The sequence below is a fragment of the Lapidilactobacillus bayanensis genome (assembly GCF_003946695.1).
Taxonomy (GTDB): domain Bacteria; phylum Bacillota; class Bacilli; order Lactobacillales; family Lactobacillaceae; genus Lapidilactobacillus; species Lapidilactobacillus bayanensis.
In genome coordinates this window covers 1-43,274 of the sequence record NZ_RHOX01000019.1, presented here as the reverse complement: position 1 = coordinate 43,274, position 43,274 = coordinate 1, and the positions used below count along the sequence as shown (strand labels likewise).

The window sequence follows — 43,274 nt, the reverse complement described above, 5'->3', positions numbered from 1 at the left end:
GTTTCATGTCTATTTTTGTAGCAAAAAAGCCCTAACAGATCAGGGCTTAAGTGGAAATATTAACTTTCAACCTTTAGATAGTGTAAGCAGTTATCGCTGGCGAGCTTATAGCAAACAAATGGAGGTTATTTCATGGATAGTGTATGGGAATCAACTAAATTAGGTGTCGTTCTTGCAGGCGACCATTACGAGGACGGCATGAAGCAGCGCAATTTCAACACTGTGGTGGAGAATCCGACGGCTGAACAACTACAGAAGTTCAGCAATGCGATTGCTAAGTTGGGAGTTGCTGACACAGCTTTAGGCGCGCAACTCATCACTACGAAGTCAGTTACTTTTTAAGCAACGTCCGATTTCAATCAGCAACACACATAGCACATTTTAATGATCAGAACTTAAATAAATTAATGGAGGAACTCAGGATGAAAACATTGAAATTACGTTATCAAGGTACGAAGAAAAAGCACACACTGTCATTGAAAGATGTGAACGAAGCTCTGGATGGTGCGACCGTTCGTGAAGCGATGAATGACATTAAAGAAGCAGCTTTGATTCAGAAGGACAGTGAGATTTATTACGTTAAGCCACTGTCAGCCAACTACATTGAAACAATTGTCACACCAATCTTTGATGACACCGAAGAGGCAGTAACAGAGGAATAAGTTGTGGCAACCCAATTATTCTGATTTATCCGGAATTAATTAATGATCAGAATTGCTAGCGCGCGTTTTATCGATCGGCATCAATCAGAACCAATTGGGGAATTAGACAACATATAATAGAAGAAAAGCATTTCAGTAAGGATCATAATCGTGTTTTTTGCGGATTGACGGCCGGTGAATTTTGCCAGACGTCAAGACCTTTCTTGCAAAAACTTGATGTCTGGCAACACTGACTGATGATTTGACTAGGTTGATTTTTGTAACAAAAATAGCTGTGGCTGCTTCTTAGTCACGGCTATTTCGAAAAAAGTCGTTAAAAAACTCATTTGTAATCAAAATGTAACATTTTAAGACATTCTTAATAAATGGCGTTCTGATAAGGTTTTCAATTAAATTTTTAGTGTCATTTATTGATGTGACAAGCCTGTCACATAGTTGTTTAGGGAATGTCATAGTTTTGTAACATAAGAGTTGTACTATATCAGTCATAAGTCATAAACAGATTCAGACTATAGTTTCATTGAAAAAAGAGGGGTTTTACTTTATGGAGCAAAACAAAAAAGTGGCGTCATTAATGATCGGTGTGGGCGTTTTAGCAGCAGGTGCCATCGCAACTCAACAGACCAATGAAGCACAAGCCGCAACTACAACACGTAAAGTTTCTTATACTGAAGGTGCAACTACCGTTTGGACTAGTCCTATTGCTGGTCAAAAGGTTAAGAGTTATGTCTTACCAAACCAGCAAGTGCAGTTCGTTGCCTCTAAGCAAGTTTATAGCCAAACTTGGTTGCAAACGACTGATGGCGGTTGGGTCCCTGAAAAGTATGTCGCAACTTCTGACACTAAAACAGCTTCTACACCAGCAGCTGTTGGTACTGTCAAGGCGACTTACACAGAGGGCGCAACAACAATTTGGGCCGGAACAAGCTCATTAAGTGTTAAGGGTTACTTAACACAAGGCCAAAGTGTTAGTTATGTTGCTAAAAAAGTCGTTGGTTCAACTACTTGGTATCAATTACAAAATGGTGGCTGGGTTCCTAGTCAATATGTAGCTGATGCAAATGCAACAACAACTAGTGTAGCTTCGACAACTGTTACGACACCAGCAGCAAGTACTTCAACGACAAGTACTTCAACAAGTGCAACAACGTCGGTTGCTAACAACACAACTGCTTCAACAACTCAAAGTAGTTCAAGTACTGTTCAAAGCTCAAGCAGCGTTCAATCAAGCAGTTCTGCTAGTCAAGCTACTGTTACTGCACCAGCAACGAGTTCAAGTACCACAACTTCGAGCGCAAGTAGTTCAACAGCTGTTAATAATACGGTAAGTAGCAGTTCTTCATCAAGTTCTGTTGCTGCTTCAACACCAAGTACTTCGACTACTGCGCCAGCGACTTCAACAACCACTGACAAGACAGTTACAGCATCTAAGACAGTCGTTGGCCAAGTAACAGCTAATACTGGCAGTGTTGTCACAGTTTGGGATGATATTACTGGTTCAAGTGTTAAGGGCTACCTTAATCCTGGTCAAACAGTTAACCAAGTTGGAACTAAAGTTAACGGCGCCGTTACTTATTATGAATTACAAACTGGTGGTTATGTTGCCAGCACTTATGTTAGCGAAGGCTCACATGCTGCTAGCTCAACTGTATCATCAAATAGCAGTTCAAGTAGCAGCACTAGTACTGCAAATACCAACAACTCAAGTTCAACTGTTCAAAAGCCAAGTACCTCAACTCCTGTTAGTTCAGGTTCGACGTCAACTACTCGTCCATCAACTGGCACTAGCTCAAGTAGTTCAACTGGTTCATCATCAACCACAACTAGCAACTCGAGCAGCTCAGCAAATAGCTCAAGCACAGCGAACAATTCAAGTTCAACTACAAATAATTCGAACTCTTCTAGTGCTAACAATTCAAGTTCAACTAGCACGAGTGTTGTTAAACCAACAACACCAACTAAACCAACAACTCCTTCTACTGGTACAGTAAGTGCAGCATCAATTATTGCTTACGCTAGCCAATATAAGGGCACACCATATGTTTGGGGCGGTTCTTCTCCTGCAACTGGTTTTGACTGCTCAGGCTTTACACAGTATGTTTATGCGCACTTTGGTATTTCCTTAGGTGGTCATAATACCGTCTTACAGGAAAGCGCTGGTTCATACCGTACTGTAGCTCAAGCACAACCAGGCGACTTATTGTTCTGGGGCGCACGTGGTAACACTTATCATGTCGGCATTTACCTTGGCGGTGGTGTTTACCTTGCTGCTCCAAAACCAGGCGATGTTGTTAAGACTGGTTCAATCCAATACTTCATGCCAAGTTTCGCCGTTCATTTGAGTAGCGTTCGCTAGCATTATCATTTTAATTGATCATTCAAGAGGAACTGGGACAAAATCCTGGTTTCTCTTTTTGTGTGTTTTTATCTCAAACAGGTGGTCTTTGCCAAATAGTGTTGGTGGTGCTTGATGAAGTCATATCCAAATTAATGGGTATGGCTTTTTTATGACATCGTGATTCTAAAACCTGGGTTTGGCGGTTTCAATGGTGCTGTTCTGAGCGACCAAAAAATAGGTCGATCAAAACGGCTCGGCTTAATTAGCGAACTTGAATTGATCGTTGTAACCTTTATTTTAACGTTTATTTTCATGCTAAAATTTGTTCGCAAGATATGAATTAGGTCATAGAACAGTTGTCTGTTTTCACTTGAGTATCCGCTTACATTTCGTTAAGATAGGCCTGTAGTCATTAAATATGAGAGGATTGATTAAGTGAAACATATGACATTAGTAGAATTTAGACAATTGCTGGGGAGAGATCAAGTTATTACCACAAGAACGCTGTTACAAGCCTGTTTGCGGCGAGCCGTACCGCTTCATCATGAGCTTGAGTTTGTTGACGATTTTGATGTATTGATCAATTATCGATTAGTCAATCCGCAAGGGATTAAGACATTGGTGATCAGTACAGACACGGTTTACTTCTCCACTTACTCTACGAAAAGTTTACTGCAATATCGGATGGCAAACTCGATTCTTGATGTCTCGGTGATTCGCCGGTTAAAGCAACATCTTGAACTGCCACATAATCGCGAGTTATCACTTTGCTTTGGTAATTGGTGTGCAATGCATTTATCCGGCGTTTCCAGTTCCAAGTCAGCAGATTGGGTGGCCCTGCATCACGTCTATCATTTAACGAAAGTCGCTGGTAGAGAAGTAGAGTTTGATTTCACGGATGGGTTGCGCATTGTCTTGCCAGTTAGAGCCGATTTTCAACATCGTTTCGAGGATCTTTGCTTAATGAGTGTCCTTGAATTACGCGCTTTTGAATACTTGTGTCGCGAGATTGGCGTTGATCCGCAACAATTGACACTGTCAATGAATGTTTTGCGCCAACAAGACGATCTCTATCGGCAATGGCACCAACATGTCACTGTTTTCAGAATTGGTCAGTACCTGCAACTATTCCAACGCGGCGTCGTTCAGAGCATCTGCCATGATGAATCCTACGAACCGGTGACTCAGACCTTCGAAGATTCCGAGTCCTATTTCATCTGCAAGATGAAAAGATGGCGAAGTTTTAATTAAAAGTACGATTGAAAACAGTTCGATGTTATCAGCCGGCTTGGTCAGCATTGGTATTCAGGTGCACATTTGCAGTAGCCTAAACTAAATAGACTGGGGATTTTTTATCCTGAGTCCATTAATGGCGTTGGTCGTTGGTAAGGAGTTTTCAGTTGTACGGTAGTTTCACAAAGACAGCACGTTTCAAATCGTCACAAATCAAAACAACCGAGCAAAAATTCTGTCAATATTTTATCACGGAACAAATGACGCAACCTTAATCTGGCAATCCTCAAAAATAGTAGTTGCATCAAAAAGTAACTAAAACAGTGAACTGGTCAGCTTTTTTCTCCGAGGTGTGATTCCTTGTGGGGCTTGCTATGATGTAGTCACCACAGGCGCTTGTGGAATTCTGTTAAGGAGTTTCCACAATGAATAATACAAGAATGGATTCGCAGCAACGTAATTTGACAACTGGGTTACAGGCCGCGTTACAACAACCAAGATTAATTCGAGGTGCAGTCAAACGGGCTGGAATTTGGCGTGGTTCGCAAGACTATGACGATTTTTTGCAAGAGGCATATTTGGCTTTTGCGCAAGCTTATGTCAATTATGACGGTGATCCTGAGACCGACGACCGGTTTAAGGCTTACGCGTTTCGCCAGATTGTTTGGCACGTGATTGACTTGTTGCGGCGTGACCGTTATCGACAGGGCGATATCTTACCGGATTTCGATGTGATTGGTGACCTGGCAACTTATGATTCAGAAGTTGAAATCTTACTGCTACTGCAGCAATTGGCCTTTGCCGGTAATGAGTTGGATCAATTAATTATTCGTGATCATTTCCTAAAAGGTTATCCACTGGCAATGATTGCTTATCAGCAGCAAGTGACACCACGTGCATTGCGGCAACATCGCGCAAGTCTACGTGGACAATTAGCTGAAATTTTATACGATCAACTTTAAAAAATGGCATAGGAAAGGCGCTGGGATAAAAAATCCTAGCGCCTTTTTTTCGGCTTGATTTCTGGTGATTGCTGAAACGTGCTGCAAACAACTGGCGGAAGTGAATTTAAGCGTGAATCTTGCTGCGTTGGCACGCATCAATCTTCCCGTTTAAATTCATACCGCCAACCCGTTGCCTTTCGCGCTCTATTTTTTGAATAGTCGTGTTCCGAATATTTCTGCGATGCCCATGATGATTAGTAGCCAGCCGAAGATGGCGAAGAGGGCGGTTAGTGATTTGAAGGGGTTGAGGATCATGACTGCTGCGGCGATGATGATTAGGGCGCCGTAGATGTAATTCATAACGGGGCTAATGTTGACGTAGCGGCGGTTGTTTCGGATTTGCATGATGTAATTGATGCCGTGAATTAACAAGCTAATGCCAATAACGAATGGTAATAAGCTTAGCAGTGCTTTAGCGAATAACAGGACAAATAGGGCACCGACTAATTCGGTAATGCCGAGAATTGTTCCGCCATTTAAGGACTCGCCTTTTTGATGTGATTTTAAGCCGATCACTAAGTTATAAACACCCAGGACAGCTAGGTAGAGTGCGATTATTTGAATGCTCATGTTAATCATCATCGCGGGTTTAAATGCGATCAAAATACCAAAGATGATGAAAGCAGCGGCGCGTAGCCACATGTTACGTTTAATGTTTTTAACTAAATTATCCATATTCAGACCTCCATGTTTGACCTTATTCTCTCATCTTCATGATTGACACTCATCAATCTTGGGACTGATATTTCGCCGGCAATAGCATGAAATTGGCCCAAACAACGCATCATAGAAATCGTCATGCATCACTTGAGCCAATCTTAATCAAACTATTAGCGAGTACCGTATTTATTCCAACTACCACCTGGTGTGCGGATGGCGATTTTCTTAGTGAGTGTCTTGTACCAGTCATGCCAGGCGTTTTCGCTAGTTAAGTCAACAATCGTTGGTTCGTCAGCAACGATATTGTTGAAGAGATCGGTTAATTCAGTACCGCGCGCTTCAACTAATTCTTCAATCAATTGTTCATTGGTAACTTGTGGTGCTAATTGCAAGAAATGATTAATCTCAGCCATTTGTTCCTGCGCGTTAAAAGTGGCCAAAGCATCTAATTCGTTATTCCTAAATAAAGCTAAATAAAACTCGAGAAACGCATGTGCAACCCGATCGTTTTGATAATTTTTAATGTCAACTGCTTTTGCCATAAGGCTTAATCCCTCCATATTGTGAATCTCTACAATTTCATTATAGTCTTAACAAGTGGTTTTGGTAAGAAAAGTGCCGATAATCGTGATTATGGTCAGAAATGTGAAGCAATCAAGCAAGACAGTTACTTACCCGGGCCGTTTCTCCATTTTGGTCTAAGCGTGATTATGCTAAAATGAGATTAGAATATTGAGCGGAGGTCGTTACTTTGGAACAAGTTGCCAATGCATCGTTGGGGCGCCTAATTGGGGTTGTCGTCATTATTGGATTGATCATGTTAGTTTTTCTGGGTGTTTTTTTGTATAGCTGGTTGAAAGAACCACGGCGTTTAATTAATGGCATTTTATTTTCATTATTTTTTGGTGTCTTTTTGGTTTGGCTGGCGGTGCTGATTTTCAATACCGGAAATAATACCTTTATTACCTTCATGGGACTGTTGTTTATCGTCTTAGTTGGTATTATCGGGCTGGTGTTGTTGATGGGCTGGGCCTTGTTGCTCTGGAACGCCATGATTGTGTGGAAGCGCGAAAGTCATACATTGGCTAATATGCTGACATTATTTTTAGCGTTGCTGTTAATGGGCTATTGGGCGTTTAACTTGCTGAGTGCGAATCGCTTTTTACCAGAATGGTTGAATGCACTGCTGGGCGTGATTCCTGCCATCGGAACTTATATGGTTTTCTGCAGTTACAATTATTTGGTTAATGCGTTCTTGTATCAATTTGTGCCGCGTAACTATCGTCAAGATTATTTGATTGTTTTAGGCGCCGGTTTAATTGACGGTCATAAGGTTTCCCGCTTGTTAGGTAGTCGCATTGATCGCGCGCTGACTTATGCTAAGAAGCAAGAACAGAAAGGGCGGCCACTGCCTAAAATTGTTTTTTCCGGTGGGCAAGGTGCTGATGAACAATTGTCGGAAGCGCAAGCAATGGCCGATTACGCAGTCGCACACGGCTGGCCGCAAGAATTGGTCGTTTTAGAAGCTAAGTCGAAAAACACGTTGCAAAACATGCAATTCTCAAAAAGAGTGATTGCGACTGATTTTGCCACTAAAGATGTCATGCCGCGGGTTAAATTCTTCACGAATAACTATCACACGTTCCGCGCCGGTTTGTATGCTAGAATGGCTGGCTTAAAGGCTAACGGTGTTGGTTCAAAAGTACGTTTGTATTTCCTGCCTAATGCATTGATTCGCGAATTTGCGGCTATTTTTTTGCTGAACAAACGCCGTCACATGATTATTATCGTTGGCTTACTTGCCATAGCAATTTTTTCAGCGATTATCACAGCAATCAATCACTAATCGTTTTGTGGATTGCTCGCTGATTAGGCGCAACATTTCAGCCCAAACGTTTTTTAAAAGTGTCAAAAAAGCCCTCTAACTTAGCTGAGTTAGGGGGCTTTGTGCATGGTGAGACACGCTTGGGATATTTTACTATATCAGGTTGCTATTTAAAGGCAAGTTTCAGATTGTTGTGTTGAATTGATGATACTTTTGTGAGTGTAGGATTCTAACAGATGTTAGCCAGCCGATTAATACAGTCCAAATCATTAGAACCGCGATACCTTGTCCGGGACGCAAAAGAACGAATTCGCCTTGACCGTTAATAATATAAGAAAATTTGACAAAGTAAGAAGGTAAATATTTTGCTAGATTGCTTAAGTGCGGATTAGCGAAGAGACCTAACCGTTCAAAGAAGATAATTAAGGTTAAGCCACTGAAAATAACAATCGGACTTTTAAAGTGAGTTGCTAGTAGTTGAGCAACCACACCGAGAAATAATCGCCAGAGCAGAAGGAGCTGCTAAAGTGAGGTTTCTATAAGAAAAACTGTTCCAATTTCTAAGCCAAAAGCTAGTCTTAGTCAGAGAAACAAAGACACAAAAAATTCGATTTTAAAGCTTGAAAAATACAAAAACGGGGCATAGATTGATCGCTTTTATTGCGTAATCTAAGTAGTGTTATTAAATGACGCATTAATGTGATAGGAACAGGATTTAAATTTTATGTTCGAGGTTGCTCCCTCTTACAACATAACTGTGTTCATAGGCATTGAAGGTTGCATCTAAGTTGTAAAAACATGAATCTTAAAATCAAGATTCACATTTTTACGAACTTAGATTTCACCTTCAAACCATGCCTACTCACAACATAAATGTGTTCGTAGTACCTGAGATGGTATAAATAAAATGTCTGTCCCTAAAATCTTTAGCAAGATTTCAGTGCCAGCCACTTTATTTATCCATCTCAACCCGGTACTACTCACAACTTGTATTAAACGTGTTCGAGGTCGCAGAGGCTAGCTGCTAAGATAAAGCATGCCTAAATTCTAAAAGCAGAATTTTGTCATGCTTTATCTTAGCCGTACGCCTCTAGACGCTCCCTCTCACAACTTAACTGTGTTCGTAGGCATTGAAGGTTGCATCTAAGTTGTAAAAACATGAATCTTAAAATCAAGATTCACATTTTTACGAACTTAGATTTCACCTTCAAACCATGCCTACTCACAACTTGTATTTTTAGGAGGCTTTTTATGAATTTTTTTAAGCGTGCTTGGTTGAATTTAGTGGCCAAGAAGGGTCGGACGGTGCTTTTGATTTTGGTGACGTCGGCGATTATGTTGTTTGTACTGGCGGGGTTATTGATTCGTAATGCGGCGGATGCGGCGACGAGTAACGCTAAGAAGAGTATCGGCGCGACTTTGACTTTATCCGCCAATCGCGAAGCGGCCTTTAAAAAAATGCGTCAAGGAACGGCTTCTAGTACCAAGACGAAACCGTCGTTATCAATGACACCAGTTAAATTAGCTGATGTTAAAAAAATTGCTAAGTTAAATAATGTTGCGAGTTATAACTTAACGTCGACAACCTCAGTCAATGCTAAAAGTTTCGACGCGATTTCGACGTCGTCTACTTCAAGTCAAAGTGTGATGCAGGGTGGTGGCGATGCGCCAGGCGGCGACAAAATGACAAGTAGTCAAGGCGACATTGCTGTGTCTGGTGTCTCTGCCACGAGTTTGACGAGTAATTTTACCGACAACAACTATAAGATTACGAAAGGTCGTGGAATTAAGGCCTCAGATGCTAATACCAATAATATTATTATCGAAACTGAGTTGGCCAAGCAAGAGAGCCTTAAGGTTGGCGACACTGTCACGGTGAAAGCTACTTCCGGCAGTAAAACTTACAAGTTGACGATTGTCGGAATTTATAAAGCACCATCAACTAGCACCTCCTCGCAAATGGGGCCGGGTGCAACCGATCCATCAAATACGATCTATAGTTCCTACACACTTGCAAATACGATTAAAGGCACCAAATACGCCAATACAGCTGATTCGGTAACATTCACTGTTAGTGACCCTGCAAAGGTTAGCAGCGTCAAGAAGGCTGGTAAGAAGCTGATTAACACGTCTAAATATTCATTGTCAGCTAATGATGCCAGTTATCAAAGTGTCAAAGCTTCAATGAATAACGTCAAATCTTTTGCTGATAAAATTGTCTGGCTCGTTGCAATTGCCGGAACAATTATCTTAGCTTTGATCGTCATCTTAATGATTCGCGAACGCCGTTATGAAATTGGCGTACTCCTTTCCATGGGTGAATCCCGAATGAAGATTATTGGCCAGTTTTTCGTCGAAATGTTCATTGTGTTAGTCATCGCAGTTGGTGTTGCTGGTATCGGCGGCAAGTTCGTTGGAAACAAGTTAGGTGAACAATTAGTTGCTCAAGAGACGAGTTCGACTGCTTCTAATGTTAATTCGCAACGTCCTGGTAGTACTGGTGGTCAAGCTGGTCCTGGCGGCAGTGCACCAAGCGGTCAAGCTGGTCGTAGTGGCGGTGCTAGCTTCATGGGCAGTAGCAAGACCGATAAAACCGAACTTGATGTTCAAGTTACCCCAACTAATTTAGCAGAATTAGGCGGCTTCGGTTTAGCCATCATCTTTATTTCCATTACCTTGGCTTCCGGCGGGATTCTCCGTCTGTCGCCGCGCAAAGTTTTGATTGATTAAGGAGGTCATTCATTAATGTTAACAATTAAAAATCTCGGTTATTGGTATGACCGCCAAGAAAACAGCCTTTTCGAAAACGTCAATCTTGAATTTGAACAAGGTCAATCATACGCAATTGTTGGTCAAAGTGGCTCTGGCAAGACGACTTTCTTGTCGTTGATTGCTGGTTTAGATAAGCCTCGTGCTGGTGAAATTAGTTTTAACGGTAAAGGAATTAATAGTATTGGTCTCACTAAATATCGCCAATATAACGTCTCGATTGTGTTTCAATCGTATAATCTATTGACGTATATGTCGCCGTTGAACAATTTATTAACAGCGATGGCGGTCACCCAGTCTAGTCATAAAGGTGATAAGAAGTATGCGCAGGAAATGTTGCGCAAACTCGGATTGACCGATGAACAAATGACTAAGAATGTTCAACGTCTTTCCGGCGGCCAACAACAACGAGTTGCCATTGCCCGAACGATGTGTTGCGATGCTAAATTAGTCGTCGCCGACGAACCAACCGGTAACTTGGACGAAGAAAATACCCAAGATGTGATTCAACTCTTCCAAAAAATCGCCCACGAACAAAATCGTTGCGTGATCATCGTCACCCACGAACCAGACGTCGCCGCAGCCTGCGACCACTCCTACCGACTCGCCCATCATGTCTTCACAGCAGAAAAATAGAGTGCGGAAAAGCGCGGGTAGTTAGTGAGGATTAAGATCAAGCCAGTTAAAATCTTGGTTTTAAGATTTAAACTGGCTTAGCTTAACCGGAACTAACTGCGCTTTGCAGCACGTTTCAATTCAGAGTGTGGAGAAAATCGGGTTGACAATGAGCATTAAGAAAGCAATGAAAAAGTTCGTTCTTTGAACTTATTCATTGCTAGCTTAAGCGGAGTTGTCAGACTTTCGCAGCACGTTTCAAATAGTGTATAGAAAAGTACCATCAGAAAATCTTGCTCGAAAAAAATGGCCACAATCCTGAGAATTGGATTGTGGCCATTTTAAACTTATATTTTTGAGTAGTTCTTCTTCGTGCCTACGGGAAATACGCTGGTGGAACGCTGCGAGCTTGATTTGAGACAAATCAAAAACCGATTTGTCTCAAATACAAACTTTCTTGTAAATGGTAAACCATCAACAAGAATGCCGCGGCTGATCGCGATTTCCCTCCGGCACTGACAAACGAGATGTGGTGGTGTGATTTAACTTCAAGTTTGTACTTCCCAAAATTTTAGGGGGGAGCAATCCAAACACTCATCAATTCAGCGCTGGCGCTAGGTTGCCCTCTTGTTAATTTAGTGGCGGCGAAAGAATACCGCTCAGTAGTGACATTATTGTTGGTGATTTATCACCTACAATAAGGCTTGTCTTGGAGACAATTTTCCAAAAATTGGCTTCAAGCAACGCCCACTACGTTCCAGCGCTAAGTATTCTTTCGCCGCCACGGCAACGAGTCATGTTCCATATGCAACCTTTGCGTAAGCGCGAAGAAGCACAACATAACAGTTTTAATTGCCACTATTCAGTCAGAATGCCCACTACGTTCCAGCGCTAAGTATTCTTTCGCCGCCACGACAACGCGCCACACACCATACGCAACCTTTGCACAAGCGCGAAGAACCGCAACGATAGTAGTTTTAGTTTCCACTCTTTTGAAAAGTAAGACTCCAGCGCCAAGTATTCTTTCATTGCCAAGATAATGCACACATTCCATGAGCAATCTTGAATAAACGTGAAGAACGTCAAGCTAACAATTTCTATTGACTTAAACTCTGTTTTTCAAAATACGAGTTATTCTAAATCAGTCCGCTTTTTCTTAGGAATAAAGAAACCAATGATCAGCCAAACAAGTACCATGTACGGGAAGAGATTCATCGGCCATGCAGGAATTGGCCAGATATTACTGTAGATCGGAAAAATCAAAACGATGATCCCAATAATTGGTGCGACTAGATGCTTGAACCAATTGAATTTCACTTTGTCCGTGCGGAAGTAATTAATTGCACCAACGCTGACGAGAACGTAAACCAAAAGTAGGGCAATCATACCAACGGCACCGAAATAGTTGTAGTAATTTGGTGCATTGACTTTCAAAATCAGGCCAAAAATAACGTAGGCGATTAAACAAAGGACTGTAATTAAATCTAGGGCATGAGTTGGCGTTTGTTTGTCACCTTTCAAGTTGCCTAACCAAGGATGCAAATAACCGCTCTTCGATAAAGCCTCTAACATGAAAGCACCGGCGTTTAAGGCACCAAAGTAGCAAGCAAAGTAACTAGTCATTGCTGCAAAATCCATGAAGACGGCCATGCCGCCGCCCATATATTGAGTTGCTAAGAAATTCAAAGGTGCAGCAGAATGGGCCATTTTGCTAATGTTAGCAGTACCGTAACCGATGATTTCAGTATAACTAACGACGAAGTAGAAAATCGCCGCAAAAACGACAGAGCCAAAAATTGAAATTGTAATTGCACGAGCAGGATTTTTACCGCGGTGAGCAATGGTAGCGGCCCCTTCAAAGCCGGCAAAAGACATTAAGGCAAAAATCATCCCGGCACCAATTTGTGTTGGTTGACTTTTAGCGGGATTCAACGGTACTGCAGAAAGGCCAGCGTGACCACCGTGGACCAAAATAACGGTGGTTAAGACAACTAAAGCACCGACGGCGACGATTTCCAAAGCTAAGGCAAACCGGGTTGAGAATTCAATCCCCATGTGACTCAATGCACCACCAACAATTAACGTCAGAATGATATAAAGTTGTACGGGTAAATGAATGCCAAAATGTTGCAAGAAAACATCAACGAAATTTCCGACAATTGCAGAAGTACTCATGGTAAAGGTGATGTAAGTGAAAATTAACAGCCAACCGGAAATAAAGCCGCCTTTTTCGCCAAGGGCCTTGCGATTGTAAGCGTAGGCGGAACCTTCGCCGGGAATGTGACGTCCCAATTCAACGAAGGAAATGCCGACGAATAAAACGCCTAGACCACCTAATAAAAAGGCGATTGGTGCGTTGACGCCGGCCATAGTCACGGCGCCGGCAGTATTGAAGGACATCGCCCCAGTTGGTGCCAACATGGCCACAGAAAGGCCTAAAACTTCAATCAGTGATAATTTTTTTCTATTCATTAATTCTCCTCCAAGTAGATCTGCTCACTTGTTTCGTGGCAGATTTGCTGAATCCAGCGTTCTTTTTGAGCGGCTGGAACATCAGTTAAGTTTTCAAAGTGCGTGTTTAAAGCTTGCTTGAACAATCTGGCAGCGACGCCGTACATTTCTGGATAAGTGCTGGCATCGGATGCAAATAGGTAACGATTATAAGGCGCCAATTCCAAGGACTCATTTAAGACACGCGTCACAGAACTGGGACCAAGAGGATCGATCAGCGAGGTGTCGAAGTAGAGATTAGGGAAGACGCTAGCTAAATAACCGGCCTCACGGTGATAAGGGTAGCAATGCAACAAGACGACTTTTAATCCTTTAGCACAGAAGGCTTGCAAAAATGGTCGCATTAATAATGGATTGCCCTCGTACAAATCGGTATCGGCGTCACCATAGCCAACGTGAAATTGAAGTGGCATATTTTGTCCAGTGATAACTGGGGCGAGTTGCCACAACAAGTAGCTAATCAAAACAGGACTCGAAAGACGGGTAATGCCAGAGTCTTGCCAAGTTTGGTAAGCGGCCTGGGCATCGGCTAAGCTAACGTCTTGTAAACGTAAACCGAAGCGATAGGCAGCAATTGACTTGAAACCAACATAACCATTGGCACGGGCGTGGGCAACTTGGTCACTGAAACCAGACCACCAATCACTGAAGTTATCGGTTTTAACAAGCCATTCTTCTGCATGCGTTTCTAAACGGAAGATTGGTTTAATTGGGACGCCAGTAATTTGACTCGTTTCCTGCAAATCCAAAATTGGATCATCTGGAATAAAACCAGTGTCGATCAACATTTTTTCGAAATGGTAGTGACTGAAAATACGTTGGTTGTAAGTGGCATAGTCAGTCGCATTCATTGGTGCGAGTGGCTGGTCAGGATTAAGTGCGAACTCTTGAGCCTCGGCTTGAAACGCAAACCAAGCGAGGCGATTCTTCGTGTCATTCAGGGGATATTGACTGTCCGCTTCAGATGAGACGCGAGCCAAACGTTCAGCCCGATTCGAAACACTAGACTGAATTAAGAAATGACAATGATGGTCGAATAAAGGTACAGTAGCGATGAAGTTTTCTAAAGTCATTTAAGGTTCTCCTATCTCACAAATATGATAGTTTCTTAGTAAAACCCACTAAGAAACTTTTGATGTTCGTGTCGGTGTCCATTCTACTTTGGCGAAGTGCGCCAAGTAGAAACATGGCCCTATCTCACGCATATGATAGTTTCTTAGTAAAACCCACTAAGAAACTTTTGGTGTTCGTGTCAGTGTCCATTCTACTTTGGCGAGATGCGCCAAGTAGAAACATGGCCCTATCTCACATAGTTGAAATCTGGTCCTTTTTTTAAGTGCAGACTGTAAGTTAACTGGATTAAATTGTCAATTAATATAAATCACGATGAGTTTGGGCAATTTGATCAGGAGTTTGTCCAGCAAAGTAAGTGACATCGGCTTGCTTAACTTTAATGTAAGCTTCAATAGTACGAGAGCTGAAAATTTCTTTGTAGAAATCATCTTGGCCTAAAGCAGTCAAGGCTTCTTCAAGACTTGCTGGCAAACGTTGAACACCTAATTCAGTCCGTTGGTTATCTGTTAAGCTAGCGGGATCAACGTCAACTGGTAGATTAGGTTTGATTTTGTGCTGAATGCCATCTAAGCCAGCTGCTAGAATTCCAGTTAATGCCATATATGGATTCGCCGTGGCGTCACTCGCTTTTAATTCGATATTCATAGTTTTACCTTCTTCGCCCCAGAAAGTTGAAGGGACGCGAATGGCAGCTTCACGATTATCTTGACCGAATGTGGCAAAGGCAGAACTCCAAGCACCGGGTTGCAAACGTTGATAAGAATTAACCGTAGCGCAAGTTAAAGCAGTCAAAGCTTGGATGTGCTTCAACATGCCGCCAATAAAGTAATAACCTGTTTGACTAAGTTGCAAATCATCGTGAGCGTCGTAAAAAGCATTGCTGCCATCATCCTGCCATAATGAAAAGTGGACGTGGGCGCCGCTACCTTCAGTATTTAACAGTGGTTTTGGTGCAAAAGTAGCAGACATGTCGTGCTCTAAAGCAACATGTTTAATGATTCGCTTGAAACGAATTTCATTGTCGGCAGCAAGTAAGGCTTCAGCTGGCGCAACTGGTAGTTCATGTTGGCCACTACCAGCCTCCGGATAATATTCCACAGGCGTAATGCCCACAGCACGCAATTGATTTAACATTTCTGGTAAGAATGTGTAAGCAAAATCCATGGCATCAGTTGAGAAACAAACTTGAGGATTGACCGGTTTTTTGTCGGCGCCGGTACCACTAAATAACATGAATTCATGTTCGTAAGTCATTTTTGCGGTTAAACCTAATTCTTTTAACTTGGCGATGATGGTTTGCAAAGTATTGCGAGGATCAGCTGAAGCACGCGTGCCATCAGTGTTGTAATGGTCACACATCATCGTTGCGACTTGTGGCGCATACGGCAAAATCTGAAGTGAATCTAAATCTGGAACCAAACGTAATTCACCTACGGCTGTCATGTCAGCAACTTCGACAATGCCGTCGCGAGCGGTGGAAGCAAACATCGCCTTGGTGATGCCCATACCACTGGTAATGTGAGCGGCTAGGTCGTCGATTACCATTGTTTTGCCGCGAGTTAAACCAGTGTAATCATCGTATAAAAATTCAACGATTTGTACGCCTTTTTGGCGTAAATCGTCAATCAGTTCGTTAATATTTTTTTGAGTTGTCATTAATAATTCCTCCCATGATCGATTGTTTGGTGAATTCACAAGCGAAGAAATGGTGGTGAATTATTGGTGTGATGTGCTTGATTCATATGAACTTCCTAACTAATATGTAGCCGCGTAGATTTCAACCCCACGCGGATTCGAGGGTAATTGGTTGGTTATGGTATGTTGTGAGTATTTGTGGCCTTGTTTGAAAACGTGCTCAAAGCAACTGCTGGTACGAAATTTAAGTGAAAATCTTGCTGCATTGTCATGCATCAATCTTTTCATTTAAATTTGGACCAGCAACCCGTTGCTTTTCGCACTCTGATTTGAAACGTGCTCAAAGCAACTGATTGCTATGTCTAACTAAAAATCCCATCTGGGTTGGCACCCAGCTGTGCTTTCTAGTTAGAGCTACGCAATCAACCCGTTGCTTTTCGCACTCTAATCTGAAACGTGCTACGAACAACTGACTGCGCATAATTTAAGCGTGAATCTCTCTGCGTTAGCACGCAGCGATCTTCCCGTTTAAATTAAGACAGTCAACCCGTTGTTCTCCGCACTCTAAATTCTTGTTAGTAGATCTTTAAAAATATTCAACTGGACGGGATCTTTTTGCCAGAGGTTTTCTGGGTGCCATTGGACGCCGACGAATAAATTATTATCGGTTGATTCGAGGCCTTCGATGACGCCGTCTGGTGCGGTTGCGGTGACGCGTAGTCCTTTACCGGGTTTGCGGACGGCTTGGTGGTGGCGTGAATTGACGAGTAGTTTCATACCAACTAATTTAGCTAAGCGGCTATCGGCTTCGAGATTGATATGATGAGTTACAAAGTTGCCGATTGTTGCTTGTGTGTGTTGGATGGCGTAATCGGGATCTTGCGTCGCTAAATCTTGATATAAAGTACCACCCATTGCGACGTTCATAATTTGGATACCACGGCAAATACCGAGAATGGGTTTGTTGGCAGCTAATGTTGCTTTAATCAGCGCAATTTCAAATTCATCTTTTTGCGAGACGGTAATACCGATTTCAGGGATCGGTTCTTCGCCGAAATATTGCGGCGCAACGTCAGGACCGCCTGGCAGAATTAAAGCGTCATATAAATTAACCATCTCTTCTGCAGCAGCTTGTGCTTCAGCCATATTATCTGGAAATGGCAGGATCAAGGGCGTTGCACCGATCGCAAAGACCGCTTCTTTCACATCGTGGGGTGCATAAGCTGGATAATCGCTAGGCATGCGCGGATTAACTTCAACTAGCGCATCGCTAGGCATCGCAATAATTGGTTTCATGATTGTTTCGTCTCCTTATTAATAATCTTATTTATTATATACCGTAACGTTTCAACATGCAGGTTTAATCGGTATAAGACAGCGCTTTCGCCAAAAATAATTACTTTCACAGAATAATTCAGCAATCAATAATACTGTGGTTAATTTTCATAATTAACACTCATTTCTTGCAAAAATTCTATGCTATAATCAACGTAATATTAAGGAAATAGTTAAATAACTGTAGGTGAGCACAATGTGGACGGAAAAATTATATTGTTTGTTGATCGGCTATGGCTTTGGTAACTTCGTAACGGCCTATGTGGTCAGTTACTGGCGCACTCGTCAGAAGCCCACGGAAATAGGTTCCGGTAATCCAGGGACGGCCAATATTGGTGCGGTTCTTGGCAAGAAGTATGGTATTTTAACATTATGCGGCGATTTATTGAAAACTATTTTAGCCGTGTTAATTTGTCAGTTACTTTTTCCGGATTTAGGAAATTTAGCGATTTTGTATGCCGGCATTGGTACCACGTTAGGTCACAATTTCCCAGCTTGGCAAAACTTTCGTGGTGGCAAAGGCGTGGCTGTTTCAGTTATCTTGGTATTACTGTTTAATTTAAAATGGGGCGTGCTCAGTTTATTGATTGCTTTGGCGGTTATGCTAGTGACCCAAAATTTAACACTACCTGGGATTGTCATCTGGCTGAGTTATGCGGTGATTGGTTTTACGCAATATAACTTGGAAGTCGGCCTAGGCTTTACTTTTCTAATGTTATTATCGCTATTTAGTTTCCGTCATGATTTAGCCGACCTGATTCATGGTCGGGCGAAAAAAGTTGACTGGCTAAAGAAGTTTCGGCACTCAAGATCAGTTGATCCGACGACAACTGATTCTCAAAAGCGAAAGAATTAGGTGAGGATATTGCCACAAATTTACTTTTTATGTACCGGAAATTCTTGTCGTAGTCAAATGGCTGAAGGGTTTGCTCGGGAAATTTTGCCAGCGACTTGGCGAATTGCCAGTGCTGGTCTAGAGGTGCACGGTCTAAATCCCTGGGCGGTTAAAGTCATGGCAGAAAAAGGCGTGGATATTTCCAAACAGCAGTCACAATTGATTGATCCAGAATTCTTGCGGCGGTGTGACTATGTGGTGACATTATGCGGCGATGCGCGTGATCGTTGTCCAGTTGTTAGTCAGAATGTGAGCAAAATTCATTGGCCGCTAGTTGATCCAGCTCAGGCAACAGGGGATGAACAAGCACGATTGTTGGTTTTTCGCCAAGTTCGCGACGAGATTGAAAGCCGTGTGCGTTTATTTGCGGTACAACATTGGCAGGATCATGACAAGAAAGGTGCGAAATAATGGCCAAGCAAGAAGATGGCATACACGAATATGATCGCATCTTTGGTCAGGAAACTCATGATGATCAACTTTTATTTGAAATGTTAGTCATTGCTGTTTTTCAAGCTGGTCTAAGTTGGAAGGCAGCGGCTAGTAAGATTCCCGTTTTTCGGCAGGTGTTTGCCAACTTTGATTATCGCCAAGTTGCTGGATTTGACGAGCCGGAGTTAGAAGCATTGCTGACTAATCCCGAGATGATTCGCAATCCCCGTAAAATTCAGGCCATCGTGACTAATGCTCGCGCAATTGTCAAATTAGCACCTGAATTTACCAACTTTTCAGCATATTTGTGGCACTTTACAGATAATAACGTTTGGCAAGTGCAAGTCGAACCTGGCGCACCTTTGAATCAACAGTCTAGTTTAGGGACAGTTGTCGCCAAAGATATGAAAAAACGCGGTTTCACTTTTGTCGGACCGACGACCATTCAATTGCTTTTATTAGCGGCAGGAATTATTAAACGTACGTAAAGCGACTGATTGTATTGCGATGCTCTGGTTGAAACGTGCTGCGAACAACTGACTGCGCATAATTTAAGCGTGAATCTCCTTGCGTTAACACGCAGCGATCTTCCCGTTTAAAGTCATGCCGCCAACCCGTTGCTTTTCGCACTCTGATTTTGAAACGTGCTGCAAGCAACTGATTGCTATGTCTAACTAAAAATCCCATCTGGGTTAACACCCAGCTGTGCTTTCTAGTTAGAGCTACGCAATCAACCCGTTGCTTTTCGCACTCTCGATCTGAAACGTGCTCCAAGCAACTGCTGGTACAAAATTTAAGTGAAAACCTTGCTGCGTTGACACGCATCAATCTTTCCATTTAAATTTAAACCAGCAACCCATTGCTTTTCGCACTCTGCTTGAAAAATGTAAACAAAAGGCTGCTGTAACTTGTATTTTTTCTGAAAAACAAATACAATTGATACTGGTAAATTAATCATGAAATGAGGCTAATATTAATGGCAAAATTAGTATTGATCCGTCACGGACAAAGTCAATGGAACTTATCTAACCAATTCACTGGTTGGGTTGATGTTGATCTTAGTGAAGAAGGCGTTAAACAAGCACAGAATGCTGGTCGTTTAATCAAAGAAGCAGGTTTGGAATTCGATCAGGCTTATACTTCTGTTTTAACTCGTGCTATCAAGACTTTACACTATGCCCTTGAAGGTTCAGACCAACTTTGGATTCCTGAAACAAAGACATGGCGTTTAAACGAACGTCATTATGGCGCATTACAAGGCCAAAATAAGGCTGAAGCAGCTGAAAAGTGGGGCGACGAACAAGTTCATATTTGGCGTCGTTCATACGATGTTTTACCACCATTATTGAGTGCTGATGATGAAGGTTCAGCAGCTAATGATCGTCGTTATGCTAACCTTGACCCACGGATCATTCCTGGTGGCGAAAACCTTAAAGTAACTTTGGAACGGGTTATTCCTTTATGGGAAGATGAAATCGCACCTAAATTACTTGACGGCAAAAATATCATCATCGCTGCTCATGGTAACTCATTACGCGCTTTAAGCAAGTACATCGAAGGTATTTCTGACGAAGACATCATCAACTTGGAAATGGCAACTGGCGAACCAGTTGTTTACGACTTCAATGACAAACTTGAAGTACAAAGTAAGACTAAGTTAGACTAGAGTGCGCAAAACAACGGGTTGGCGATATGAATTTAAATGTGAAGATCATTGCGTGTAAACGCAAAGAGCTTCACACTTAAATTCACTGTCGCCAGTTGTTTGCAGTACGTTTCAAATCCAGAGTGCGAAAGCCAACGGGTTGGGTGTTTGTATTTAAACGGGAAGATTGCTGCGTGTTAGCGCAGTGAGATTCACGCTTAAATACACGACACCCAGTTGTTTGCAGCACGTTTCAACTCATAATTAGCAAGAACAAAAGAAGAATGGCAGTAATCCGTTGGTGGATTGCTGCCATTTTCGTTTAGTTAAAAATAAGGTGACTTCAACCAAAATCACTAAAATTGCTGCAATGAATGAACCGAATTTCAATTATCAAATCAAAAATTAATTCTAAGAACCGTTTACCTTAATCGACAGGTCGCTATGGCAGCATCAAAAAATTGGAATAACTTTTTCTCAGTTTCTGATTTAGAATTAACGTTTTGTGATTAGTTTTAAGATTGGCTAATGAGTTCGTGGTAAGCATCAGTGGCCTGGTTCTTAAATAATGTCTAAACTAGCGCTCTTTGTTACAATGAGTTAGAAAGGATCGTGATGTGAAATGGCTCGTCAGGTTATTTTATTTATTGCCCAAAGTTTAGATGGTTATATTGCAGATGTGAATGGCTCGGTTGAATTTTTAGAGTTAAATGCAACTCATGATGAGGTTGATGATGAATATCCCAAGTTAATGTCTCATGTGGATACAGTTGTGATGGGGCGGACAACTTATGATCAAGTTGTCAATGAATTATCGCCGGATCATTATCCCTATGATAATCAGGAGAGCTATATTTTAACGACACATCCTGATCAACCAGAGATTTTGCACCGCCATTTCATCACGATGGATGTGGTTAAATTAGTCCAACAATTGAAGACTGAACCTGGACGTGATATTTGGATTATTGGTGGTAGTAGTTTATTGGCGCCATTAATTAATGCGAATTTAATTGATGTTTATCAAATTTCCACGGTCTCAGTGATTTTGGGAGCAGGAATTCCGTTATTCACCGGAGAAATTAAGCAACAACTTTTACAATTGCGCACTGCTACCAAAATTAATAATTTTGCTTATCTGACCTATACGAAGATTGCATCAGAATAGGATTGGCGTTATTTTACGGCAGTGGACGAGCAAGTTAGTTTGGTCAGTATGTTGTTTTAGGTCCTACTTGAGCTAGTAAATTTCGTTTAACTACGGTAAAGTAACGTTAGCAGTTAAGAAAACGATGATGCAAAGAGGTTGAGTCCTTATGAAAAGAAGTCCTCGAGAGATTTTGGACCGTTCGTTGATGTCGCTAGTTGGTGTGTTGATTTTTGCATTGGGGGCGTCAGTCTTGTTGGCATCGGATTTAGGAATGGATCCCTACTCGGCCATGAATCTCGGCGTTTCCCAATTAATTGGTTGGCAACTGGGACCATATCAACTTTTATTGAACCTATTCATTTTAATATTGGTTTTTTTCGTTGATAAAAGATTGATTGGTGTCGGTACAATTTTTAATATGGCTCTGGTCGGGTTTGGTATTCAATTTTTCAGTGGCGTCTTGGGTGAAAACTTCGTTACTCCCGATTCCTTGCCATTTAAAATCGGCTTAGCACTCATCGGACTGTTAGTCTTTACCTTTGGTCTATCCATGTATATTGTGGCAGATGTGGGAATTTCTCCTTACGATGCGATTACGCCGATGATTTTAAAACTGACGCATAGTAGCAAATACCGATTTGTGCGAATCATTCAAGATGTAACCGCAATGGTAATCGCGGTTTTGGTGCATGGTCATTTTGGCTTAGTCACAGTTATTGTTGCCTTCGGTTCAGGCCCGTTCATTATTTTTTGGGAACAGCATGTTTTAACGCATATTATCAAAAGGATCAAGACCGTTGCCTAAGACGGTCTTTCTTTAGTGGTGGTGGGTTGTACTCTAGGTTTGAAACGTGTTTAAATTTATACCGCAACCCGTTGCTTTGCCGATCTGATTTTTGAAACGTGCTCCAAGCAACTGATTGCTATGTCTAACTAAAAATCCCATCTGGGTTAACATCCAGCTGTGCTTTCTAGTTAGAGCTACGCAATCAACCCGTTTGCTTTCGCGCTCTGATTTGAAACGTGCTCAAGTCAACTGCTGGTGCGAAATTTAAGTGAAAATCTTGCTGCATTAGCATGCATCAATCTTTCCATTTAAATTTAGACCAGCAACCCGTTGCTTTTCGCACTCTAAAAAACACATCCGGTGGGCAACTGAATGTGTTTTGGAAGGGTAGATATATAATTGGGGTCAATCAAAACGGGAATTTTGATTGAAAGGGCTAATAAACGTGGGCAACGTTTATTAGATGGTATTTCATTCTAAGGGGGGAGGAATAAAATGAAGAAAACTAGCAATTAATTCAGGTAGGTTGCCTGGGGACTCTCCGTTGCGCTAACATGAAAATCGGCGGCTGTGTTGGTCATGTGCATCACCTCTTAGTAACTTTCTATGTTGATAACTATACCGCCTGCGTTTGAAAGAAGTGTGCAGCAATTTTGCTAGTTGTCTGATCATTTCGTGATGAAACTATGAAGGTGTTTTTAATGACGGGCAATATGCCAATCTAACGCATTAGATATCGTGTTACTTAGGCAATGACACGAGCAAAGATTTCGTTTCATATGTTAAAATAGTAGACGTTAATTAAACAGCGGAAGTGATTCAGTATGAATATTAGTCGATTTCAGGCATTTAGCGATGGTATTTTCGCCATTCTAATTACGATTTTAGTTCTACAGTTTCAGATTCCTGATTACCAGGTGGGTCATTTAGGACAGGCGCTACTTAATCAGTGGCCAATTTTATTGTCTTACACTTTTTCTTATTTTTATGTGGGGACGCTCTGGTTATTTCACCATGATTTCTTCGGCCTCTTTAAAAAAATCGACCGCAATATGAACGTGATTAATTTAATCTTGCTATTCAGTGTGACTTTAATAGATTATCCGATGTCATTGGTTGCTGACACGTTGACCACCATGAATCGTGTCGATTTAAAAGTAGCCTTAATTGTTTACGATGTGGTTGCTTTAATTGCCTCGGCCATGTTCTTTGTTATTTATTGGTATTTACATCAACATCCGGAATTGCGCAACAAAAAAGTGAATGTTGATTTTTACGATCACATTCAATATGATCCTGTCCGTAGTGTTGCCATTTACTTTGCAGCGATTGTGATCACGCTATTTTCGAATCTGTTTGGCGCTATTCTATTAGGTTGTGGGATTATCTTTCATTTTTACGCCTATGTTCGTCTCAATGCCAAGATTAAAAAGTATCATGAAAAAGCTTTGATTGACAATGCCGCCGCTAATGTTTCGCGTAAGCAGCGTTAAGTGTAATAAAGAAGGAACTGGGATTTTGTCCCAGTTCCTTCTTTATTAGTGTTGCCAATTTAATTTAGTTAACTTGGTGAAATGCTCGATAATGTATTCGTCTAAAACTGGATTGTACATTCGCGGCACGGTGTGATCATATTTAAAGCCTTGTTTTTCTTGAGCACGTTTAGATTGCTGATTGCCATCTTTATATCCGCACCAAATCGTTTGTAGATGACAGCTTGTAAAGCCATAAGCGACAACCGCTTTAATTGCTTCCGGCATTAAACCCTGACCCCAAAATGGTTCGCCCAGCCAGTAACTAATTTCTGCTTCACCGGGGTTCATGAAGTCCTTGCCATTACCTTCATCAACTAATTCTAGTCCTACTAAGCCAATCACATGGTTGGGATCATCCTTAAGTGTTATCGCAAAGATATGGGGACTGATGAAGTATTCTGCAATATAGTGTCGCGAATCGGCAACGCTAGTATGAACCGGCCAGCCAGCAATTGGACCGATGTGGGGATTCTTAGCATATTGATAGACATCAACCGCGTCTGTTAATTGAAAATTTCGTAAAATCATTCGTTGTGTTTCTAATTGAGTCATTTGTTTTGCTCCTAGTTTTATTTTTTTGTCTCGGTTGAAGTGATTAATCTAAAAATAGGCGCAAAAAAACAGAAGGTGAACTAAATTCACGCTTCTGCTCATTGACACTAAGCAGAAGGGCAGCGGTCGAACTTCAAGTAACTAGCACAAGCCACACTAAAAAAGCATACCTTGCACCATATTTTAGATTAATCTAAAATTAGTTACTTAAAATCACGACCACCCTTCTACTAAAAGTCTTCTGCTTATTGCAGATATTCTAACACGTTATCAGGAAAGACGTCAAGCCGCGATTAATTAAGAATCCCCAGAGAGAAAAAGGATTACTAATCCTATTTATGGTAGTGAAGTAAAACCTTTTGGCTTCGAGAATATGAGTTTAATCACGGTGCTTAAACGATGAAGCACTAATTAACTACAACGTTTGATTTTATTCAGACCGTAAGGCAATTGCAGCGTCTTTCTTAGCAGCCATTCGTGCGGGGATATGACCACCGAGAATTGTTAAGACGGTACTTACTAGAACCAAGACAACTGCGTGCATTGGATTAAGCACGGCGACACCATTCAAGCCAGTGACGTTAGCCAAGACACTGTTAATTGGGAAAGTTGCTAGATAAGCGACGACAATTCCGAAGAGACCGGCGCCAAAACCAAGAATAAAGGTTTCTGCATCAAAGACGCGCGTGATATCTTTCTTACGAGCACCTAAGGCTTTCAGGACACCGATTTCTTTAGTCCGTTCAATAACAGAAGTGTACGTGATAATTGAAATCATAATCATACTTGTCACTAAGGAGATGGCAGCAAACGCAATGAGGACATAAGTAATGGCATCCATTAAACCACCAGTCATGTCAGAAACAGTGCCAGCAAGGTCAGTATAGATCACTTTGTTCTTCTTGCTCTTACCCTTGTTATATTTATCCAAGTAATTCAAAACATGATCTTTGTCTTTGAAAGTTGTTGGGTAAATTTGAATTGTTGTTGGTTTCTCAGAACCACCTAACATAGTTAAAAGACTCGTTGACGTTGACGCATCCATTGTTTGACCGGTCATAATGTTTTTAGTAGGATTGGTCTTTTGAGCAGTCACAATAGCTGATTTTTCGTTCATCTTGAGAACTTCTTTAGTTAATTGCGCGCTATAGGCAACGCCACTAGCTAATAAACCATCGCTGTTCTTGGACTTAACGCGAATAATACCAGCAACGCGTAATGTCGTCGTGTTAGACTTAGTCGCCATACTATCATAATCGCTACTAGGGACATAGTTACCAGTCGGCAATTTCGAATAGTAATCATCATTGGCGACGACTTTAACAGTTGTGCCAACTAACTTGTCAAAATCAAGTTTTTCATTTTCTTTAACGGAAATACCTAAATTCTTTAACGCATTAATATTGATACTGTTATCCTTATTGATAACTAAAACAATATCGTGGGCAGATTTTGGATAACTGCCGGCAATGACCTTATAATAAGTCTTCAAGAAAGTTTGCTTACCATCACTGTTGATGGGGTAAACAGAACCGCCGACACCGGTTGCGGCTGACATCATTGAGGCTGTGTCAATAGTTTGACTATCAGGATTGCTATTTGAGAAAGAGACAGATTTATATTTACCATCAACTTTGCGAATCAAATTCATGCCAGTTCCATAAGTGATGGCAATATTCTTGGTATATTTTGCAGGGATGTCTTTAACATAGTTAATATATTTATCGGTAATTTTATTAACATGTTGGGCCTTATCCGCATCACTTTTTTCAGCAGTGACGGTATTAGCTTTAGAGAATTTAGTCGTTCGTGTACCAGTCATCGCACTGGTATCAGAGCCGACTTGCGAGATCGTAATCGGCATCGACGACATGGCCTCCGATTGCGTCTTATCAATCTGCTTCTGGAAACCATTGGATAATGCTAGGACAATCGCGATACTGATAATGCCAATACTGGAAGCAAAGACGGTTAAGAAAGTTCGTCCTTTTTTAGTGCGAATATTGGTCCAAGAAAGTTTCAACGCTGTCCAATAGCTCATCTTAGTCCGCGTTAGCTTGAAGTTGTCGGCTTTACTGCCTTCAACGTGGGGATGAGAATCGTTTTGAATTTTACCATCAGCAAATTCAATGATGCGATCAGCGTATTGATGCGCCAATTCAGGGTTATGCGTTACCATGATGACTAAGCGCTCTTTACTCAAATCCTGAATCAGTTGCATGATTTCGTTACTAGTCTCAGAATCCAGCGCGCCGGTTGGTTCATCGGCTAAGAGAATCTCGGGATCACTGGCAATAGCTCGAGCGATGGCAACCCGCTGCATTTGACCACCGGAAAGTTGATTGATCTTCTTGTGCATATGTTGCTTTAAACCAACTCGGATTAAGGCGTCTTCAGCCTTTTGACGTCGCGTAGCAGCAGGGACACCACTTAAAGTCATTCCCATTTCGACGTTTTCAATAATTCCGAGGTGGCCGATTAAATTGTAAGATTGAAAGATGAAGCCCACGGAATTATTTCGGTAAGCATCCCAATCTGAATCTTTAAAGTCTTTAGTTGACTTGCCTTTGATTAAAAGGTCGCCAGAATCATAACGATCCAAACCACCGATGATATTTAACATGGTGGTTTTACCGGAGCCACTAGGGCCGAGGATGGCGACGAATTCTTTTTCACGGAAGGCAACAGAAACATCATCCTGTGCTTTGGTGACGGTATCGCCGACATGGTAGTACTTTTTAATGTGCTTGAGTTCTAACATTGCGGAATCTCCCTTGATGAAATAGTTGACATTTGTTAATTATCCACTATACTTAATAAATGTCAAATGTTTTCTTTTGTAAAACAAAATAGTTTTGAATAACCAGTCTTTAGACCGAATTTGAAATGAATATTGAAGCAGAAAGGTTCTATCATCATGATGAAAAAGTCTCAATCCAGTACACAATTATTTGGTAGTATATTTGTCACGATCGCACAGTTTATCTTACGAAGTTTAAATATTGATCATGTTGGTCTAACACCAATTCAATTTATGATTTGTATCATTGTTTATACGCATCCCAATGTCACCATGTCGGAGTTAGCACAAGCGTTGGGAATTTCCAGCGCGCAGTTAAGCCGGACGATGCGTGTTGTCGAAGATCGTGGATTAGTGAAGCGAGAACATAATAAGGATAATCGTCGGGTCGTTAATGTACATCGGACAAAAGACGGAGATCAATTCGTTGAGGCACAGATTGATCTTGTGAAACAAAGTATTGGAGAACGGTTCAGCACATTGACGACAGAACAGAGTAATGAATTAAGCGAGCATTTGGCAGCAAGTATTGGTATTTTAGAGCAAGCAGGAATTGTTCAAATGTCGCCAGAAGATTTTTTGGCGACACTGCCTAACCTGCCCTTAACACCATTACCGAAAGTGCTCGATGAATTGACCAATGATCAAGAATAATATCATCCGTAAGACCAAGGAACTGGTATCGTCTCAGCATCATAGTAGATAAAAGTCCTCTAACTTAATGTTAGAGGACTTTTATTGGTTGTCTTAGGGCTTTAATAATAATTTTCCGGTGATTTTACTTGCATCCAATAATTCATGAGCCTTTTGAACTTGGGTGAGTGGTAAAATATCGAAAATTTCGGGTTTAATTTCTTCACTAGCGATGAGTGAGAAGACTTGTTCTTGAATTTTGCGTAATCTTTGCGGATCATTATCGTAAATGTGTGATGAGAAAATACGAACAGCTTGTGCATTGATTGCATGATCTACCATGTGGGGGAAGAAATCCTCATTTGGACTTCCTTCTAGCCAGTTATAGACAACGACCATTCCGAAGTTAGCTAACATGTCAAACTCCTTATAGAAGTTTTTACCAACCCACTGATCAAATACCAAATCAACACCGCGCTGATCAGTTAGTTCCTTAACCTTATGATACTGATCAACTTTAGTGCTGTTAAAAACGTGTGTGGTGCCAATCGCTCTTAAATGCTCACATTTAGCGTCAGTATCTGCGCCTGATATTACTTCCCAACCATCATGTAGGGCGAGTTTAATCAGCGCCGTTCCAACACCACCTGCACCACCGAGAATATAAAGCGAATGACCATCGGTTCCTCTTCCAGCTTCATGTAATAATGCGTAGGCAACAAAATAGTTGCCAAGACCGACAGCTTTTTCAAAAGGAATATTTGCTGGCAACACCGTTGCAAATTTTTCGGCAACTGAAATGTATTCTGCATAGGCTCCGTAGCCCGGCATGTTGACCACCCAAACGGGATCGCCAACTTTAATATCTTTGACGTTTTTACCAACAGCTTCAACATATCCGGCACACTCATTACCAATTACTAATTCAGGTGGTTGTTTTTTCAAATATGGATAAATGCCGGCACGAACCATATAATCGGGCTTGCCGACACCGATAATTTCATTCTTGACAAGAACTTCATTGTCTTTTGGCACTGGCTTTTTGATATCGGTATAGATTAATTTATCGATACCGCCAAACTCGTTGATAATAACAGCTTTCATATCTGTTACTCCTTTTTACTTTGATTGATGGTTGTTCATCAGTGAACTTTACTTCACCTAGTATGAATATTATACTTAGTAAGAAAATTGAGAACAAGTACGCAGAATAAACGTACTTAGTATGAAAAAGAATACTGAGGTCAACAATGGAAAAAACTGAAACAGAATTTTTACAACGAATCATCGCATCACCTGCTGATGAAAAATGTCCAATTCGAAAGTCGTTAGATTTATTTAGCAGTAAGTGGCGGACCTGGGTCTTATTTGAATTATGCAAGCAACCAACTTATCGTTTTGGGGAGTTAAGAAAAGCGATTCCCCCAATAACCAATACGATGTTGACCAAAACTTTACGAGAATTAGAAGCAATCGGGATTATCCAAAGGAAACAATTCAATGAAATGCCATTACGAGTGGAATATTCATTAACTGAAAGCGGGCACGCTTTGACACCGGTCTTTTTTGAGATTGCCAAATGGGCCGATCAATATTTACCAACAGAAAATTAAACGCATATCTATTGATTAACGATGTGAAGTCATGACCGGATTCACGCGATCAAGCCTGATAACTTATTCTGAATCGTATCCCGATTTCAGATTCCGATAATAGCAAAAATACGAGAATGTTACTTATTGATGGTTAGCAATGCTATAATGAACCAAACTTAATTTGGTAAAGAAGAAGTGATTTAAAATGTATTTGGCCTATCATGAATTAAAATCAGCTAAGGCGCGTTATGGTCTGGTTGTGATCACGTTGTTTTTAGTGGCTTACCTAATTTATTTCCTGACGGGGTTAGCATATGGCTTAGCTAATAATAATCGTGTCGGCGTCGATCAGTGGCACGCACAACGGGTAACGATGAGTAAATATGCCGATCATAATTTGCAATCATCGACAATTATTGCTGGTCAATTTGATCGAAGTGACCTGTCAAAAAATGTCGCACCATTGGGACTACTAGCCGGTGAAGTCAATCAAAAGAGTGATAATACTGACTTAGATACTTATGTTTTTGGCATTAATTTCAGCAGTTTTATTAAGCCACAACTAACTTCTGGGCGTCAAGCACGTCACAATAACGAAGTGGTTGTGGATCAGCGTTTAGGTACTGGTCAGTTAAAGCTCGGTACCAAAATTAAAATTAACGGTTCGTCGACTTATTACAAGGTCGTTGGTTTGACCAAGAATAATTTATTTGGCACGTTGCCGATTACTTTTACAACGTTGGGCACCTATAATAAATTACGTTTTGGCAGTACCACCGTCAAAAATATGAGCGCCGTTGTTTATAAGAACGCTACTGATGTCGTCAAAAAATCCGGTTTAGAAACAACGACGGTTCAAACGATGGTTGAGAATATCCCCGGATACACGGCCCAAAACTCAACTTTCTCCTTGATGATTGGTGCGTTATTTATTATTGTACTTTTCGTTGTTGGAATTTTTATGTATATTTTAACGATCCAAAACGTCAGCGTTTACGGCGTCATGCGTGCTCAGGGAATTAGTAACGGAACATTAATCCGTTCAGTACTCGCACAATCACTATTGTTGGGAATAATTGGTGTCGGTCTAGGATTATTCGCCAATCAACTCACAGTTCTGATTTTACCAGCCGCGATGCCTTATACGAATAACACTTTATTGGTTGGTGGATTCACAGTGGGCTTGTTAGCGGTCGTTGTATTAGGTTCAGTATTTTCAATTAAACGAATTTTGAAGATCGATCCCTTAGATGCAATCGGAGGTGCGGCGTAATGACAACAGTTTTAGAACTAAAACAAATTACGAAAACTTTTGGTAAAGGTGCTGCAGCAACTCAAGCCGTTCAACCAACCGATTTAGCCATTGCACCGGGTGAGTTTATTACGTTAACTGGTCCTTCTGGTTCTGGCAAAACGACATTGCTAACAATGATGGGTGCTTTACAATCACCAACAAGTGGCGCGGTCCTCCTTAACGGCCAGGATTTAGCAAAGCTATCAGAGAAGCAACGCAGTAAAGTTCGTTTTGAAAAATATGGTTTTATTCTACAAGCTGCAAATTTGATTCCGTATTTGAATGTGCAAGAACAATTTAAGTTAGTGGACAAATTAAGTCATACTGACAATCGTGCCTATGCCGATCAGTTGTTAACATCATTAGGGCTAGAGGAGCAACGTGATAGTTTGCCTCAGATGTTATCAGGTGGTCAACGCCAACGCGTAGCCATTGCTCGAGCACTCTATCAGCAGCCACAAATTGTTTTTGCAGATGAACCGACTGCTTCACTGGATAGCAAACGTGCACATCAAGTTGTCCAAACATTGAACGAGACGGCCAAAGCTCATCAAACTGCTGTCGTGATGGTGACCCATGATGAAAGTTTGTTCGCCTATACTGATAAAGTTTATCAAGTACGTGATGGCCAAGTTTCGTTGTTGGCTACTAATCATTAAAAACTAGCTAAAAAATCCTTGAAATGAGTTTTCGACTCAGTTTCAAGGATTTTTTCGTAGAAATTAGTTGGTTGCTTTCTTACTATCTATTTTCGTTTTGATCAGTCCAATAATTGCTGGCATTAGTGTGACAACAATGATCGCTAAGATGATGACTGAGAAGTGCGCCTTGACGAAGGGAAAGTTACCAAAGAAATAGCCCGCGCCACAGCATAAGGCCACCCAAGCGACGCAAGCGCTCCAATTATATTTAATAAAGCGTCGATACTCAAAGCCGGATCCCGCGGCGACAAAAGGAACGAAAGTCCGGATGATTGGCATAAACCGCGCTAAAATAATTGCCACAGCGCCGTGTTTTTCGAAGAATTCGCGTCCTTTTTCCAAACTATCTTTGTCAAGGAAACGACTAAAAAGCTTACTGTGCTGTAATAACTTTTCCACGTGCCGGCCGAGGTAGAAGTTCAAGGAATCACCAGCAATGCAGGCGATTAAAAATAGTGCAACAAATAACCAAATGTGTAAGTGATAAGCCGGATTGGCTGCTAAAGCGGCGGCTGCAAAGAGTAAAGAATCACCAGGTAAGAATGGTAAGATCACCGCACCAGTTTCGATAAAGATAATTGCGAATAAGATTAAGTAAGTCCAATCGCCGAATTGATTAACAATCGTCACTAAGTGTGCATCAATATGTAAAATAAAATCAATCAGAAAATTCAATTGATAGTCCTCCTGTTAACTTGTGCCAATGACTAGATGCTCAACTGAGTATAGCAGAGCAGGAAGACACTTGCCTAGCTAGTTTAGAAAAAAATAACTTCTGTCCGGACAAAAGTCGCCTTCAAATAACGCTGAAAAAATTGCCAACATAGACCTAATGATGATTTAATCAGTATTTTAATGTGGGGCGTGCTAAACTAAGATTAACGCAACAGCAAATACAAAATGTTTATATGGGTGAAAAAGATGGCAACTATTTTTGATATTGCAGCGCTGGCCGACACGTCCAAATCAACAGTTTCTCGCGTCATCAGCGGGAATGGTTATGTTAAAGCGGCAACACGTCAACGTGTTTTGCAGGCAATTAAACAATTAAATTACGTTCCTAATCAGATTGCACGGGATTTGAAGTATCAGCGAACACAAAATATTGGCTTTTTAATGTCGACTTATTATTCAAATACGGGTGATTTAATTAATTGTTTTGCTAGTATTGCGCGTCAATATCATTATCAGACTAGTATTTATTTGGCGGATAATGAAGAGGATGAAATTAGCGCCTTGAATTTACTGGTAACGCATCAACTAGATGGTATTTTCCTGTTATCGGTGATGAATGACTGGGATAAAATTATGCCTTACACGCAATACGGCCCCATCGCAACTTGGCGGCGGATTGATTCGGAACATATTTATTCTTCGTATGTGGATCACTATCCGCTTTATTTACAAGCGCTGTACTATTTAAAAGAACATGGCGCACGTAAAATTGGCCATATTTTTAATAGCATCAGTAGTAGTAATACCGTAGCGCGAATTCATGCTTTAACCGATTTTGCTGATGCTAATCCAGAGATTGATCAAACTTGGCGGCGTTTCTATACCGTTTCTACAGAGGCCGGGATCGATGCAGGCCAATGCTGGATTGCCGACAAAAAAATAGGGCAGGCGCCGGATTCAATCATTTGCTATGCTGATGTTGTGTCGGCCGAGTTTATTCGAACAATTCGCAATGCTGGTTATCGCGTGCCGGAAGATTGCAAAGTCTTCGGTTTTGAAAATGATATTTTCAGTCGCTTATTTGATATCACGACGTTTGATCCACGAATTGATTTGCAGGCGGCCAATTCATTTTATTATTTATATCATCAAATTGAAAAACAGCAAGTCCATTATCAAAAGATTGTTCCGAAAATGATTATTCGAAAAACTTGTTAAAATATCTTGTAACAGTGGGTTATTAACATGTGAAGAAGATAATTATTTAAAATTTAAGTTATCTTATTGACATGGGAACATTCCCATAAATTAGAGTGTTCACGTAGCAAGAATTAGTCGTTGATATTTGCAGTCAATGAATTTTTGTTAACCCATGTTTACATGAAATACGCAAAAACCAATTCAGCCGTTGGTTTGATGCTCCCAAGTTAGCCCAGCAGAAATGCTGGGCTTTTTTTATGGGAGTAGTTCGAAAGTTGAGTCGAGTTTGGTGCTGAGATAGCCAGGGAAGGCGTCTGAGAATTAGACTTTTTTCTTGGCTATTTTAATGCTCATTGGTGATTGGGATCGTTGCATTCTGGTTTGAAACGCGCGAAAAGCAACTGGTGGTACGAAATTTAAGTGAAAATCTTGCTGCGTTGACACGCATCAATCTTTCCATTTAAAAGCATCTCACCAATTCGTTGTCTTTTGCACTCTGATTTTGAAACGTGTTCAAGCCAACTGGGTGTCGTGTATTTAAGCGTGAAGATTGCTGCATTGACATGCATCAATCTTCCCGTTTAAATACAAACACCCAACCCGTTGGCTTTCGCACTCTATATGATTTTGGAATATTTCTAATAAGCCTTGTTGTGGAATTTGTGCGGTTTATAATTTATTTATTGAGTACTCACTCAATAAATGGATAACTCTTTTTAAATATTATTGGTGGATGAGCGAGGTTTAGTATGAGCAATACTGAAACAATGATTGATGATGTTCAGCATGAGAAGGTTGTGGCGCCACTTTCTAAGAAGCAGCAGTCGGTTTTAAAGGCGAGTTTAGTGCTTTTTAGTAAGGTTGGTTACGATCGGACGAGTACTTATGAGATTGCTAAATTAGCTGGTGTTTCTGAGGGGACGGTTTTTTCGCAGTTCAAGACTAAGAATCAGCTGTTGCATGCGGTCCTGGAACCGTTTATTGGTGAAGTTTTGCCGTTGGTTGCCAGTGATTTCGTTAACCAACTGCAAACAGAATCTTTGCCACATTTCGTAGATTTTTTAAATTATATCGTTCATGACCGCATGAGTTTTGTGATGGGCCATCGCAGTGAATTTAAAATTTTCGTCCAAGAAATGGGGCGCAATCCGCAATTGCTGATTATGTTAACTTCGCGATTGAACACACTAATTAACCATCGACTTAGCGACATGTTACAGGATTATCAAAATAAAGGTGAGTTAATCGAGTGGGATCCGATGCGGATCAGTCGTTATATTGTCAGTGTTATTCTCGGCTATTTATTACCGAACACATTAATGAGTGATGAGCCATTGGATATCGAGCAGCAAACTCAAGAGTGCGTCGCGTTTTTGATGCGCGGTTTGTCTGCCTAATAAATAAGTTTTTAAGTGAACGATTTGTAATGTTGTAACAGTGCAAAAAGATACTGCTGCCACAATGATAGAGAATAGCAGATGTTCTCTAAAAAGTTGGCAGTTAATATTTCCGTAATTGCTTAGCATGGAGGAGTTCTTATATGTCTACAAATATGTTATTCGGCGGCATTGATGTTGGTTCGACAACAGTTAAATTAGTAATCATGGATGCGGATTACAATACGAAGTTTGCCCGCTATGAGCGGCATTTCTCCGATGTTAAAGCTGCTAGTCAAAAGATTTTGCAAGAAGCGATTGCTGAAGTTGGTGCAACGACACCGATTTCCTTTACGATTACTGGTTCGGGCGGTATGGGATTAGCTCATCTGTTGGAATTAAAGTTTGTACAAGAAGTGATTGCTTGCACGAAGACCGTTGAAACATTGATTCCTAAAACAGACGTTAGTATTGAATTGGGTGGCGAAGATGCTAAAATTACGTTTTTCGGTGCGTCTTTAGAGCAACGGATGAACGGTAGCTGTGCCGGTGGTACCGGTGCGTTTATCGACCAAATGGCTGTTTTGCTGAAGACGGACGCTGACGGCTTAAATGAAATGGCCAAGGATGCCAAGACAATTTATCCGATTGCCAGTCGTTGTGGTGTCTTTGCTAAAACCGATGTGCAGCCGCTAATTAATGATGGTGTTGCTAAGAGTGATATTTCCGCTAGTATTTTTCAAGCGGTTGTTAACCAAACGATCTCTGGTTTAGCAGCCGGTCATAAAATTAAAGGTAATGTCGCCTTCTTAGGTGGACCGTTATACTTCATGGATCAACTACGTTACCGCTTCATTGAGACGCTGCATTTGACGCCAGAACAAGTAATCTTTCCAGAGGATCCGCAGTTATTCGTTGCTAAAGGTGCTGCCTTATACGCGGTTGAAGAACCAGAGAGTAATTTAGCAGAAATTATGGATCGCTTGGAAAACGGCGATGATTCTGTGATGAAGCCGGCTCATTCGTTAGATCCATTATTTAAAGACGACGATGAATTGCAAGAATTCCGTAAACGTCACGCGCAGGCTAAAGTTGAAACGCGTGACTTAGCTAGTTATCAAGGTGTTGCTTTTCTGGGCATTGATGCTGGGTCAACCACGACCAAAGTGGCATTGATTAGTGATGACCATAAAATTCTCTACACCTATTATGATAGTAACGATGGTGATCCGCTGGAAAAAGCCAAAGAAATTATGCGCGACTTAACTAGTAAAATTCCTGAAGGTGTCACGATTGGTAAGGCTGCCGTTACGGGTTATGGTGAACATTTAATCAAAAATGCATTAATGGTTGATATCGGTGAAGTGGAAACCGTGGCTCATTATCAAGCCGCCCATTATTTCCAACCCGATGTTGATTTCATTTTAGACATTGGCGGCCAGGATATGAAGGCCATGACGATTAAGAACGATGCTTTGTCAACGATTAAATTGAATGAGGCTTGCTCATCTGGTTGTGGTTCGTTCTTGGAAACTTTTGCCAGCGGCTTGAATTATGATATTCGTGACTTTGCCCAAGCAGCTCTATTAGCCAAGCATCCATCTGATCTAGGCTCGCGTTGTACCGTCTTTATGAACTCAAAGGTTAAACAAGTTCAAAAGGAAGGTGCGACCGTTGGTGATATTGCCGCCGGTTTGTCTGTTTCAATTATTAAGAACGCCCTTTATAAAGTCATCAAAATGCGACGGCCAGAAGATATGGGTCAACATATTGTTTGTCAGGGCGGAACTTTTTATAACGAAGCTGTTCTTCGGGCTTTTGAAAAAATTGCTGGTTGTGAAGTCATTCGGCCGAACATCGCTGGTTTAATGGGTGCTTATGGCGCAGGATTGATTGCGCAAGCGAACTATCATGAAGGCGACGTTACAACGATGTTGAACGTTGCTGAAATGGACCAGTTAACTTTCACGAAGGAATATATGCACTGTGGTGGTTGTGAAAATAATTGTCCGCTAACAATCACGATTTTCAACGATGGTCGCCGATTCGTCACTGGTAACCGTTGTGAAAAGGGCGAAGCGCGAGGATTACGGCAACACTTACCTAAAGAAAACGGCAAGATTAATCTTGTCCAAGAGAAATACAAACTCTTATTTAGTTATCGGCCATTACGTAAGAAGTTGGCACCACGGGGTGTGATTGGAATGCCACGGGTTTTGAATATGTACGAGAATTATCCGTTGTGGCAAACCTTCTTCACTAAATTAGGAATTCGGGCAGAATTATCGCCTAAGGGTAGCCAGAAGCAATATGAGAAAGGCATGGAAACAATTCCGTCGGATACTGTTTGTTTCCCAGCTAAACAAGTTCATGGTCATATTCAAGCGTTAATTGATGAGGGTATTCCAACGATTTTTTACCCAGCGGTTGTTTATGAAGTTGCTGAAAGCAAAGATGCACAGAACCACTTCAATTGTCCAATCGTCCAATCTTATCCTGATGTCATTCGTAACAATGTTGATGAAATTAGTTCGGGACAGGTTGATTATCGTAATCCATATTTAAATTTAGCCGATCATCAATCTACAGCAGAGAATCTGTATCAATGTTTTAAGGATTTTGGTGTGACAAAGGCGGAAGTCGTTGAAGCATTGGAGTTAGGTTATAAAGAACTTGATAACTTCAAACTGAAAATCCGTAATCGCGGTGAGGATACGTTGCGTTTATTACGTGAACGTGGCGAACACGGAATTGTTTTAGCTGGACGCCCTTATCATTTGGATCCCGAAGTTAATCACGGCATTTCTCAATTGATGACAGCAGAAGGGTTCCATGTTTTAACTGAAGATTCTATTGCTCACTTGGGTAATGTTAAAGGGTTGCGCGTTGTTAATCAGTGGGTTTATCATTCTCGGTTGTACGCCGCAGCACGTGTGGCTGCTAAAACACCACAGTTAGAATTTGTTCAGTTGAATTCATTTGGTTGTGGCCTGGATGCAATCGATGCGGATCAAGTCGAAGAGATTATGAGTCAATATAACCGCCTTTACACGGCTTTGAAGATTGATGAGGGTACTAATATGGGTGCCGTCCGCATTCGTCTACGTTCGCTTAAAGCGGCCGTTATTGAACGGAATAAACGCCAGATCGAACCAGAAAAATTACATGATGATCCTAAGCCAGTGACTTTTACCAAAGATATGCAGGCTCAAGGTTACACTTTGTTATTACCAATGATGTCACCGATTCACCAGCATGGTTTAGTTGATGTTGCCTTACAAGCTTCTGGTTACAACGTTGTTAATCTACCAATGGAAGATCGTAAAGCTGTTGATGTTGGTCAACAATTCGTTAATAACGATGCTTGTTATCCAGCAATTATTTCAATTGGTCAAATGATTGAGGCGTTGCAATCAGGTAAGTATGATTTAACTAAGACAGCTGTCATGATGACACAAACGGGTGGTGGCTGTCGGGCTACCAACTATATTCCGTTAATTCGTAAGGCACTAAAAGACGCTGGCTTTGAGAACGTACCTGTTGTTTCCTTGTCGTTAGGCAATCAAGGTGTTGAAGATACACCTGGGTTTAATTTCACCTTGCCGTTGTTGAAGCGGGTGGCGATTGCGTTCTTATACGGTGATTTATTCGAACGTGTTGTTTATCGGACCCGACCTTATGAAGTTGAGGCCGGTCGAGTTGATCGAATGCATGAAGAATGGCTCAAAATTGTCCGGGCAAATGTTGAAAATGGCAGTTTCCGCGAGTTTAAAAAGAACGTCCCTCAAATTGTCAGAGATTTTGATACGGTACCGTTGCGTGACGTGGTTAAGCCACGAGTCGGTGTTGTTGGCGAAATCCTAGTCAAATATTCACCGATTGCTAACAATGATGTGGTACATTTACTTGAATCAGAAGGTGCAGAAGCAGTTGTACCTGATATTGTCGGTTTCATGAATTATTCTTTCTTCAACCAAATTTATAAACATGATGAGTTCGGTTCTTCAGTCAAAGGCAAATGGATTGCCGAACTGGGGATGCAAGTTATCAAATGGTGTGAGAAGCCAATGCAAAAAGCGTTGACGTCATCAAGTCGTTTTACGGGGATCGCAGCCATTGAAGATTTAGCTAATGACGCCAGCAAAGTCTTGTCATTAGGTAATCAAACTGGTGAAGGTTGGTTCTTGACTGGTGAAATGATTGAGTTACTGAAGACGGATGTCCCTAATATTATCTGTATGCAACCATTTGGCTGCTTACCGAACCATATTGTTGGTAAAGGAATGATCAAGGAATTACGCCGGCAATTTCCAGGCGCGAATATTTCACCGATCGATTATGATCCTGGCACTTCTGTGGTCAATCAATTGAATCGAATTCGTCTGATGTTAGCAACGGCGAATAAGAATTTGACTAAAACGGAGCAATTAGCAAAAGTTACAGCCATTGCTGAATAAAAATAAGCACCGAAGACAATGTGTCTTCGGTGCTTTTTGCATCACATGGAACGTAGGGGGAATCCACTAAAACTGTTTAATTTGTACTTCTTCGCGTTTGCGTAAAGGTTGCGTATGGAGTGTCGCGAATGCCGTGAGGGAAAATAAATACTTGCGCTGGAACGTGGTGGACACTGCTTGAAGCCAATTTTTGCAAAATTGTCTCCAAGACAGGTCTTGTTGTAAGTAATAAATTACTAACAACAATTTCACCACTGAGCGGTATTTATTTTCCCTCACTAAACAAACGAGAGGGCAACCTTTACACAAGCACTGAATTGATGAGTGGTTAAACTACCTTCTAATTTTGAAAAGTATAAATTAGAAGTTTAGTTGTACTGATGCACTTTAGTCAGTGCCAGAGGGAAATCGCGGTCAGCCGCGGAATTGTTGTTAGTGGTTTACCACTTACAACAAAGCTTGAGTTTGAGACGAATTGGTTTTTATTCGGCTCAAACCAATGCTCGCAGCGTTCCACCAGCGCATTTCCCGCAGGCACGAAGAAACGCAAAATAATAGTTCTAGGATTTATCATTTATAATTGGTTTTGGATTTTATTCGGTTCAAACCAATGCTCGCAGCGTTCCACCAGCGCATTTTCCGCAGGCACGGAGAACCACAATATAAATTGTTAATTAATCGCACTAACTTTTCTAGAGACGATTTTACGCGCAATATATTTGCGCAATTCTTCAATTAAGAAGAGTGGAATTGGAATGCAGGCTAAGAATAGCCAATCGTTAACGTTAAGCGGTGCGGTGTTGAACAAGCCTTGGAAGAATGGCGTGTAAACTAAGACAGCTAGTAGGCAGATTTCAAAAATAATCCCAACCCAAATAAGGTGATTAGAAAAGAGGCCATTCTTGAAGACGGACGCTTTTTGTGTCCGGCAGTTCATGACGGCAGCAATCTGCGTGAAGACAATCGCAGCTAAAGTCATCGTTGTGGCTTCACGGTAATTGTAGCCACTGCTGGCGAGAGCAATTTTGGGCCAACCGTTTTGCATATTGGTAAAGAAGTAAGCAAATGTGGAAATGGCTGAGGCCATCAAGCCGTACCAGGCGAAAGCTTTCCAAATAACACTCTTGTTAAGCAAATGTGCGTCGCGGCGCCGGGGGGGCTGATTCATGATTCCTGATTCAGCTTGTTCAGAGCCTAAGCCGATTGCTGGAATTAAATCGGTTCCTAAGTCGACGGTTAAAATTTGCATAACTGTTAGTGGCAAAGGAATTATACCGCGACTAAATAAGAAGAGTACTGATGGCATGGCTTCAGGAACATTAGAAGTTAAAATATAAATCAGGAATTTTTGAATGTTGCTGTAAACAGCACGACCCTCTTCGATAGCAGAGACGATTGAGGCAAAGTTATCGTCAGTTAAAATCATATCGGCAGCGTCTTTAGCAACATCAGTACCCATTTTACCCATAGCTACGCCGATGTCGGCTTTTTTCAAGGCGGGGGCGTCATTAACACCATCGCCGGTTGAAGCAACAATTTCGCCGCGAGCCTGTAGTGCAGAGACGATTTTATACTTCTGTTCAGGTGCGACCCGTGCGAAAATAATTTCGCCGGCAAGTGCTTCGCCTAATTCGGCGTCATTCATTTTATCTAATTCGGCGCCAGTGACGACACGTGCTTGATCGCTAACAATTCCGATTTGGGTTGCAATTGATTTTGCAGTCAAGGTACTATCACCAGTGACCATGATGATTTTGATATTGGCGGCATGACATTTCTTGACGGCATCAAAAACTTCTTCACGCGGAGGATCTGACATGGCCGTTAAGCCAACGAAAACTAATTCTTGTTCGGCTTGTTCAGTGGTTAAGTCTGTTAATTCAGTAGTAGACATTGGCTTGAGATCGCGATAGGCGATGGCCATTGAACGTAAACCTTTGGCAGCATAATTTTTGTTGACCTCACCGATCTTTTTGCGATCGGCAGGTGTGAGTGGACGAACTTTGCCATCATCTAAAATATAAGGACAGAGTTTTAAAGTATCGCTTAATGAACCCTTTAGGCACAAACGGGAGGTAGTTTCGTCAATGCTATCAATTGTGGACATCCGTTTACGATCAGAATCGAAGGGGAACTCTTTGAGCCGTGTGCTGTTTTTGACTAATGCGTCAGTGTCTAAACCGGCCTTCTTAGCGAGGATAATCAACGAAGCTTCAGTCGGCGTACCGAGAATTTTGGCTTTACCATCGACTTCTTGAACTTGAGTGTCATTGTCTAAGGCGGAAATATTAACTAATAAGTTAAGATCGGCTTCGTTTTTTAAATCAATATCTTGACCGTTGAATTGGATTTTACCGTTGTTGTAATAACCTTTGCCGGTAACTTCGTATTCTTTACTAGGAAGCCAAACATGATCAATGGTCATTTGATTTTGCGTCAACGTCCCAGTTTTATCAGAACAAATGACTGTCGTTTCACCTAACGTCTCGATACTGTTCAGATCTTTTACTAGGGCGTGTTTCTTAGCCATTCGCTGCACGCCGCGAGCCAAGGATAAGGTGACGGTTGGCAACAAACCTTCAGGAATAAAGGCAACAATCATACCTAGAGCAAAAATAAACGATTTGGCGACTGGGTAATGAACAAAGAAGATGGCAGCAATGAAAAAAGCAACGCCGATAGCGATGGCAATCAGCGAAATTTGTTTGGTCAAACGGTTGAGTTCTAGTTGCAAGGGACTAACGGATTTCTTTTGACTGTGCGTTAATTTGGCAATGCGACCAAATTCGGTATTCATTCCGGTAGCAATCGTAATCGCAGTAGCAGTACCATTGCCGACGTTGGTGCCGGCATAGATCATATTACTTTCAGCAAATTGACCTTCGCCTTTTTTATAAGCGGCACTTTTTGATTCGGGAACGGATTCACCAGTCAAAGCTGATTCATCGACTTGTAAGGAAGTCGCTTTTAAAATTCGCGCATCAGTTGGTACGGAATCACCAGCTTGCAATGTAAAAACATCGCCAGGGACCATTTGTGAAGTTTCAATTTGTTGTGACTTTTCATCACGATAAACTTTTGTGTAAGAAGGCAACATCTTTAATAGCGAATCGGTCGCCTTTTGCGCGGCGTGTTGTTGGTAAAAACTAAAGAGGCCGTTAATGATATTAACACACCAAATCGCAATTCCTAATTCGGTGGTGCCAGCAGCAATTGCTACAAAACCACTGACCCAAAGTAAAATTGCCATTAAACTGACAAAGTTTTTGATAAAAACTTTGAATTGCGATTCTCGTTGGGTCTTTTGAATCGTATTGGGACCAACTTTTTCTAATAATTTGGTTGCCTGTTGAGATGAGAGACCTGTTTGACTAGAATTTAGTTCCTGATAAACTTGCTTGAGATCCTCAGCCGCGTAGTCGCGGCCATTTTTTTGTTTGTCCATCATAATTTCTCCCTTTGAAAAAATTACTAAAAAATTGAATAACCCATTGTTTCACGGGACTTTGTTTTATTAAATATGAATCAAATATATGATAAGCTATTCTACAAAAAAGTAAAACAAATAAGGTTATTCTGTGGCTAAGATGATCTAAGAACTCACATTAATTTTAGCCCATGGCAGTAATGATAACACTTTAAAATTGGCATGACGCAATTTAATTGCGGAAAACATTCACGGCTTGGTAAATCGATTACGAAAGGTGAAGTGTGGGAACGAAAATTGTTATTTTGCTGCTCTTCGCGTTTGCGCAAAGGTTGCTTATGCAGTGTAGTGAGTACCGTGAGGGAAAATAAATACTTTCGCCGGAACGTGGTGGACACTGCTTGAAGCCAATTTTTGCAAAATTGTCTCCAAGACAGGTCTTGTAGTAACAGCTAAAGC

33 protein-coding genes are annotated in these 43,274 nt (G+C 41.3%); 22 read left to right on the top strand and 11 right to left on the bottom strand.

Features of this window, described 5'->3' with window-relative positions:
• Positions 1-132 precede the first annotated feature (132 nt).
• From EKM65_RS08220 to EKM65_RS08200, 5 genes are all read left to right on the top strand, one after another.
• Positions 133-342 (top strand): DUF1659 domain-containing protein, encoded by a 210-nt coding sequence (locus EKM65_RS08220; RefSeq protein ID WP_125607400.1) that lies wholly within the window; start codon positions 133-135, stop codon positions 340-342.
• A gap of 80 nt (positions 343-422) precedes the next feature.
• On the top strand, positions 423-662 hold the full coding sequence (locus EKM65_RS08215) for a DUF2922 domain-containing protein (protein ID WP_125607398.1): 240 nt from the start codon (positions 423-425) through the stop codon (positions 660-662).
• 544 nt (positions 663-1,206) lie between these two features.
• A complete protein-coding gene (locus tag EKM65_RS11580) occupies positions 1,207-3,018 on the top strand; it encodes a C40 family peptidase (RefSeq protein ID WP_125607396.1) in 1,812 nt (603 codons plus the stop codon).
• A 417-nt stretch (positions 3,019-3,435) separates the two neighbouring features.
• The gene (locus tag EKM65_RS08205) at positions 3,436-4,251 is read left to right on the top strand and encodes a hypothetical protein (protein ID WP_125607394.1); all 816 of its coding nucleotides are present in this window, start codon (positions 3,436-3,438) and stop codon (positions 4,249-4,251) included.
• Positions 4,252-4,658: 407 nt separating this feature from the next.
• Positions 4,659-5,195 carry a sigma-70 family RNA polymerase sigma factor gene (locus EKM65_RS08200; RefSeq protein ID WP_125607392.1) on the top strand — a complete coding sequence of 179 codons (537 nt, stop codon included), beginning with the start codon at positions 4,659-4,661 and terminating at the stop codon, positions 5,193-5,195.
• A gap of 186 nt (positions 5,196-5,381) precedes the next feature.
• Here EKM65_RS08200 and EKM65_RS08195 read toward each other — a convergent pair whose 3' ends face one another.
• Positions 5,382-5,912 (bottom strand): HdeD family acid-resistance protein, encoded by a 531-nt coding sequence (locus tag EKM65_RS08195; RefSeq protein WP_125607390.1) that lies wholly within the window; start codon positions 5,910-5,912, stop codon positions 5,382-5,384.
• A gap of 155 nt (positions 5,913-6,067) precedes the next feature.
• On the bottom strand, positions 6,068-6,439 hold the full coding sequence (locus EKM65_RS08190; RefSeq protein ID WP_125607388.1) for a hypothetical protein: 372 nt from the start codon (positions 6,437-6,439) through the stop codon (positions 6,068-6,070).
• Positions 6,440-6,714: 275 nt separating this feature from the next.
• Between EKM65_RS08190 and EKM65_RS08185 the strand changes: the two genes are divergently transcribed.
• The 3 genes from EKM65_RS08185 to EKM65_RS08175 all read left to right on the top strand — a co-directional run bounded on the left by EKM65_RS08185 (position 6,715) and on the right by EKM65_RS08175 (position 11,127).
• Positions 6,715-7,743, top strand: a complete 1,029-nt coding sequence (locus EKM65_RS08185; RefSeq protein ID WP_404803139.1) for a YdcF family protein — start codon at positions 6,715-6,717, stop codon at positions 7,741-7,743.
• Between the two features lie 1,230 nt (positions 7,744-8,973).
• Positions 8,974-10,452: an ABC transporter permease gene (locus tag EKM65_RS08180; protein ID WP_125607384.1), complete on the top strand. Its 1,479-nt coding sequence runs from the start codon at positions 8,974-8,976 to the stop codon at positions 10,450-10,452.
• 15 nt (positions 10,453-10,467) lie between these two features.
• Entirely contained in the window at positions 10,468-11,127 is a 660-nt protein-coding gene (locus EKM65_RS08175) for an ABC transporter ATP-binding protein (RefSeq protein ID WP_125607382.1), read from the top strand.
• 1,110 nt (positions 11,128-12,237) lie between these two features.
• On the opposite strand, the gene EKM65_RS08170 is transcribed toward EKM65_RS08175, so the two are convergent.
• The 4 genes from EKM65_RS08170 to EKM65_RS08155 form a co-directional block, all read right to left on the bottom strand.
• Positions 12,238-13,578, bottom strand: coding sequence for an APC family permease (locus EKM65_RS08170; protein ID WP_125607380.1), 1,341 nt, complete (start codon positions 13,576-13,578; stop codon positions 12,238-12,240).
• Positions 13,578-14,690 (bottom strand): amidohydrolase family protein, encoded by a 1,113-nt coding sequence (locus EKM65_RS08165; RefSeq protein WP_125607378.1) that lies wholly within the window; start codon positions 14,688-14,690, stop codon positions 13,578-13,580. The genes EKM65_RS08170 and EKM65_RS08165 overlap by 1 nt, the downstream gene beginning before the upstream one ends.
• A gap of 298 nt (positions 14,691-14,988) precedes the next feature.
• Positions 14,989-16,347: a glutamine synthetase family protein gene (locus tag EKM65_RS08160; RefSeq protein WP_125607376.1), complete on the bottom strand. Its 1,359-nt coding sequence runs from the start codon at positions 16,345-16,347 to the stop codon at positions 14,989-14,991.
• Positions 16,348-16,890: 543 nt separating this feature from the next.
• On the bottom strand, positions 16,891-17,622 hold the full coding sequence (locus EKM65_RS08155; protein ID WP_125607374.1) for a gamma-glutamyl-gamma-aminobutyrate hydrolase family protein: 732 nt from the start codon (positions 17,620-17,622) through the stop codon (positions 16,891-16,893).
• Between the two features lie 235 nt (positions 17,623-17,857).
• On the opposite strand from EKM65_RS08155, the gene EKM65_RS08150 reads away from it, so the two are divergent.
• The 7 genes from EKM65_RS08150 (at position 17,858) to EKM65_RS08120 (ending at position 24,063) form a co-directional block, all read left to right on the top strand.
• Complete coding sequence (locus EKM65_RS08150; protein WP_125607372.1) at positions 17,858-18,517, top strand: glycerol-3-phosphate acyltransferase; 660 nt, start codon at positions 17,858-17,860, stop codon at positions 18,515-18,517.
• Positions 18,518-18,526: 9 nt separating this feature from the next.
• Positions 18,527-18,967, top strand: a complete 441-nt coding sequence (gene arsC, locus EKM65_RS08145) for an arsenate reductase (thioredoxin) (RefSeq protein WP_125607370.1) — start codon at positions 18,527-18,529, stop codon at positions 18,965-18,967.
• A complete protein-coding gene (locus EKM65_RS08140; protein WP_125607368.1) occupies positions 18,967-19,476 on the top strand; it encodes a DNA-3-methyladenine glycosylase I in 510 nt (169 codons plus the stop codon). The genes arsC and EKM65_RS08140 overlap by 1 nt, the downstream gene beginning before the upstream one ends.
• Positions 19,477-19,964: 488 nt before the next feature.
• On the top strand, positions 19,965-20,654 hold the full coding sequence (locus EKM65_RS08135; RefSeq protein WP_125607367.1) for a 2,3-diphosphoglycerate-dependent phosphoglycerate mutase: 690 nt from the start codon (positions 19,965-19,967) through the stop codon (positions 20,652-20,654).
• A gap of 601 nt (positions 20,655-21,255) precedes the next feature.
• Positions 21,256-21,801, top strand: a complete 546-nt coding sequence (locus tag EKM65_RS08130; protein WP_125607365.1) for a dihydrofolate reductase family protein — start codon at positions 21,256-21,258, stop codon at positions 21,799-21,801.
• A gap of 148 nt (positions 21,802-21,949) precedes the next feature.
• The gene (locus EKM65_RS08125) at positions 21,950-22,588 is read left to right on the top strand and encodes a YczE/YyaS/YitT family protein (protein WP_125607363.1); all 639 of its coding nucleotides are present in this window, start codon (positions 21,950-21,952) and stop codon (positions 22,586-22,588) included.
• A gap of 806 nt (positions 22,589-23,394) precedes the next feature.
• Positions 23,395-24,063, top strand: a complete 669-nt coding sequence (locus EKM65_RS08120) for a TMEM175 family protein (protein WP_125607361.1) — start codon at positions 23,395-23,397, stop codon at positions 24,061-24,063.
• Positions 24,064-24,108: 45 nt separating this feature from the next.
• Here EKM65_RS08120 and EKM65_RS08115 read toward each other — a convergent pair whose 3' ends face one another.
• Positions 24,109-24,657, bottom strand: coding sequence for a GNAT family N-acetyltransferase (locus EKM65_RS08115; protein WP_125607360.1), 549 nt, complete (start codon positions 24,655-24,657; stop codon positions 24,109-24,111).
• A 430-nt stretch (positions 24,658-25,087) separates the two neighbouring features.
• On the bottom strand, positions 25,088-27,418 hold the full coding sequence (locus tag EKM65_RS08110; protein ID WP_125607358.1) for an ABC transporter ATP-binding protein/permease: 2,331 nt from the start codon (positions 27,416-27,418) through the stop codon (positions 25,088-25,090).
• 156 nt (positions 27,419-27,574) lie between these two features.
• Between EKM65_RS08110 and EKM65_RS08105 the strand changes: the two genes are divergently transcribed.
• Positions 27,575-28,111 carry a MarR family winged helix-turn-helix transcriptional regulator gene (locus EKM65_RS08105; RefSeq protein WP_125607356.1) on the top strand — a complete coding sequence of 179 codons (537 nt, stop codon included), beginning with the start codon at positions 27,575-27,577 and terminating at the stop codon, positions 28,109-28,111.
• A gap of 93 nt (positions 28,112-28,204) precedes the next feature.
• Here the strand turns inward: EKM65_RS08105 and EKM65_RS08100 are convergent, their stop codons facing one another.
• Complete coding sequence (locus tag EKM65_RS08100; RefSeq protein WP_125607354.1) at positions 28,205-29,194, bottom strand: quinone oxidoreductase family protein; 990 nt, start codon at positions 29,192-29,194, stop codon at positions 28,205-28,207.
• A gap of 146 nt (positions 29,195-29,340) precedes the next feature.
• Between EKM65_RS08100 and EKM65_RS08095 the strand changes: the two genes are divergently transcribed.
• The 3 genes from EKM65_RS08095 to EKM65_RS08085 all read left to right on the top strand — a co-directional run bounded on the left by EKM65_RS08095 (position 29,341) and on the right by EKM65_RS08085 (position 31,638).
• A complete protein-coding gene (locus tag EKM65_RS08095; RefSeq protein ID WP_125607352.1) occupies positions 29,341-29,703 on the top strand; it encodes a winged helix-turn-helix transcriptional regulator in 363 nt (120 codons plus the stop codon).
• Positions 29,704-29,890: 187 nt separating this feature from the next.
• The gene (locus EKM65_RS08090) at positions 29,891-30,958 is read left to right on the top strand and encodes an ABC transporter permease (protein WP_125607350.1); all 1,068 of its coding nucleotides are present in this window, start codon (positions 29,891-29,893) and stop codon (positions 30,956-30,958) included.
• Positions 30,958-31,638, top strand: a complete 681-nt coding sequence (locus EKM65_RS08085; RefSeq protein WP_125607348.1) for an ABC transporter ATP-binding protein — start codon at positions 30,958-30,960, stop codon at positions 31,636-31,638. The genes EKM65_RS08090 and EKM65_RS08085 overlap by 1 nt, the downstream gene beginning before the upstream one ends.
• A 63-nt stretch (positions 31,639-31,701) precedes the next feature.
• Here the strand turns inward: EKM65_RS08085 and EKM65_RS08080 are convergent, their stop codons facing one another.
• Positions 31,702-32,355 (bottom strand): VTT domain-containing protein, encoded by a 654-nt coding sequence (locus EKM65_RS08080; protein ID WP_125607346.1) that lies wholly within the window; start codon positions 32,353-32,355, stop codon positions 31,702-31,704.
• A 246-nt stretch (positions 32,356-32,601) separates the two neighbouring features.
• Between EKM65_RS08080 and EKM65_RS08075 the strand changes: the two genes are divergently transcribed.
• The 3 genes from EKM65_RS08075 (at position 32,602) to EKM65_RS08065 (ending at position 39,388) form a co-directional block, all read left to right on the top strand.
• Positions 32,602-33,573 (top strand): LacI family DNA-binding transcriptional regulator, encoded by a 972-nt coding sequence (locus tag EKM65_RS08075; protein ID WP_125607343.1) that lies wholly within the window; start codon positions 32,602-32,604, stop codon positions 33,571-33,573.
• Between the two features lie 731 nt (positions 33,574-34,304).
• Positions 34,305-34,952, top strand: coding sequence for a TetR/AcrR family transcriptional regulator (locus tag EKM65_RS08070; protein WP_125607342.1), 648 nt, complete (start codon positions 34,305-34,307; stop codon positions 34,950-34,952).
• Positions 34,953-35,095: 143 nt separating this feature from the next.
• Positions 35,096-39,388, top strand: a complete 4,293-nt coding sequence (locus EKM65_RS08065) for a 2-hydroxyacyl-CoA dehydratase (RefSeq protein ID WP_164506873.1) — start codon at positions 35,096-35,098, stop codon at positions 39,386-39,388.
• A gap of 670 nt (positions 39,389-40,058) precedes the next feature.
• Here the strand turns inward: EKM65_RS08065 and EKM65_RS08060 are convergent.
• A complete protein-coding gene (locus tag EKM65_RS08060) occupies positions 40,059-42,836 on the bottom strand; it encodes a cation-translocating P-type ATPase (protein WP_125607339.1) in 2,778 nt (925 codons plus the stop codon).
• Positions 42,837-43,274: the final 438 nt, after the last annotated feature.

Coding starts and splice junctions, on each gene's coding strand:
- EKM65_RS08175 (WP_125607382.1), top strand. CDS start 10,468: ATGTTAACAATTAAAAATCTCGGTTATTGGTATGACCGCCAAGAAAAC.
- EKM65_RS08085 (WP_125607348.1), top strand. CDS start 30,958: ATGACAACAGTTTTAGAACTAAAACAAATTACGAAAACTTTTGGTAAA.
- EKM65_RS08060 (WP_125607339.1), bottom strand. CDS start 42,836: ATGATGGACAAACAAAAAAATGGCCGCGACTACGCGGCTGAGGATCTC.
- EKM65_RS08165 (WP_125607378.1), bottom strand. CDS start 14,690: ATGACTTTAGAAAACTTCATCGCTACTGTACCTTTATTCGACCATCAT.
- EKM65_RS08135 (WP_125607367.1), top strand. CDS start 19,965: ATGGCAAAATTAGTATTGATCCGTCACGGACAAAGTCAATGGAACTTA.
- EKM65_RS08105 (WP_125607356.1), top strand. CDS start 27,575: ATGATGAAAAAGTCTCAATCCAGTACACAATTATTTGGTAGTATATTT.
- EKM65_RS08195 (WP_125607390.1), bottom strand. CDS start 5,912: ATGGATAATTTAGTTAAAAACATTAAACGTAACATGTGGCTACGCGCC.
- EKM65_RS08070 (WP_125607342.1), top strand. CDS start 34,305: ATGAGCAATACTGAAACAATGATTGATGATGTTCAGCATGAGAAGGTT.
- EKM65_RS08110 (WP_125607358.1), bottom strand. CDS start 27,418: ATGTTAGAACTCAAGCACATTAAAAAGTACTACCATGTCGGCGATACC.
- EKM65_RS08115 (WP_125607360.1), bottom strand. CDS start 24,657: ATGACTCAATTAGAAACACAACGAATGATTTTACGAAATTTTCAATTA.
- EKM65_RS08200 (WP_125607392.1), top strand. CDS start 4,659: ATGAATAATACAAGAATGGATTCGCAGCAACGTAATTTGACAACTGGG.
- EKM65_RS08215 (WP_125607398.1), top strand. CDS start 423: ATGAAAACATTGAAATTACGTTATCAAGGTACGAAGAAAAAGCACACA.
- EKM65_RS08090 (WP_125607350.1), top strand. CDS start 29,891: ATGTATTTGGCCTATCATGAATTAAAATCAGCTAAGGCGCGTTATGGT.
- EKM65_RS08075 (WP_125607343.1), top strand. CDS start 32,602: ATGGCAACTATTTTTGATATTGCAGCGCTGGCCGACACGTCCAAATCA.
- EKM65_RS08095 (WP_125607352.1), top strand. CDS start 29,341: ATGGAAAAAACTGAAACAGAATTTTTACAACGAATCATCGCATCACCT.
- EKM65_RS08100 (WP_125607354.1), bottom strand. CDS start 29,194: ATGAAAGCTGTTATTATCAACGAGTTTGGCGGTATCGATAAATTAATC.
- EKM65_RS08190 (WP_125607388.1), bottom strand. CDS start 6,439: ATGGCAAAAGCAGTTGACATTAAAAATTATCAAAACGATCGGGTTGCA.
- EKM65_RS08120 (WP_125607361.1), top strand. CDS start 23,395: ATGAATATTAGTCGATTTCAGGCATTTAGCGATGGTATTTTCGCCATT.
- EKM65_RS08160 (WP_125607376.1), bottom strand. CDS start 16,347: ATGACAACTCAAAAAAATATTAACGAACTGATTGACGATTTACGCCAA.
- EKM65_RS08065 (WP_164506873.1), top strand. CDS start 35,096: ATGTCTACAAATATGTTATTCGGCGGCATTGATGTTGGTTCGACAACA.
- EKM65_RS08155 (WP_125607374.1), bottom strand. CDS start 17,622: ATGAAACCAATTATTGCGATGCCTAGCGATGCGCTAGTTGAAGTTAAT.
- EKM65_RS08180 (WP_125607384.1), top strand. CDS start 8,974: ATGAATTTTTTTAAGCGTGCTTGGTTGAATTTAGTGGCCAAGAAGGGT.
- EKM65_RS08220 (WP_125607400.1), top strand. CDS start 133: ATGGATAGTGTATGGGAATCAACTAAATTAGGTGTCGTTCTTGCAGGC.
- EKM65_RS08125 (WP_125607363.1), top strand. CDS start 21,950: ATGAAAAGAAGTCCTCGAGAGATTTTGGACCGTTCGTTGATGTCGCTA.
- EKM65_RS08130 (WP_125607365.1), top strand. CDS start 21,256: ATGGCTCGTCAGGTTATTTTATTTATTGCCCAAAGTTTAGATGGTTAT.
- EKM65_RS08170 (WP_125607380.1), bottom strand. CDS start 13,578: ATGAATAGAAAAAAATTATCACTGATTGAAGTTTTAGGCCTTTCTGTG.
- EKM65_RS08185 (WP_404803139.1), top strand. CDS start 6,715: ATGTTAGTTTTTCTGGGTGTTTTTTTGTATAGCTGGTTGAAAGAACCA.
- EKM65_RS11580 (WP_125607396.1), top strand. CDS start 1,207: ATGGAGCAAAACAAAAAAGTGGCGTCATTAATGATCGGTGTGGGCGTT.
- EKM65_RS08140 (WP_125607368.1), top strand. CDS start 18,967: ATGGCCAAGCAAGAAGATGGCATACACGAATATGATCGCATCTTTGGT.
- EKM65_RS08150 (WP_125607372.1), top strand. CDS start 17,858: ATGTGGACGGAAAAATTATATTGTTTGTTGATCGGCTATGGCTTTGGT.